Origin of the sequence: Polycladomyces abyssicola, assembly GCF_018326425.1 — a bacterium.
In the GTDB taxonomy this organism is placed as follows: Bacteria; Bacillota; Bacilli; order Thermoactinomycetales; family JIR-001; genus Polycladomyces; species Polycladomyces abyssicola.
Genome location: NZ_AP024601.1, coordinates 1,340,418 through 1,398,088, shown reverse-complemented (window position 1 = coordinate 1,398,088; position 57,671 = coordinate 1,340,418). Strand labels below are relative to the sequence as shown.

57 protein-coding genes (2 of these 57 cut by a window edge) are annotated in these 57,671 nt (G+C 51.8%); 6 read left to right on the top strand and 51 right to left on the bottom strand.

The annotated features are described in order from the left end of the window. From dxs to accB, 13 genes are all read right to left on the bottom strand, one after another. On the bottom strand, positions 1–1,769 hold the 5' portion of the coding sequence (gene dxs / locus KI215_RS06920) for a 1-deoxy-D-xylulose-5-phosphate synthase (protein ID WP_212774806.1). Its footprint begins 127 nt before the window's first position; 1,769 of the gene's 1,896 nt are visible here — the first part of the coding sequence; its start codon is at positions 1,767–1,769; its stop codon lies off the left edge, out of view. Next, complete coding sequence (locus tag KI215_RS06915; protein WP_212774805.1) at positions 1,750–2,370, bottom strand: hypothetical protein; 621 nt, start codon at positions 2,368–2,370, stop codon at positions 1,750–1,752. The genes dxs and KI215_RS06915 overlap by 20 nt, the downstream gene beginning before the upstream one ends. Positions 2,371–3,147: 777 nt before the next feature. Next, positions 3,148–4,044, bottom strand: coding sequence for a polyprenyl synthetase family protein (locus tag KI215_RS06910; protein ID WP_246512231.1), 897 nt, complete (start codon positions 4,042–4,044; stop codon positions 3,148–3,150). 1 nt (position 4,045) lies between these two features. Then, positions 4,046–4,309 carry an exodeoxyribonuclease VII small subunit gene (gene xseB / locus KI215_RS06905; RefSeq protein WP_212774804.1) on the bottom strand — a complete coding sequence of 88 codons (264 nt, stop codon included), beginning with the start codon at positions 4,307–4,309 and terminating at the stop codon, positions 4,046–4,048. Beyond that, positions 4,293–5,675: an exodeoxyribonuclease VII large subunit gene (xseA, locus tag KI215_RS06900; RefSeq protein WP_212774803.1), complete on the bottom strand. Its 1,383-nt coding sequence runs from the start codon at positions 5,673–5,675 to the stop codon at positions 4,293–4,295. Before xseA ends, xseB begins: the two co-directional genes overlap by 17 nt. A gap of 354 nt (positions 5,676–6,029) precedes the next feature. Then, positions 6,030–6,887: a bifunctional methylenetetrahydrofolate dehydrogenase/methenyltetrahydrofolate cyclohydrolase FolD gene (gene folD / locus KI215_RS06895; RefSeq protein WP_212774802.1), complete on the bottom strand. Its 858-nt coding sequence runs from the start codon at positions 6,885–6,887 to the stop codon at positions 6,030–6,032. A 562-nt stretch (positions 6,888–7,449) separates the two neighbouring features. Beyond that, positions 7,450–8,415: a tRNA (adenosine(37)-N6)-threonylcarbamoyltransferase complex transferase subunit TsaD gene (locus KI215_RS06890; protein ID WP_212774801.1), complete on the bottom strand. Its 966-nt coding sequence runs from the start codon at positions 8,413–8,415 to the stop codon at positions 7,450–7,452. Continuing rightward, positions 8,412–8,846, bottom strand: coding sequence for a transcription antitermination factor NusB (nusB, locus tag KI215_RS06885; RefSeq protein ID WP_212774800.1), 435 nt, complete (start codon positions 8,844–8,846; stop codon positions 8,412–8,414). Before nusB ends, KI215_RS06890 begins: the two co-directional genes overlap by 4 nt. Positions 8,847–8,893: 47 nt before the next feature. Then, a complete protein-coding gene (locus tag KI215_RS06880; protein WP_212774799.1) occupies positions 8,894–9,124 on the bottom strand; it encodes a DUF2273 domain-containing protein in 231 nt (76 codons plus the stop codon). A 14-nt stretch (positions 9,125–9,138) separates the two neighbouring features. Beyond that, positions 9,139–9,699: an alkaline shock response membrane anchor protein AmaP gene (gene amaP / locus KI215_RS06875; protein WP_212774798.1), complete on the bottom strand. Its 561-nt coding sequence runs from the start codon at positions 9,697–9,699 to the stop codon at positions 9,139–9,141. 43 nt (positions 9,700–9,742) lie between these two features. Next, positions 9,743–10,153, bottom strand: coding sequence for an Asp23/Gls24 family envelope stress response protein (locus KI215_RS06870; protein ID WP_212774797.1), 411 nt, complete (start codon positions 10,151–10,153; stop codon positions 9,743–9,745). Further along, the gene (gene accC, locus KI215_RS06865; protein WP_212774796.1) at positions 10,140–11,510 is read right to left on the bottom strand and encodes an acetyl-CoA carboxylase biotin carboxylase subunit; all 1,371 of its coding nucleotides are present in this window, start codon (positions 11,508–11,510) and stop codon (positions 10,140–10,142) included. Before accC ends, KI215_RS06870 begins: the two co-directional genes overlap by 14 nt. Before the next feature lie 23 nt (positions 11,511–11,533). Beyond that, positions 11,534–12,055 carry an acetyl-CoA carboxylase biotin carboxyl carrier protein gene (gene accB / locus KI215_RS06860; RefSeq protein WP_212774795.1) on the bottom strand — a complete coding sequence of 174 codons (522 nt, stop codon included), beginning with the start codon at positions 12,053–12,055 and terminating at the stop codon, positions 11,534–11,536. Between the two features lie 542 nt (positions 12,056–12,597). Here accB and KI215_RS06855 point away from each other — a divergent pair. Beyond that, positions 12,598–13,737, top strand: coding sequence for a ZIP family metal transporter (locus KI215_RS06855; RefSeq protein ID WP_212774794.1), 1,140 nt, complete (start codon positions 12,598–12,600; stop codon positions 13,735–13,737). A 106-nt stretch (positions 13,738–13,843) separates the two neighbouring features. Here KI215_RS06855 and KI215_RS06850 read toward each other — a convergent pair whose 3' ends face one another. Beyond that, on the bottom strand, positions 13,844–14,800 hold the full coding sequence (locus KI215_RS06850) for a carbon-nitrogen hydrolase family protein (RefSeq protein ID WP_212774793.1): 957 nt from the start codon (positions 14,798–14,800) through the stop codon (positions 13,844–13,846). Positions 14,801–15,134: 334 nt separating this feature from the next. Here KI215_RS06850 and KI215_RS06845 point away from each other — a divergent pair, with 334 nt between their 5' ends. Then, positions 15,135–16,049 (top strand): acyl-ACP desaturase, encoded by a 915-nt coding sequence (locus tag KI215_RS06845; RefSeq protein ID WP_212774792.1) that lies wholly within the window; start codon positions 15,135–15,137, stop codon positions 16,047–16,049. Positions 16,050–16,176: 127 nt separating this feature from the next. Here the strand turns inward: KI215_RS06845 and KI215_RS06840 are convergent, their stop codons facing one another. Beyond that, entirely contained in the window at positions 16,177–16,950 is a 774-nt protein-coding gene (locus tag KI215_RS06840; RefSeq protein ID WP_212774791.1) for a pirin family protein, read from the bottom strand. A gap of 211 nt (positions 16,951–17,161) precedes the next feature. On the opposite strand from KI215_RS06840, the gene KI215_RS06835 reads away from it, so the two are divergent. Further along, positions 17,162–17,614, top strand: coding sequence for a MarR family winged helix-turn-helix transcriptional regulator (locus KI215_RS06835; protein WP_212774790.1), 453 nt, complete (start codon positions 17,162–17,164; stop codon positions 17,612–17,614). Positions 17,615–17,725: 111 nt separating this feature from the next. Here the strand turns inward: KI215_RS06835 and KI215_RS06830 are convergent, their stop codons facing one another. The 26 genes from KI215_RS06830 to KI215_RS06705 form a co-directional block, all read right to left on the bottom strand. Beyond that, entirely contained in the window at positions 17,726–19,036 is a 1,311-nt protein-coding gene (locus KI215_RS06830) for an MFS transporter (protein ID WP_246512230.1), read from the bottom strand. A 110-nt stretch (positions 19,037–19,146) separates the two neighbouring features. Further along, entirely contained in the window at positions 19,147–19,914 is a 768-nt protein-coding gene (locus KI215_RS06825; RefSeq protein WP_212774789.1) for an HpcH/HpaI aldolase family protein, read from the bottom strand. Positions 19,915–19,934: 20 nt separating this feature from the next. Next, positions 19,935–20,921 (bottom strand): 2-hydroxyacid dehydrogenase, encoded by a 987-nt coding sequence (locus KI215_RS06820; protein ID WP_212774788.1) that lies wholly within the window; start codon positions 20,919–20,921, stop codon positions 19,935–19,937. A 351-nt stretch (positions 20,922–21,272) separates the two neighbouring features. Continuing rightward, positions 21,273–22,724: an alpha-ketoglutaric semialdehyde dehydrogenase GucD gene (gucD, locus tag KI215_RS06815; RefSeq protein ID WP_212775101.1), complete on the bottom strand. Its 1,452-nt coding sequence runs from the start codon at positions 22,722–22,724 to the stop codon at positions 21,273–21,275. Between the two features lie 76 nt (positions 22,725–22,800). Then, positions 22,801–23,976 carry a UxaA family hydrolase gene (locus KI215_RS06810; RefSeq protein WP_420830173.1) on the bottom strand — a complete coding sequence of 392 codons (1,176 nt, stop codon included), beginning with the start codon at positions 23,974–23,976 and terminating at the stop codon, positions 22,801–22,803. Beyond that, entirely contained in the window at positions 23,954–24,268 is a 315-nt protein-coding gene (locus KI215_RS06805; RefSeq protein ID WP_212774787.1) for a UxaA family hydrolase, read from the bottom strand. The genes KI215_RS06810 and KI215_RS06805 overlap by 23 nt, the downstream gene beginning before the upstream one ends. Positions 24,269–24,325: 57 nt before the next feature. Beyond that, the gene (locus KI215_RS06800) at positions 24,326–25,228 is read right to left on the bottom strand and encodes a fumarylacetoacetate hydrolase family protein (protein ID WP_212774786.1); all 903 of its coding nucleotides are present in this window, start codon (positions 25,226–25,228) and stop codon (positions 24,326–24,328) included. Positions 25,229–25,248: 20 nt separating this feature from the next. Then, on the bottom strand, positions 25,249–26,034 hold the full coding sequence (locus tag KI215_RS06795; RefSeq protein WP_212774785.1) for an IclR family transcriptional regulator: 786 nt from the start codon (positions 26,032–26,034) through the stop codon (positions 25,249–25,251). Between the two features lie 5 nt (positions 26,035–26,039). Then, positions 26,040–26,687 carry a bifunctional 4-hydroxy-2-oxoglutarate aldolase/2-dehydro-3-deoxy-phosphogluconate aldolase gene (locus KI215_RS06790; RefSeq protein ID WP_212774784.1) on the bottom strand — a complete coding sequence of 216 codons (648 nt, stop codon included), beginning with the start codon at positions 26,685–26,687 and terminating at the stop codon, positions 26,040–26,042. Between the two features lie 43 nt (positions 26,688–26,730). Continuing rightward, complete coding sequence (locus tag KI215_RS06785) at positions 26,731–27,675, bottom strand: sugar kinase (RefSeq protein WP_420830184.1); 945 nt, start codon at positions 27,673–27,675, stop codon at positions 26,731–26,733. A 2-nt stretch (positions 27,676–27,677) separates the two neighbouring features. Next, entirely contained in the window at positions 27,678–28,613 is a 936-nt protein-coding gene (locus KI215_RS06780) for a U32 family peptidase (protein ID WP_246512229.1), read from the bottom strand. 90 nt (positions 28,614–28,703) lie between these two features. After that, positions 28,704–30,902 carry a dihydroxy-acid dehydratase domain-containing protein gene (locus KI215_RS06775; protein WP_212774781.1) on the bottom strand — a complete coding sequence of 733 codons (2,199 nt, stop codon included), beginning with the start codon at positions 30,900–30,902 and terminating at the stop codon, positions 28,704–28,706. 91 nt (positions 30,903–30,993) lie between these two features. Beyond that, the gene (gene dgoD, locus KI215_RS06770; RefSeq protein ID WP_212774780.1) at positions 30,994–32,142 is read right to left on the bottom strand and encodes a galactonate dehydratase; all 1,149 of its coding nucleotides are present in this window, start codon (positions 32,140–32,142) and stop codon (positions 30,994–30,996) included. A gap of 25 nt (positions 32,143–32,167) precedes the next feature. Beyond that, positions 32,168–33,430, bottom strand: coding sequence for a nickel pincer cofactor-dependent isomerase, group 22 (locus KI215_RS06765; protein ID WP_212774779.1), 1,263 nt, complete (start codon positions 33,428–33,430; stop codon positions 32,168–32,170). Positions 33,431–33,460: 30 nt separating this feature from the next. After that, positions 33,461–34,513: a TRAP transporter substrate-binding protein gene (locus tag KI215_RS06760; RefSeq protein ID WP_212774778.1), complete on the bottom strand. Its 1,053-nt coding sequence runs from the start codon at positions 34,511–34,513 to the stop codon at positions 33,461–33,463. Between the two features lie 37 nt (positions 34,514–34,550). Continuing rightward, on the bottom strand, positions 34,551–35,615 hold the full coding sequence (locus tag KI215_RS06755; RefSeq protein WP_212774777.1) for a C-terminal binding protein: 1,065 nt from the start codon (positions 35,613–35,615) through the stop codon (positions 34,551–34,553). Positions 35,616–35,627: 12 nt separating this feature from the next. Beyond that, positions 35,628–36,911 (bottom strand): TRAP transporter large permease, encoded by a 1,284-nt coding sequence (locus tag KI215_RS06750; RefSeq protein WP_212774776.1) that lies wholly within the window; start codon positions 36,909–36,911, stop codon positions 35,628–35,630. Positions 36,912–36,933: 22 nt separating this feature from the next. Then, entirely contained in the window at positions 36,934–37,464 is a 531-nt protein-coding gene (locus tag KI215_RS06745) for a TRAP transporter small permease (protein WP_212774775.1), read from the bottom strand. 82 nt (positions 37,465–37,546) lie between these two features. Then, the gene (locus KI215_RS06740) at positions 37,547–38,497 is read right to left on the bottom strand and encodes a TRAP transporter substrate-binding protein (RefSeq protein ID WP_246512228.1); all 951 of its coding nucleotides are present in this window, start codon (positions 38,495–38,497) and stop codon (positions 37,547–37,549) included. Positions 38,498–38,831: 334 nt separating this feature from the next. After that, positions 38,832–40,136, bottom strand: a complete 1,305-nt coding sequence (locus tag KI215_RS06735) for an MFS transporter (protein WP_212774774.1) — start codon at positions 40,134–40,136, stop codon at positions 38,832–38,834. A 365-nt stretch (positions 40,137–40,501) separates the two neighbouring features. Next, positions 40,502–41,362, bottom strand: a complete 861-nt coding sequence (locus KI215_RS06730; protein WP_212774773.1) for a fumarylacetoacetate hydrolase family protein — start codon at positions 41,360–41,362, stop codon at positions 40,502–40,504. 24 nt (positions 41,363–41,386) lie between these two features. Further along, complete coding sequence (locus KI215_RS06725; protein WP_212774772.1) at positions 41,387–42,157, bottom strand: SDR family NAD(P)-dependent oxidoreductase; 771 nt, start codon at positions 42,155–42,157, stop codon at positions 41,387–41,389. 343 nt (positions 42,158–42,500) lie between these two features. Beyond that, complete coding sequence (locus tag KI215_RS06720) at positions 42,501–43,055, bottom strand: glycerol-3-phosphate responsive antiterminator (RefSeq protein WP_212774771.1); 555 nt, start codon at positions 43,053–43,055, stop codon at positions 42,501–42,503. Between the two features lie 94 nt (positions 43,056–43,149). After that, positions 43,150–44,808: a glycerol-3-phosphate dehydrogenase/oxidase gene (locus KI215_RS06715; protein ID WP_212774770.1), complete on the bottom strand. Its 1,659-nt coding sequence runs from the start codon at positions 44,806–44,808 to the stop codon at positions 43,150–43,152. 120 nt (positions 44,809–44,928) lie between these two features. Then, positions 44,929–46,422 carry a glycerol kinase GlpK gene (gene glpK, locus KI215_RS06710; RefSeq protein WP_212774769.1) on the bottom strand — a complete coding sequence of 498 codons (1,494 nt, stop codon included), beginning with the start codon at positions 46,420–46,422 and terminating at the stop codon, positions 44,929–44,931. Between the two features lie 183 nt (positions 46,423–46,605). Then, on the bottom strand, positions 46,606–47,319 hold the full coding sequence (locus KI215_RS06705; protein WP_212774768.1) for an MIP/aquaporin family protein: 714 nt from the start codon (positions 47,317–47,319) through the stop codon (positions 46,606–46,608). 387 nt (positions 47,320–47,706) lie between these two features. On the opposite strand from KI215_RS06705, the gene KI215_RS06700 reads away from it, so the two are divergent. Then, positions 47,707–48,597, top strand: coding sequence for an alpha/beta fold hydrolase (locus KI215_RS06700; protein ID WP_212774767.1), 891 nt, complete (start codon positions 47,707–47,709; stop codon positions 48,595–48,597). Positions 48,598–48,696: 99 nt separating this feature from the next. Here the strand turns inward: KI215_RS06700 and KI215_RS06695 are convergent, their stop codons facing one another. From KI215_RS06695 to KI215_RS06685, 3 genes are all read right to left on the bottom strand, one after another. Then, complete coding sequence (locus KI215_RS06695; RefSeq protein ID WP_212774766.1) at positions 48,697–49,407, bottom strand: polymer-forming cytoskeletal protein; 711 nt, start codon at positions 49,405–49,407, stop codon at positions 48,697–48,699. Then, entirely contained in the window at positions 49,408–50,043 is a 636-nt protein-coding gene (locus KI215_RS06690) for a YhbD family protein (RefSeq protein ID WP_212774765.1), read from the bottom strand. Positions 50,044–50,197: 154 nt separating this feature from the next. Continuing rightward, positions 50,198–50,554: a helix-turn-helix domain-containing protein gene (locus KI215_RS06685; RefSeq protein WP_212774764.1), complete on the bottom strand. Its 357-nt coding sequence runs from the start codon at positions 50,552–50,554 to the stop codon at positions 50,198–50,200. Between the two features lie 218 nt (positions 50,555–50,772). Between KI215_RS06685 and KI215_RS06680 the strand changes: the two genes are divergently transcribed. Continuing rightward, the gene (locus KI215_RS06680; protein WP_212774763.1) at positions 50,773–51,762 is read left to right on the top strand and encodes an asparaginase; all 990 of its coding nucleotides are present in this window, start codon (positions 50,773–50,775) and stop codon (positions 51,760–51,762) included. Between the two features lie 225 nt (positions 51,763–51,987). Next, a complete protein-coding gene (gene aspA / locus KI215_RS06675; protein ID WP_212774762.1) occupies positions 51,988–53,415 on the top strand; it encodes an aspartate ammonia-lyase in 1,428 nt (475 codons plus the stop codon). Positions 53,416–53,582: 167 nt separating this feature from the next. On the opposite strand, the gene KI215_RS06670 is transcribed toward aspA, so the two are convergent. The 7 genes in view from KI215_RS06670 to spoIIIAB are tightly spaced (at most 37 nt apart) and all read right to left on the bottom strand, a layout consistent with a single transcriptional unit that may run on beyond the window. After that, entirely contained in the window at positions 53,583–54,134 is a 552-nt protein-coding gene (locus tag KI215_RS06670) for a SpoIIIAH-like family protein (protein ID WP_212774761.1), read from the bottom strand. Positions 54,135–54,148: 14 nt separating this feature from the next. Beyond that, positions 54,149–54,769: a stage III sporulation protein AG gene (spoIIIAG, locus tag KI215_RS06665; RefSeq protein ID WP_212774760.1), complete on the bottom strand. Its 621-nt coding sequence runs from the start codon at positions 54,767–54,769 to the stop codon at positions 54,149–54,151. Positions 54,770–54,782: 13 nt separating this feature from the next. Then, a complete protein-coding gene (gene spoIIIAF / locus KI215_RS06660; RefSeq protein WP_212774759.1) occupies positions 54,783–55,433 on the bottom strand; it encodes a stage III sporulation protein AF in 651 nt (216 codons plus the stop codon). A gap of 12 nt (positions 55,434–55,445) precedes the next feature. Beyond that, on the bottom strand, positions 55,446–56,633 hold the full coding sequence (spoIIIAE, locus tag KI215_RS06655) for a stage III sporulation protein AE (RefSeq protein WP_212774758.1): 1,188 nt from the start codon (positions 56,631–56,633) through the stop codon (positions 55,446–55,448). A gap of 9 nt (positions 56,634–56,642) precedes the next feature. Beyond that, complete coding sequence (gene spoIIIAD / locus KI215_RS06650; RefSeq protein WP_212774757.1) at positions 56,643–57,032, bottom strand: stage III sporulation protein AD; 390 nt, start codon at positions 57,030–57,032, stop codon at positions 56,643–56,645. A gap of 15 nt (positions 57,033–57,047) precedes the next feature. Further along, positions 57,048–57,254, bottom strand: coding sequence for a stage III sporulation protein AC (gene spoIIIAC / locus KI215_RS06645; protein ID WP_205495199.1), 207 nt, complete (start codon positions 57,252–57,254; stop codon positions 57,048–57,050). 37 nt (positions 57,255–57,291) lie between these two features. Beyond that, positions 57,292–57,671 carry the 3' portion of a stage III sporulation protein SpoIIIAB gene (spoIIIAB, locus tag KI215_RS06640; RefSeq protein WP_212774756.1) on the bottom strand. 139 nt of this gene lie beyond the right edge of the window, so 380 of the gene's 519 nt are visible here — the last part of the coding sequence; its start codon lies off the right edge, out of view; it ends in the stop codon at positions 57,292–57,294.

Genomic DNA, 57,671 nt, shown 5'->3' with positions numbered 1-57,671 from the left:
GGAATCGCGATGTTTTTGATCACCATGCCATGAATGTTTCGATCCGCGTAAAACTCCAACACCGCACTGCCGAATCCGCCCATGCGCGCCCCTTCTTCAATTGTGATGACGGGCATCCCTGTGCGACTCAGCTCCAACAGCATCGTCTCGTCCAGCGGTTTGGCGAACCGAGCATTGATCACCTTGGCAGAGATTCCTTCCCGCTTCAACTGCTCAGCCGCTTCCTCGGCCAGCGCCACCATCGGGCCAAAGGCCAGCAGTGCCACGTCGTTCCCATCACGCACCACTTCAGACTGGCCGATCGGAATGGTGCGGAACGTCGTGTCCATCGGTACACCCATCCCGGTGCCGCGAGGGAATCGTACCGCGATCGGGCCCGCATCATACTGTACGGCTGTATACAACATGTGTTGCAGTTCATTCTCATCTTTGGGCATCATGATGACAATATTCGGTACACTGCGCATGTAAGCGATATCGTACACACCCTGATGCGTCTCACCGTCGGCACCGACCAAACCGGCACGGTCCACCGCGATTACCACGTTCAGGTTTTGACGGCACACATCGTGAATGAGTTGATCGTACCCCCGTTGCAAAAACGTGGAGTAAATGGCCAAAACGGGCTTCATTCCCTGTGTGGCCAACCCTCCCGCAAACGTGGTCGCATGTTGCTCTGCGATACCCACGTCGAAACAACGATCCGGGAACCGCTCGGCAAATGCGTCCAATTTGGAACCGGTCAGCATCGCCGGCGTAATGGCCACGATTCGCGGATCGTTTTCAGCCAATTTGACCAACGTACTGCCAAAAACTTTGGCGTAATCAGGTCCTTTGCCCGCTTTTTTCATGAACTCGCCCGATTCGATTTTGTATGCCCCTACACCGTGGTAGGCAACCGAGTTTTCTTCTGCCGGTTTGTAACCGTATCCCTTTTTGGTAATGACGTGCACCAAAACAGGGCCACTGGTTTTGGCGGCCTGCCTCAGGCATTCCATCAATTCATCCATTTTGTGGCCATCGACCGGGCCGAGATAGGTAAAGCCAAGCTTTTCAAACAATACTCCGGAGACAACCAAATATTTGATGCTGTCCTTGACGCGTTCCAGCGTCTTGGCGAACGTATCGCCGGACGGCATTTTCTCCAGCCAGTATTCCACCAGTTCCTTCGCTTTTTTGTACCCTTTATAGGTGCGCAACCGACCCAAATAATTGTGCAGTGCACCCACGTTGGGTGAGATGGACATCTCATTGTCATTGAGAACCACAATCAAATCCTTTTTCTCGTTACCGATATGGTTCATCGCTTCCAGGGCCATACCGCCGGTCAGTGCCCCGTCACCGATGACGGCGATCACCTTATGGTCTTCTCCTTTGAGATCGCGGGCTGCCGCCATCCCCATCGCCGCTGAAAGCGAGGTACTGCTGTGACCGGTTTCCCATACATCGTGTTCACTTTCGCTCATCTTCGGAAAACCGCATAATCCCTTATATTGGCGCAATGTGGGGAACAAGTCTTTCCGTCCGGTCAAAATTTTGTGCACATAAGCCTGGTGCCCCACATCCCAGATGATCTTATCTTTGGGGCTGTCGAACAAGTAATGAAGCGCCAGCGTCAGCTCGACCACACCCAGGTTGGGCGCCAAATGGCCGCCGGTCTTGGACAGGCTTTCGATTAGAAACTGACGGATCTCTTCAGCCAACTTCGGTAATTGATCCACGGGAAGCTCTTTCAGTTTTTTCGGTGAATCAATTTGATCGAGGTGCATGAATAACCCCTCGCTTTCGCTTTCTTTTCTTATTATTCTTCACATCAAACAACCGGATATGAAATCGCGTTTCCAGAAAGTAAAACAATTGCCCCACCCGGAAAATGATGTCGTTGGCATAACGGATGGAGACAGTTTTCCCCAACGCCTTGCCCCCCACTGTGAGGGCCGAGATGGTCGCCACCATCAACATTTCCACCCACCAGCGGCTTTCATCCAGATGAAAAGTGACAATGAGTCCCGTAATCACTGTAAAAGCCGCCGCACCACTCAAAATTCCGCTGATATCCCCCACCACGTCGTTACAGAAGTTGGAGAACTGATCAGCACGACGAATAATCCCAATCGCATGTCGAGCTCCTGGAACTTTTTTGGCCGCCATCGAATGGAACGGCGCTTCGCGAGCCGCCGTTGCCGCGATGCCCAGCATATCAAACACCACACCAATGGCGATGATCAAAAGTACCACCAACAGTCCGCCGCTCCAGGACACTCCCCGCAGTAACGTGTTGGACGAAGCCGAGAGTGCCATTGCCATCAATGCGCTCACCAAACTGATGGTGGCTGCCCAGCGCAAGGATTGTTTCAACACCGTTCGCATCGAGACGTTTGATTCCCTCGCTTCCCATCACAGTAAAATGCCGGCCACTTACGGGCCGGCAGATTTTCCGGCTTGACCGGTGCAGATGACATCTGCCCGGACCGCCTATGGCCGAGTTTGATCATTTTCATCAGCTAAAACAAAAAAGTGCCTAAGGAGTGGTGACTACCCGGGTAAATCCTGCGGCTTAGGTCCAGTAGGATTTCCCAAAAAGGTATCCCGGTCGTCGCCGACCAGGTGGTTTCCCTTTCAACCTTTTTCGGCGTTGTCGCCAATCGCCGGACTGGATTGCCACTTAGTCCGCACTTCAATCCCCGGGTAGCCTTGCGATCCCGCAAACAGTCTAGGAGTTTTCCTCAACAGCCCGAGCCGTCCCCCTAGCCTCTTTTGCAACGCACCTTTCAACGGCGGTGGCAAAACGCCGTATCCCCGGCACGTCACTCAAGGCAGGCTACGCTACATACAGGTGGTTGTGCCCGCATGTAGGTTCATCCCCCAAGCCGTCGCTCTTCCTTTCGGTTGAGCCACGCACTTGGGCCTCCGCGGAAGAAGGGTCAACGCCCACATGCCTTTGTGGATCGCCCTTCAACCTTAACTCCCAGCATCAACCCCCGACTGGGCGTCGAAAGCCAACACCAGGAACTTCATCGATGTGCCCTTTAGCGGATTTTTAGCCCCGCCTTCAGGGGAGGTGGGCTGACTAGAATACTGCACCACTCCTGTTTTACGGCCATTATAACATAATCCGCTGATGACCGACAATGAAGCCGCTGGCGATCAACGGTCGCGTGTCGTCAAAAAATCAGCCAATCCCAGCAGTGTATGGGTATTCAACCACGTTTCTCCCTCAATCCAGCTTTTTGCTTCCTCAATCGTTTTCCGAAGGTGTTCCTTCGAAGCGGACAAACCCAGCAAGGAAGGATACGTCGCTTTGTTTCTCGCTTCGTCGCTGCCGGTCTCTTTCCCCAATTTCTCGCGGTCACCAATGACATCCAGAATGTCGTCTTGAATCTGAAACGCCAATCCCAATCCCTCGGCAAAACGAGTCAGCTTCTCCAATTGTATTTCATTGGCTCCTGCCACCATGCCGCCCAATCGGACAGAGAACGTGATCAGGTCGCCTGTTTTGCGGCGGTGAATCGATTGGAGGGTTTCCAGAGTGACCGATTGATTCTCGTGCAGGATGTCATCCACCTGACCGCCCACCATACCTTCCGCTCCGGCACGGCGGGAAGCTTCCGCGATCAGTTTCAGAGCGGTATCACCCGGCAGTCCGATCGCCAGCGCTCCTTCCGCCATCAAACCGAAAGCTTTGGTCAGCAACGCATCTCCGGCCAAAATCGCCATCGCTTCCCCGTATACCTTGTGGTTGGTCAGCCGCCCCCGCCGATAGTCGTCATCATCCATCGCCGGAAGATCATCGTGAATCAGAGAGTACGTATGAATCATCTCCAACGCACATGCAAAAGGAAGCGCCCGCTCCGCTTCCGTTCCGAGCGATTCCGCCGTCGCCAACACCAAAACCGGCCGCAAACGCTTGCCGCCGGCCAGCAGCGAATACGCTACGGATTCTTTCAACTGCTTTGGAATATCATTCCACGATTCAACATATTGAGCCAGCCGATCGTTCACCATGCCGGCCTTTTCCTGTAAGTATTGTTCCGCGGTTTCCACCTCAGTCCATGTCCTCCTCCGTCCCGAAAGGCTTTTTCACCCAATCACCGTTTTCACGCACCAGCATTTCAACTTGTTGTTCCACTCGATCCAATGTCTTGCCGCAATGGTTGGCAAGTCGCATCCCTTCCTCAAATAGCCGGATCGCTTCTTCCAGCGGTACTTCTCCACTCTCCAGCTGTTCCACCACCGTTTCCAGCCGTTTCATCGCTTCCTCGAAAGGCAGGGATTCAACAGACTGACGCGCTTCATTCGTCTCCGCCATCAGCCGACTCCTCCTTTTTCCATACTTGGCACTGTAATCGACCGTCTGCGACGCGCACATCGAGCAAATCGCCCGGCTCCACTTGTCTCACGCTTCGGATCAGCTCCTCCCCGCGGTAACGATAAACCAGCGAATATCCGCGCCGCATTACCCGCAACGGACTGAGTGCATCCAATTGATCCACCAACCGCTCCCAATTGCCCCGGTATACGCGACAGCGTTGTTGCATGTGGGAGATGCAATTCTTTTTCCATTGTTGCAATTGGGCGCGATATTCGCGGACCCGCTCGGCCGGTCGGTGAACCCACAATCGGTATGCCTGCTGTTCCAGGTCGCGCCGTCCGTCCCGCATACGCGATGCCATCGCCCGAAGCAAGTCGTGAACCAGATCGTCCAGACGCTGTTCGTATTGGATCAGACGGGAGCCCGGTTGACGAAGACCCGACCGTTTTTTCAGCCTCTCCAATCGGTCCCTGCTGAAATGGAGCCGCCGATGCATCGCGTTCACCAGACGTTGTTGGCAGGTGGCGAGACGATCGCGCAATTCCTCCCACCGCGGAGAAACGAGTTCAGCCGCCGCAGTGGGTGTCGCTGCCCGGACATCGGCGACAAAATCTGCGATGGTCACATCGGTCTCATGCCCCACTGCGGATACGACAGGAATCCGGGAACGGAAAATGCTCCGTGCCACCACTTCTTCATTGAATGCCCACAACTCCTCCAGCGACCCGCCTCCTCGGCCAACAATGATCACGTCAACTTCTCCGCATTCATTGAAATGGTCGATGGCAGCTGCAATCTTCCGGGCCGCTACATCCCCCTGCACGGGGACGGGATGGAGCAAGATGTGAATATTGGGGGAGCGACGCCGGATCGTGGTGATGATATCCCGGATGACCGCGCCGCCTGGAGCAGTGACCACCCCCACCCGTCGCGGGTAAAAAGGAAGCGGTTTCTTGTGTGCAGGATCGAACAGGCCTTCCTGTTCCAAGCGGTCTTTCAGTTGCTGGAATGCCACGTACAGCTCGCCCACCCCGTTGGGCTGCATCTCCTGTACATACAGCTGTACTTGTCCGTCCCGTTCGTACACGGACAAATACCCGCGAACAAGTACGTCGTCCCCGTCCTTCGGCACAAAACGAAGGCGGCGGTTGTTTCCGGCAAACATAACCGCCCGGATTTTGCTGCCCTCGTCTTTCAACGTAAAATACATATGGCCCCGGTGGTGGTGATGGAAGTTGGAAATCTCGCCCCGGACCCACACTTGGGAAAGCACAGGATCTTCTTCCACGTGCATCCGCAAATATCCGACCAGATCGGACACCGAAAAAATGGGGCGCTCGTTTTCTTCCAGCAACTCCAGCATACCGCATCCCTCTTTCTTCAGACCGTGGTCTGTCCGATTCTGTTGAACTTCTCTCGTTCCTCGCTGGATTTAGGAGCAGTGTCCGGTGAAAACTGGCCAATTGCTTTCCCGGCCCGTTCCACCTGCGCCCTCGAAGCTGGTCTTCCGTACCGCCCCGGAGCGCAGGACGCGGGCAAAGTACTTCGCTTAGAGAAACTTGCCCGCGATTTTTTCCAGCGCTTTCTGTGTCATTGCTCGACAAGGCTTAGGTCTTCGCTCACATGGGAAAGCATTTGCTCCCTCACGGAATTACCAGACACTCCCTAGGCCATCGCTCTCCATATCATATCATCTGACACGATCGAGATCGTAATTTCAACTCAACAATCGTTGGGCAGATTGCACCGTGTTGACCAAGAGCATCGCGATCGTCATCGGACCTACGCCGCCCGGAACCGGGGTGATATACGAGGCGACTTCACGCACCTCATCAAAGTGGACATCTCCAACCAATTTCCCTTCCGGTGTACGGTTGATGCCCACGTCGATCACCACCGCCCCCGGTTTGACATACTCCCGCGTGACCAGTTGCGGTTTACCCACAGCGGCGATCAGGATGTCAGCCTGGCGTGCGACAGAAGGCAGATCCACCGTTTTGGAATGGCACATCGTCACCGTGGCATTTTCTCGCTGCAACAGCAATGAAACCGGTTTGCCCACAATGTTACTGCGGCCGATCACCACCGCATGCTTCCCTGCGAGCGGAATCTCGTAACGCCGCAGCAATTCCATAATCCCATGCGGCGTGCAGGGCAAAAACCCCGGCTTGCCGATGACCAAGTTACCGACACTGATCGGGTGGAATCCATCTACATCCTTTTCCGGCACAATCGCGTCGATCACTTTTTCTTCCGAAATATGCTTCGGCAACGGCAGCTGCACCAATATGCCATGAATGCGCTCATCCACGTTCAACCGTTGCACATGTTCCAACAATTCCTGCTCCGATACCGATTCCGGCAAACAGATCAGCTCGGAGTGAATGCCCACTTCTCCACAGGCCCGCACTTTGCCGCGCACATACGTTTCAGAAGCGGGATCATTCCCGACCAGAATCACGGCCAATCCGGGATGAACCCCCTGCTCTTTCATGCGGCTTACCTGTTCCTTCAACTCTTGGCGAATCGACGCCGCCACCGCTTTTCCGTCAATGAGGATCGCTGATTTTGTCAACTTTGGTGCCTCCCCTTTTTCCACGATAGCTTTTACGTTCCCCAGTGTAGCGCTTCGACCTCTTCATGTAAAGAGAATGACGAACTTTCCTCCATAGGAAAAGCGGTTATCTTTTGGTATTTATGGACATTCTCTTAAATCATCCGTCGATTTGTTCGGAAAATAAGTTTCCGCTTTTTCCTGTAATCAACCTGACATCCTATTTTTCGTCAATCAGTATTGCCATCCCTGTTGACCAAGCCCGCGAGACAAGCTCCAGCTTTTAGAATCTCACCGAGCCGGTGATAACATAATCACACACTCGTCTTAAACCATGTGACTTGCTCCACACGGCTCAAGCACCGCATTCGGAGTGGTAACCCGCAACCATCCAAGAAGGCCTTTTTTACTCGCATAGTCGTTTTAAGTGTTTTTGCACTCCACGGAATGATTGTACCAAAATTTCTATCGGACGTGCGAGAGGGCTGGAAATCCTGAGCAGAACCGATAATTCCCCTCTTCCATAACAAAAACGGACAGGCCAACACACCCGTCCGCTACATGGATCCAACCATCGACCGTGTCAACCCTTCAACACCCGAAGGCCGATTCGAGCCACTCCGTAGGCGTTATCCCCTGAATAACGCGGATCAGCAAATATCAACCGGGCTCGGACGGCAGGGTGCTCCAATCGTTTGCGCAAGCGCTCCCGAATCAGGCTGTTGGCGGCCACTCCCCCGACGATCAGCACTTTTTTCGGATAACCTTGATCAAACGCATGCTGAAGCAATTTTTCCACCGTGTTGGCCACACAGCGCAATGCGGCAAACGACAGCGCTTCCTTGGATGCGGCTCGTTTTTCCCACAACCGCAGCAAAGCTGTCTGCGGCCCGGAAAATGAACAGGTCAACCCGTCTACTGACGACGGGATGGTGACTTGTTCCCGGCCGTCATATCGCAAAGCCAATTCTTCCACATGTCGTCCCGAGGGAAACGGCAACCCCATCGCCACTCCGATCCGGTCGACCAATTGCCCGGCATGCAAATCACTGGACCCGCCAATCATCTCAATGTCGTATCCTGCTCCCCGTCGGCTGACATTCAACAGATCCGTGGTTCCGCCGGACAAATGAACCGCCAGGAAGCGATCAGCATCCCATGTTCGGTCGGCTGTTGCCTCACCGGCGGCGATGTGCCCTTCCTGGTGCGTCGTCTCGATCAACGGAACGCCCCAGGCATGGGCCAAGGATTGGGCCCAGGACGTCCCCACCTGAAAAACGGGCATATAGGAGCCTGCTTGCGGTCTGGGCGCTGTACTGACCGCGACGGCCGCCACCTTTACTTGGTCAAGTGGCAGACGAAGGAACAGCTCCGGCAAACGGCGCACGTGTTGAAACACGGCGCGGGACTGTTGAAGCCCCCGCTCGCCCTGTGGCACATCCAACCATTGCCGCTCTTCCGCCAAACGGTTTCCCTCATCATCGACGAGGCACATCGACGTGCAATAATTGCTCGTATCCACGCCCAACACCGCGCGGGACGTGCTCATTCCAGCTCCTCCTTCGTCAGGCGCTCTCGGATTTCCTCCTGTCTCTCTACGATCGCCCCCAGCACACCATTGACAAATTTCCCCGATTCTTCGGTGCTATACGCTTTGGCCAATTCAACCGCTTCGTTCAAGGTGACACCCGGCGGAATCTCTTCTTCAAACATCAACTCATACAGCGCCATCCGCAATACCGCCCGATCGACGATCGCCAACCGGTAGAGGCTCCAACCCTTTTTTAAAAAATCACCGAGAACCGCATCCAACCGGTCCATCCGAGAAAGGACGCCCCCGACCACGCGACCGAAAAATGCCCGTTCGTCTTCGGGCAAGCTCTTTTTCACCCGCTCGATCACTTTTTCGGCCGGTTCGGGATTGAGATCCAACTGATACAACGTCTGCAAAATTTTTTCACGTACCTGTCTCCTGCCCATATTCCATCCTCCAAAAAAAACCCGCGCCGTTCGCCGGCCGGGTTTGGTTATTTTCTCATCCAACGATCAGGAAACCAATCTTCCAACACCTGACGCAAGTCTTTTCGCCCATCCCATTCTCTCCCGGCAAAATAACCGATGCCCACGATCAGCATAAACACGATGGTTTTCCACAAGCCGACAATCAAATAGACGATACCCAAAAACAATCCGGCCAACGTTCCGATCAGGCGCCCGCGGTAGTGCACCCACAAAAACTCCAACCATTTCCAATCCATTATCGGTCACCGCCTTATTCGACGCGAATCCGCGTGCGATCAGGCTGAACCGTGTCGGTGACGTAGACGGAAATTTGATCGACCGTCACCCCGGCAATTTCCTCGATATGTGTTTTGACGACACGCTGGAGATCTTCGGACAATGTCTGAATCGGCGTTTCCCCGTCCACGGTCAATTTCAACCCCACGCCCACGGAGGCGTTATTGCCACTCATCCGGACACGGGCGGTCAAGTCGCGAATTCCCCGCACCCTTCTGGCAGCTTTGACAGCCAAACTCTCCAATGTGTCCAGTGAAATGCGAATATACCCGATTTCTGTCAACCGGTCCACACCGCGGTCAGCTCCGGGGCGATGAACGGTTGCCACCAGAAGTCTGAGACCGATCAGCATCAACAACAAACTAAGACTGATAGCCGTCCATTGCCGGGCCGGGTACGCATACAACGCCTCAACGAAACGGACGGTGTCGTGCTTGGAAAACCCCAAACCCGAAAAGAACCACACACCGAGAGCGGAGGCGACAGTCACAAAAAGGCTGAGAAAAAACACAAGCACACGGTCCAGTAGCTTCACGCCCCTACCCTCCTCCGGGAAACTGACAGTACCCAGTTCGTTTTTACTTCACACGCTGGGATTCGATGTCTGTTTGTTTGTCGTTGGAAAATTTGACTGCTTCCACTTTGACGACCACTTCGCTCACGCTCAAACCGGTCATGTTTTCCACTGCCGACTTAACCGCTTCCTGGACGTTCCGACCCACTTCCGGGATATGGTAGCCGAACGCAATGACGAGCGACACTTCGATTTTCGTCTCGTCACCCACTTCGACGCGGACGCCCTGACGCAAATTTTTTCGTCCCAGGAGTTGGGTCAGATCACCGACCACTCCACCGCTGAGACCCGCCACGCCTTCCACCTGTTGGGCGGCCAGACCGGAAATGATTTGGATCACTTCCGGCGCGATCTCAATTTTTCCCAACTCATTCACTTGGTAATCGACATGGTCGATCGGGTTATGATTCGTCATCTTTCGAACGCCCCTCGTTCAAATTGTTTTTTTCAAGAAACTGAATATGGAAATCTCCACTGACAAACTGTGGGTGCTGCATCAGCTTCAGATGGAACGGGATCGTCGTTTTCACCCCGTCAATCGCAAACTCCTGCAATGCCCGCCGCATGCGGTTTATCGCCTCTTCCCGGTCCTTGCCCCAGACGATCAACTTGGCGATCATGGAGTCGTAGTATGGAGGAATCCGATACCCTGTATAAGCGGCACTGTCGACGCGTACGCCCGGACCGCCCGGCGGCAAGTAAAACTGGATTTCGCCAGGAGAAGGGATGAAGTTCCGATCCGGATCTTCCGCGTTGATCCGGCATTCGATGGACCACCCGTCAAAACGGACGTCCTCCTGCTTGACGGACAGTGGTTCACCTGCCGCGATACGTATCTGTTCCTTCACCAGGTCGATCCCGGTCACCAGCTCCGTGACGGGGTGCTCCACCTGGATACGGGTGTTCATCTCCATGAAGTAGAAGTTTCCTTCTTTGTCCAGAAGGAACTCCACTGTTCCCGCTCCGGAGTAATTGACCGCCTTGGCCGCGGCCACTGCCGCCTGCCCCATACGCTCCCGCAATTCGGGGGTCAATGCCGGGGAAGGCGCTTCCTCCACCAGTTTTTGGTATCGACGCTGGATCGAACAATCCCGCTCGCCCAAGTGGATGACATTGCCATGGTTGTCCGCCAACACCTGAATCTCGATGTGGCGCGGTTCGATGAGGAATTTTTCCAGATACACACCCGGGTTGCCAAAGTTGGCTTCCGCTTCCTGCTGGGCCATGCGGATTGCCCGTTTCAATTCTTCTTCGCTGTGAACCACACGCATTCCTTTTCCGCCACCGCCAGCAGTCGCCTTGACAATGACAGGAAAGCCGATTTCCCGGGCTACGGTCACCGCTTCATCGATATCCTCGATAATCCCCTCTGTTCCCGGAACGGTCGGTACCCCGGCCTCTTTCATCGTTTCCCGTGCGGTGGTCTTGTCCCCCATTTTGGTGATGGCCGATGGATGGGGACCGATGAAAGTGATCCCGCAAGCGGCGCACAGCTCGGCAAAATCGGCGTTTTCTGCCAGGAATCCGTATCCCGGATGGATGGCGTCCGCCCCGATCAATGTTGCGGTACTCATCAGGTTTGTCATGTTGAGGTAACTGTCTCTCGACGGAGCGGGACCAATGCAATACGCCTCATCCGCCAATTTGACGTGCAGCGCATCTTTGTCCGCCTCCGAATAGACGGCCACCGTTTGAATTCCGAGTTCGCGGCATGCGCGAATCACGCGGACGGCGATTTCTGCGCGGTTCGCGATCAAGACTTTTTGAAACATGTTCTGTTTCCCCTCCCGCTGTTTCAGGTTGTCTTCACCAAAAACAGCGGTTGTCCGTATTCAACCAGCTGTCCGTTCTCTACCAATACTTTGACAATGGTGCCGCGAACCTCTGCTTCGATCTCGTTCATCAGTTTCATCGCTTCGACAATGCAGACGACCGTATTTTCTTCCACTTGGTCCCCTTCTTTGACATACGGATCCGCATCCGGAGCCGGTGCACGGTAGAACGTACCCACCATGGGCGACACGATTTTATGTAAGTTGGCATCCTCTTCTTCAACCGGCTTCTGCTCAGGCTGTGCGGGAGCAGGTTGTTCCGCCACGGGTTGCGGAGCCGGGGTCAGTGCTTGCGGAGCTGGAGACGGCGTCGACACAATCGGTTCCGGTTGCCCCGCAGCCGGTTGGTTCACCACAGTCGTTTGACCTTTCGGCCCTTTTTTGATCACCAATTTGTTTCCGTCTTTCTCAAACTCAAAGAGTTCGATGTCGGTTTCGTGAATCAGCTTGATGAGTTCGCGAAATTCATGTACACGAAATTGCATAATACTATATCCTCCCATTCAGCAAAATTCCGAAGCACATCGGACGGGACGGTTTTATCATAATGTTTTTTGCTCGGCTTGGCCAGTCCTTAACCCATTATTCGTATAACATCTCTTCTACATTTTGACCGAAAGAGGAAAAGAAAAACCCTTTTCTACCTCGAATGATACCAAAAAACAAATCGTAAGATGAAAGACAGCTTTAACCGTGACCCCTTCACAGAGAGTAGTGAACAAAGTGAGAACAGAGTAACCAGCGTACTGGTTAAGTACAAAGTGGTTGAACAACTCAGCGCCCGCCCGTGGACTTTGTCAATAGCTGCAGCGTACCGGAAACAGGTCCGCCACTCTTGCAGGTACATGCAGCGTCGCTGTCGAACTTCATCACTCGGGATGACGACACACCCCTTCGTTTGGCGGGATTCCACAAAGCGGATTCAGAATCGGCTACCATCTTGACGAAGAAAATGCCATGTTGTTTTTTGAAATATTCACATATATATCATCAATGTAGTCAACTTTGAGATAAGGAGGAAATAGAAGTGGCAGGAGCTTTGGGATGGACCATACTAGCCGCCTTGGGTTATGTAGTGGGAGGGAGCATCGTTTGGTTCAAAAAAAATTGGTCGTCTCAAGGTTTGACCATGCTGGTGGCACTCAGTACCGGCCTGCTGTTAGCTGTATCCATTGGCGGTATGCTACCACACGGTTTATCCGAAACGCCGTCACAAGCCCCCTGGCTCTTGGTCGGTATGTTGGCCGCTTTCGCCTTTCAGAGGTGGCATACGAAGCATCGCTTATCTTCCAAAAATGAAATGGAAAAACACCAAGGTGCCGTCTGGAGTGTGTTATCCGGGATGGGGATTCATGCCTATTTTGAAGGGTTTGCCATTGGTGCCGGTTTCCATGTCGATCCCCGCTTTGGAATCGCGGTGTTACTTGCACTCGTGTTGCATAAAATCCCGGAAGGAGTAGCTATTTCCACCCTGACGATGGCCGGTTTCCAGGAACGAAAAAAAGCCATGGGAGCAGCCGGGATTCTGGGGATTTGCACGGTTTTAGGTACCATAACCGCTTTATGGATAGCGGATCTTCCTTGGATGCAAGGTCAATTGGCTGGAATTGCGCTCTTATTCTCGGCCGGGATTCTGCTTTACGTAGCGGGAACAGAATTATGGCCGGTCATCAACCGGGTGGAAAATTACCAAACTGTGTTGTGTTTCTTATCCGGCATTTTACTTTATTACTTGCTTGGGTGGGGAAGCATGCTGATTGCCCCCATCCATCAACATCATGAAGTATTAGCGAACCCTGTTCACACCCATGACACCAGTCACCATCATCTGCAACCGGTTGAAATTCCGAAGGGAATGCCGGTCCCCACTGTACATCTTCTAGTTCGCAGGGATTCGGAATCCGGTTGGAACCTCCATGTACAAACGACACATTTTCGGTTTACGCCTGAACTGATCAATGGACCCAACCGGATCGGGGAAGGTCATGCGCATCTCTTTGTGGACGGCAAAAAAGTCGCTCGTATATATGGGCCGTGGTACCACTTGGATCATCTTGGACCGGGAAAGCATGAAATACGAGTAGAACTCTTTACCAATCAGCATGCCCCTTATGCCCATCACGACGAGAAAATTGAAGATACCGCCATAGTGGTTGAAAATGAATGAGTAGCAAGCGAATTCTCGGTTCTACCAGACATCTAAACCACGAATGGAGAGGAAGGCGGCAAACCATTCGTGGTTTTGTGCTGAATGAAAGGTCATCAAAATTTGATTATTTTACCCATTTCACGTTCTCTTTTTTCTCCTCATTCACAATGAGTTGCAACACATCAGGTCTTGAATAGTGACCTACCACATCAAAATCAAATTGACTGTAAGCGATACAACGCAAATCAAGATCAGCTATGAGGATATCTTCCTTCCCAAAAACAGGTCCTATTATATAGTCACCCAAAGGACCGACAATCGCACTGCCACCCGTGCACATCTCATGTGGGGAAGATGCGAGTTCGTCATAGCAGGCCAAATCAGCAGGATACATATCCTTCGTAACATACTGATTGCAGGATAAAACAAAGCATCTTCCTTCCACTGCAATATGGCGTATAGTAGATTGCCACACTTCTCGGGCATCTGCCGTAGGAGCGATATAGATTTGAACCCCTTTGGCGTACATGGCCGTTCTGACTAACGGCATGTAATTCTCCCAACAAATCAACGCCCCTATTTTGCCAAACGGCGTATCAATAACCGGTAAAGTGCTTCCATCTCCCTCCCCCCAGATGATTCGCTCTGAAGCTGTCGGTTTTAATTTTCGATGCTTCCCAAGTAATGTTCCATCCGGTCCAAAAAATAGAACCGTGCAGTATAAGGTACCGCCGCTAAACTCGTTGTCTCTTTCAATCACGCCGATAACAAGATAGACACCCGCCTTACGTGCTGCTTCTCCCAACATTTCAGTCGTTTTACTCGGGACGGGAACCGCATTTTCCCAGTAGCGAAGCCAGTCTTTTCGGCCTTCCGGAGAACGACTCCCGATTCTCGTCCCAAAAGTGAGCCCTCGTGGGTAGGCAGGAATAAAAGCTTCAGGAAATACAACAATGTTCGCTCCTTGTTCTGCCGCTTGAAGCGTTAACGAAATCGCCTTTTCCGTACTTGCTTCCCGATCCATGATGACAGAAGCGGCTTGGATGACAGCCACTCGTACAGTATGCTGTTGATTGGTCATTTTTCCTTCTCCCCTTTTTAACGATAAGTATGATTGTTATGATAAATGAAACTCCAAACAGCCACAAACACGCTCATTTGTCGCTTGAATCCTTGTATGGTTAGAGTCCTCAGTTCGTCGCCCAGGCCCAGAGTGGAGCGTCATCACCCTGCCTCGTAAAGCTGTTACCATAAAATCAACGCCTTTGATGATGCATACAGAGGAAAAGAATGGATTAACATAGAATAGTAAAGTAAGCTGCAGTGGTGGAAGATGACATACTGCTGATGAAAACCGGCAAAAGCCTGGATATCATCACAGTGAAAACAAACTTAAAGTGAGTGATGTAAAAAGTATGTTAACCCATGATTTGGATTTCCGTTTAGAACCGCGTTTGAAAGAATTGTATGAACAACATCGGGAACGAGCCAAAAAGATCGACTGGAGCTATCATGAGTTTTTGCCTTGGGATAAAGGGATCGATTTCAAACGTGTCCCATGGGATCAAAGCCAGGTTACGTTGCCTTCCGGAGTGATTACTGCGATCGAAACTGCTCTGTTGACTGAAGTCAATTTACCCTGGTTTACAACGTACCTATCGGAAACATTTAAGGGCTCTCTCTCCGTCATCACAGATTTTATTCATACATGGACATCAGAAGAGGATCAACACTCCAATTTATTGGAAACTTATCTCTTACTGACTCGCAATGTCAACCCTGATCGGTTGCACGAATTAAGAAAACAGGTAGTTGAAGGTGGATTCGAACCTGATTTCCATACACCGATCGAAGCGATGGCATATACGACTTTGCAGGAACTTGCTACAATGGTTTTTTATAATAATGTTGCAAAAATAGCAGGTGAACATGATAGAGACCTTGCTACTTTATTACGTCGCCTTGCCAAAGATGAAACACTTCATTACGCCTTTTACAGAGATGTCATTCGTACACATCTCGAACTGGAACCAAATTATTGCTACCACATTGCAAATGTCATCATCAATTTTAAAATGCCAGGTGCCGTCATGCCCGATTTTGAAAACCGGATGGGCATTATTGCAAGGGAAGCCAATTACGGTCCGCTTCAATATTTTGACCAGGTTCTCGATGTGGTCGTCGATTATTGGGGATTACGCGATTTACGTCCAATGGCACCAATGGCTGAAAAAGCCAGAATCCAAATTTTAGAATATCATGCAAAGCTGAAAAGAATCCGTGACCGTTATGGAAGGGTCAAAATGTCAAGGACCAGAGAGGACATTTGACCCTCCACACGCTGAAACACCAGCAGCACTCCCTCTAGGGGGGCTGAACAACGCCGCCTTTCATCCCATACACCGTGGGAGGAAAGGCGGTTTCATTTACTCCCGGCCCGGTTAAAGAGCACACCCATTATTTTCGATAGAGAGGGTAGTCTACTTGTGTAGGTACCTGAATGATGATCATACGTAAATCGTCATCTTGTTCTGATATCAGTTGAACGTCTGCTTGGGAGTCAGTTTCCAAAACAATAAAGTCTTTATGCCGGAACGCAGCAAACACACTTTCCTCTTTTTCATTTTCCCATACCCCATCGCCTCTAACGGCCAGCGTAGCCAAAGAATAACCAGAGGGAATCGTGTGCTTATATTCACTTCCTGGTTGTACTTGGACATCCCACATCTTGACATCCGTCGTCAAATGAATAGGTGAACCTTCCCCGATCAGGGTCTTGATTTGAAGGCCATCCTGTATCATAACGGGAAATACTTCATTTTCATATTGGTTATAGGTGGGTTTTCTTTTAATGGCTTCAGGAAGAAACGGTTCAAACCATATTTGAAAACCCTCCATATCGGGGCCGATAAATCGTTCTTCGTGATACACACCGGAACCCGTCTGCATCACTTGTGCCCCTCCGGACCCTACTATACTTTTCGTTCCCAATGAATCTCCGTGTTCCGCTGTACCCTGAATCACATAAGTGATAGTCTCAAATCCTTGATGCGGATGCGCTCCAATCATCCCTTCATTTTTGGCAAAAAACCATGACCAGTAAAATAAAGGTCCTATACGTTTCACCGCAGAATACTCATGAGGAAATCCAATCGGTTTTTGCTCGATTATTTTCCCACCATCAAATGCGCCTGTTCCTTGTTGATCTGGTGGATATACTTTGATGTTCATTGTTTGCTCCCCTTTCAAATACCTGATTAACATTTTTATATTATCGGAGAGGATTATTCTCTGCTGCTCCATGCATGGCTCCATATCACCCGATCTTAAATTAAGTATAATAGTGTTGTTTGACAAATCACGATGCATTCGTTATATTGATTTCCGACCAAATTTGATTTTCTGCAATTCAATTTGATCAAATGGAAATAAGGTGTGAAAGATGGAAGACCCCCAAATCTTAAAGTTGGATAATCAACTTTGCTTCACCATTTATGCCTGTTCCAGAGAAATCAGCCGCATATACCGCCCCCTGCTCGACAAATTGGGCATCACCTACCCCCAATATCTCACCCTTCTGGTCTTGTGGGAGCACCGTGAAATGACCGTCAAAGAACTGGGAGAACGGCTCTACTTGGATTCCGGCACATTGACTCCCATGTTGAAGCGGATGGAAGCCGCTGGTCTCATCCGACGGCAACGGTCCGCCGATGATGAACGCAAGGTGATCATTCGCCTCACCGAACGTGGAGACATGTTGAAGGAAGAAGCTTATTGCATCCCCAGAGTCCTGTTGGAACAGAGCGGGATTTCGGAAGAAGAATTCCGAGAGCTTCTGTCCCGGTTCAAATCCCTATTGCAACGAATACATCAACTAAACCATCCGGAGGAATGAGATACCGGGAGGTGTTGGGTTAAATACGCCCCCTGGTGCAAATTACAAAAGAGGCAATAACTGCTTGTTATCGCCTCTTTTATCCGATAAAATCCCCCGAACACCAAATCTTTAACGCGGTTCTTCAATCGGTTCTTTCACGATGAATCCGTAGCAGAGGGCCGCGCACCCGGCGATGATTCCACCCGAAATGAACGCAAGGGCGTAGGAACCAGTGGCATCCGCGATCATACCCGTTGCCAGAGGGGAAAACGCACCGCCGAAATAACCGCCGAAGTTCTGGATGGCACCGACAGAAGCCACCATGGAGGCGGGAGCGATATCCCCCGCCAATGCCCACGCGCTGCCGGTGATGGCGGAGATGAAGCCAAGCGCCATCGTCAAAAGGGCCACCGTAATGCCCAGGCTGTTGACAAAGGGGACAAATACGATCGATATGGCGGCCAGGATGGCACTGGTACAGATCACAGCCCGCTTCGCGGCAATGGGCGAGGCGAGCCCTTTATCCGCCATCTTTTTGGTGATATATCCGCCAGTAATATTTCCAATAATCCCGCCGATCCAGGGAATGCTCGAGTAGATCCCCATTTGTGCCAAGGTGATGTGCTGGGTTTCTTTTAGATAGAGAGGAAGAAAGGTTAAAAAGATATTCCAGGTCCAGATCGTGCAGAAAAAGCCCAGGATCATACCCCACACAGATCGATATTTAAACAAATCCCGCCACTTCACCTTGGAGTCCCGAATGTTATGCTCAGCCCCGGCACCATCGGACCGGATGTACTCCATTTCCTCTTTGGACAGTCTGCGACTTTTCTCGGGGTTGCGGTAATAAACAAGGAAGAACAGGACAAACACGATTCCAATCGCACCTGTCACGTAAAAGAGGGCACGCCAGCCATAGGCAAGCATGATCATCGTCAATAAGGGTGGAGCGAGTGCAGGCCCCCATTTGGAAGACGAATCCCAGATTCCCGTCGCCAAACCTCGTTCCTTTTTCGGAAACCAATATGAGGTTACTTTGGCAGAGGTGGGAAAACAAGGTGCCTCCCCGATGCCTAACAGAACTCGGGTCGCAATTAAGGTGGACATCTTGTTGCAGGCCCCTGTCAAAAAGGTGGCTATACTCCACCATGTCACAGCAATGGAATACACTCTTTTGGTACCGAAACGGTCAATCAACCAACCGGAAGGCAACTGCATCATGGCATAAGTCCAGGAGAAAACAGTACCCAGCAATCCAATATCGGTGTTGGTCAGGTTTAGCTCCTTCATCATTTCCGGCGCGGCGATGGCCAAGTTAGCCCGATCGAAATAGTTGATCATTCCTCCGACCAACAGCCAAAACACAACAGTCCAACGGACTTTGCCTTTCGACTCCAGGGGCAGCTGCGACCTCTTTGTTTCCATCTGTAAGTTGCTCATCCGATGGCCTCCATTAAAAAATATTTTGACAACGCTTTTATTTGTGCTTTACAGGCTAGACCTTATCCCGTATTCCCCATACTCAAACGGACCCAGGATCGAACTCAGCTCTACTCACTCTTATCTCTTAACTTTTGGATACAATCCTTCGCCCCGGCTAACAGGAATCTGATATCAAATGAAGTTGTGATGTACTGGATCCCCATTCCGGAGAATTCTCGGGCCAGCTCGATGGTGGGGGCGTGGATTCCTACCGCTTTGCCAAAGGAACGGATCTGTTCGGTCACCTGACAGATCGTATCCAGCAGCAGGGGATTGTCAAACTGACAAGGGACACCTAGGGACTGGGACAGGTCTGCCGGCCCGACAAACAGAACATCAACGGATTCCCGAGAGACTTCCAATATCTCATCCAGCCTCTCTACCGCTTCTTTCGATTCGATCTGCAGAGCGAGAAGGGTTTCTCGGTTGGCTTCTGCCGCGAAATCGGTAAAATAGCCGGCACCGAAACCGTCCGCCCGGCAGTCTCCCGCTATCCCGCGTAACCCTTGGGGATAAAAGCGAGATGCACGTATCGCTAGTTCAGCTTCCTCTCTGCTGTTTACTTGGGGAACAATCACCCCTTTCGCCCCCATGTCCAGAGCACTGCCGATCTTTGTCGCATCCAGCCCCGGCACCCGCACAACTGCGGGAACGCCGCCCGCTTTGGCGGCGAGCAGCAGGTGGTCCAATGACTCAGTCCCGATTGGGCCGTGCTCCAAATCCACGTGGATAAAATCGAAACCACTTTTCGCCAGTACTTCCATCACAGTCGGATGCGGGATCCGAAGCCAGGTCCCATACACCGTTTCCCCTGCGGCTAATCGTTCTTTTAACATGTACTAGCCCATCCTCTCCTCTAATCAGTTTCTGATGAGTAGTTGACGGATTCATTCACACAGGTCGGTAGACGCTTCCCCTCCAAACCGGCCAGCAGGTTATCCACAGCCAGCAAGGCCATGCGGTTCCGTGTCTCAATGGTTGCACTGCCCATATGGGGAGTGATGAAGACGTTGGGTAACGTCAGCAACGGATGATCGGGGGGAAGCGGTTCCGGATCCGTCACATCCAATGCCGCATAAGCGATCTGTCCATCCTTCAACGCTTGAACCAAGGAATCCGTATCGACGATCGCTCCGGGAGCCGCATTGATAAAATAGGCGGTCCGCTTCATCTTCGAGAACTGCTCAGCTCCAAACATCCCCCGCGTTTCTTTGGTCAAAGGGGTCAACACAACAACAAAATCTGATTCTTCTAATAATTTGTCCAGTTTGACGTAAGTTGCTTGAATCTTTTCTTCATCCCGGCGACGACGTCGGTTGGTATACAAGACAATCATCCCGCTGGCCTGTGCCCTTTTGGCTACCGCAGCGCCGATTTGTCCCATCCCGACAATCCCCAGCTTTTTGCCGTACAAGTCAATCCCAAAGGGTATCTCCGTATTGTTTTCCCACTTTCCGGCCCGAACTCGGTCCCACCCCTCGTGTAGCCGGCGGGCAACGGTAAGAAGGAGACCAAACGTCAAATCCGCCGTTGCCTCCACCAGCACTCCCGGTGTATACCCCACCGGGATCCCCCTGCGGGTGCACGCTTCAATGTCGATGTTGTCGTACCCAACAGCCGACTTGACGATGACGCGAAGCTTGGGAGCACACGATAAGAGTTCATCATCCACTTGGACGTCCCCTGAACAAAACAACCCTTCCGCATCAGCCAACCATTTGAGCAGAAGTTCCCGGGGAATCGGATCCGTTCGATCCCACTCCCTGACATGGCATCGTTCCTGCAGCTTGTCTGAAATGGAAGGCAACATCTTTTCGGTAACCACAACGGAAAACTTTCGCAAGTATATCCCTTCCTTCACTTCTGATGGCATTCAGCTATCGGTCATATCTCTTGCCCGGGAAATACCTGTTGCTGCTGCCATTTTCCTTCTCAAGGTCTCGCCTTGACCGAAAATCAATTTCGCCCAACCGTTGGTTTTTCTGCCGCAAATCCATATGATCCGCTCCCAGGAGACATTGAGCCATACTCTACCCAAACAGCAACAGCCCTTTCGTCATTCCCTATCATTCATGTCATTAACGACCGAATTTGGTGCCATTCTCCGCTGATAGAGGGGTGCATCGAGAAATTGTACAGCACCCCTCCGGTCAACAGCAGGAGAACAATGAACTCTGTATGAGCGAAATCCGTGTTACGCTTTTACAAACACCGTCTTGATAGCGGTGAAGAATTCAATCGCGGCCTGGCCTTGTTCGCGCGAATGGGAACTGGACTGCTTCATACCACCAAAAGGCGCCTGCAGTTCGACGCCGGCGCTTTCCGCGTTGATCCGGACAAGACCTGCTTCGATTTCATTGATGAACGACAGCATACTGCCAATATCCTTGGTGAAAATCGAAGCGCTCAGTCCGTACTGCACGTCGTTTGCCAATATCAACGCCTCTTCCAGAGTATCCACCTTGATCAACGCCAGCACCGGCCCAAAAATCTCCTCCTGCGCGATCGTCATTTTCGGTGATACGTTTTCAAACACGGTGGGTTCCACGAAAAATCCGTTTTTCAGTTCCCTTTCTTCCAGCCGACGGCCGCCGTAAAGCAGAGTTGCCCCTTCCTCAATTCCCTTCCGGATATACGAAAGAACGGTTTGCAGCTGTTTTTCGCTGGCCAGCGGCCCCATCCAAGTTTCCGGATCCATGCTATCGCCAACCTTGATTTGCTTCACTTTGGCCAGCAGATTTTCCTTAAATTGGTCATACACAGTGCTTTGGACGAACACCCGGCTGGTGGCTGTACATTTTTGACCGGTCGAACGCAGACCACCACTGATCGTTGCGTCCACCGCCAAATCCAGGTCGGCATCCTCCAGCACGATCACGGGGTTTTTGCCGCCCATTTCCAGTTGGTATTTGGCACCCCGAGCGAGTGCTCCCTGACCAATCTGTTTCCCGACCTGGTTTGATCCGGTGAAGGTGATGCCGTTGATGTCCGGGTGGTCAACGATACCCTGTCCGATGACCGATCCGCTACCTGTCACCATGTTGACGACTCCAGACGGCAAGCCCGCTTCATCCATGCACTCGACGACTTTTGCCGCGGTCACTGCCGTTTCCTGCGCCGGTTTAAATACCACCGTATTCCCGAATACCAGCGCCGGCGCCATTTTCCAAATGGGAATGGCCACCGGAAAGTTCCATGGAGTAATCACCCCGACCACACCAAGCGGCACGCGTGTGGTGAACATCAGTCCCTCACTGTCGGTGGAAGGAATCACATCGCCCACTTTGCGCATACCTTCGCCCGCATAGTAGCGAAGGATGGCGATTCCGCGGGCCGTTTCCCCTTTCGCTTCCGGAAACGTTTTACCCATTTCGCGGGTCATTGTTTCCGCGATCTCATCGATCCGTCGTTCCATCGCGTTGGCGATTTTGAACAGGTATTCACCCCTGGCGGGACCGGACAATTTCCGCCACTGCTGTTTGGCTTTTTTCGCGGCGGCTACCGCTTTGTCCAAATCTTTCTTACTGGATTTTTGCACATAACCGACAATTTCGTATTTTTTCGCCGGATTGATGCTCGGCTCCACTTCGTTGGTGGAAGCGGACACCCATTCACCGTCAATGTAGTTGAGATAGGTTTTGACCATCGTTTCCACAGACACAGAAACTGCACCTGCCTTTTCATTTTTTATGGTAATGCCAGAACGATACCGCAGCATCATTTTAAAATGTGGGACCGATTCGCCAAATTCCGAAATCATGCTGTTTCAGGATTTCTGCTTTGGTTAGCTTGCCGGAACAAACCAGCGCGATTTCGTTAAATATTCGTTGTCCGACCGATTCGATCGATTCTTTGCCGTCGATGATCGTGCCGGCATTGATGTCCATGTTGTCTTTCATTCGCTCAAACATCAGGGTGTTGGTAGCGATTTTGATCACCGGCGCGATCGGCGATCCGGTCGGCGTCCCGCGACCGCTGGTGAACAGCACCACCTGTGCCCCGCCGGCCACCATGCCGGTCAACTGTTCGATGTCATGGCCTGGCGTATCCATCCAGACGAGTCCTTTTTTTGTCGGCCGTTGCGCGTATTCCACCAATTCCTGCAACGGGCGGGTCCCTGCTTTCGCCGCCGCCCCCAGCGATTTTTCCTCCAGTGTGGTGAGGCCGCCACGAATATTACCGGGGCTCGGATTACCGGTTCGGATGTCGACACCCATTGCGATCGCCCGGTTTTCCATCGCTTGGATCACCTCATACACCCGCTTCGCGACCCGATCGTCAACTGCCCGGTTGGCCAGCAGATGTTCGGCGCCGATCAGTTCGGTGGTCTCTGCTAAAATCGCCGTTCCTCCATGGTCGACAATCATATCACTGACAACACCGACAGCCGGGTTGGCGGACAGTCCGGAACAAGCGTCTGAGCCACCACATTCAGTTCCTACGATCAGTTCGCTGAAATCGAACGGCTCGCGGGACAGAGCCGATGCATCCTGCACCATTTGGGCGGCGATTCGGGCTGCCTGCGCGATTGCGCCAAGCGTCCCCCCATGATCCTGGATTGATACCACTTCTACCGGTTTTCCGCTCTTTGCAATTTCACCGGCGACACTTCTGGCTTGATGGGTTTCACAACCCAGCCCCATCACGACGACACCATACACGTTGGGATTTGTGCCCATCCCTACATAGGTACGAAATGTTTGTTCATAATCGACGCCCACCTGTGCACATCCATGCTGATGAATAAACGACACGGTACCGTGGACCAGCTCCGTCACCTGTTTGGCTGCCTGCGTCGCGCAGGTGATGGTGGGCAGAATCAGAACATGGTTACGGACGCCCACCCGGCCGTCCGGCCGTCTGTAACCCCAGAATTCAGGATTGTTTTGCGTACTCAACCTTATCACCCCTTCCCCGCTTCCCTTCCACATTATGGACATGAACGTGTTCTCCAACGTCGATGTCACGGGACGCTACACCGATCACCTCGCCATATTTCAGCACATCCTGCCCTTGTTTGATCGGGACAACTGCAAATTTGTGGCCAAAATCGATATTGTCTTGCAATTGAACCACAAACGTCTGATCCTGACACATGACCTTCACGGTAGTCCCCGCAGGAATTTCCGACAGCGCAACAGCAACCGAATCCTCCGGTTTCATCATCACCGTCTGATAGCCCGTTTCCATTTTGGACCTCCTTCTTGACCAGATCGAACGTTGCTCACCGGACGCTCACCCTGAGAATCACGAAACCTTTTGTGCCGTTGGAATCTGCGCCTTGACGGGATTGGTCAACGTGCCGATGCCGGGAATTTCAATTTCGATCCGATCGCCATCTAACAAGGTAAATTCATTGGGTGGGACGATGCAGGTTCCGGTCAAAAGTACCGTTCCGTCAAAAATCTGATTGTCCCGGATCAGGAAAGACACCAACTCATCAAATTTCCGCTTCAACTGGCCGGTCGTCGCCGATCCCTCGAACACTTTCTGTCCACCGCGGTAAATGCGGCAAATAATCTCGAACTGATACGGATTTTCCACCGTTTCCGCCAGACGGATCGCCGGTCCGATCGAGCAGGAATGTTTCCAAATTTTAGCCTGCGGCAAATACAGGGGGTTCTCCCCTTCGATGTCGCGCGAACTCATGTCGTTTCCCACCGTGTAACCGAGGATTCGGCCGGTTTGGTCAATCACCAAGCCCAATTCCGGCTCCGGAATCTGCCAGTTGGAATCACTGCGCAAAAAAACCGGCTGATTGGGACCCACTGTTCGAGCTGCGGTAGATTTGAAGAATATTTCCGGCCTTTCCGCTACATACACCTTGTCATAGAAAGTAATCTCATCCGTCTTGACACCGCTTGATTCATAGTTTCGGGCATCCCGGCTGCGTTCGTAGGTGACACCGCACGCCCACACTTCAGGTGCCTCGATCGGCACCAGTAAGTCCAGTTCCTGATACGATTTCTCTAGTGGTTGGGATGAAGCCATCTCATTTTGCACCAGCGCCAGCGGCACCGCCCCTTGACGGTCCGCCGTCCGTACCAGGTCCAGAAAATCGGTATACGGCAACGGATAAACTTGCTGATCTTCGGTCACAGCGGCAAGCGCGGGAATGTTTTGTTTATTAAAAAAACGGATGATGCGCATCGCAATAGCCTCCAGCCATTTTATATTGTCAAACCGAGTTTTTGTTGATGAATACCATATCCCAATTGTTGGGACACTTCATCTGCTGTCTGTTTTAACAGGACAATCATATTTTCCAACGTTTCTTCCTGAATCCCCGCAATCGGAGAAGACATGCTTATGGCAGCCACCACCTGGCCAAGGTGATCGCGAACCGGCACGGCCACACACTGTACACCCGGCTCGTTTTCCTGATTGTCGATCGCAAATCCCAACTTTCGTACTTTTTCCAGTTCCTTCAGAAAATCCTGCTCATTGGTGATGGTATTGGAAGTATGCGGCACATAATCATATCCATCTAGAATTTTCTGTATCACCTCCTGACTCTGAAACGCCACCAGCACTTTTCCGACGGCGCTGGAATGAATCGGCACCCGCCTGCCGATCCGCGAGTACATGACAATCCCGGAGGTACCCTCCACTTTATCGATATACACGCCTTCTTTTCCGTCAAGGATGACCAAGTGTACAGTCAACCCGGTTTTATGCGACAAATCAATCAGATGCCGCTTGGCGATCGTACGGATATCCAGCGAATTCAGCACAAAATTGCCCCGTTCTACCAGTTTGAGACCCAGCTTGTATTTGCCGTTTTCCGGATTCTGCTCGATGTAACCATGCGCCTTCAGCGTTTTTAGCAGCGAGTGGACCGTGCTTTTGTGCAGTCCCATGCGGTCGCTGATGTCGGTAATTTTCAGTTCGGTATTGTGTTCATCAAACAAATCGAGAATCCGGAGGGCACGGTCAACAGCTTGAATGATTGGCAACCCTCTCACCCCCTGGCCTGCTGCACAGCAGTTACGTATCGCCTTGCAATGGCCGTGATTGTTGAAAAGTCGCCCGCTTCGATTACCTTGCGATCCAATAGATTTCCGCCGATCCCGACAGCAGCAGCGCCCGCCTTAATGAAGGAGGTCAGGTTATCGAGGTGAATCCCGCCCGTCGGAATCACTGGAATGTGCGGAAACGGCGCTTTTATCTCCTTCATATATTGGGCTCCCATAACCGATGCGGGGAATAGTTTCACCAGGTCTGCCCCCCACTCCACCGCAGTAATCATTTCAGTCGGGGTCAGCACACCCGGCACTGCAATTTTTCCGTAGCGGAGAGCCGTTTGGATCACATCCCGGTGGAGACTGGGGCTTAGCAGAAATTCCGCGCCGCTGTCAATGGCAAGCCGCGCTGATTCGGCGTCCAGTACCGTCCCCGCGCCGACAATCGCATGATCTTTGAACTTTTCAGCCAGTTTGCGGATGACAGTAAATGCACCCGGGCTGTCCACCGTCACTTCCAGCGCAGTGATGCCGCCAGCCACCAGACTTTCCGCCACCTTTTCAACAGAAGCCTCCGGCAACCGCCGGATTACTGCAATGACACCACTTTCCGTCAATTTTTGTATCAGAAACATTTTTTGAATCACGGGAAGGCTCACCTCTCCAAAGAAACTGACTGCGGGAGTAATGCTAGCGTGTCACTTGATTTCCCGACTTCTGCGGTTCGATCTGCGACCAGAAAGGAAGACCTTCCACATCGCCGGCCACCGTCAGTGCATAGGCACCGGTACGGTTGCCCAAACGGACCGCTTCCCGATACGTCCACCCGCGAAGCAGTCCGGACAGAAATCCGGCGGCAAATGCATCTCCCGCGCCGATCGGATCGACAATCTGTTTGACTGGGAATCCCTCCACATACTCCGACTGTTCCGGGGTGGCAAAATAAGCACCCCGCTCGCCAAGCTTCACCACAACCACACGGGCACCGTTTGCCAGCAAGCATGCGGCGATTTTTTCCGGTGTCTGCTCACCCGTCAATATTTCGCCTTCTTCAAACCCCGGCATGACAATGTCACAGCGGCTCGCCACATCTATCAGCACTCGCCGGGCTTCTTCTTTCGACCACAACTTCAACCGGATATTCGGGTCAAACACCACCGTCAGCCCGTTTCGCCTTGCCAACTCGATCGCCCGGTCAACGGTGGCTTCACAGCTTGCGCTTAAAGCGGGCGTAATCCCGGTAATATACAAAAATTGAGCCTGCGTGATATACGACTCATCCAGATCTTCAGGCGTCATGCAACTGGCCGCGGAACCTTTCCGATAATAGTAAATCCTCGGTTCCTGCCCCAGCTGCCGTTCTTTGAAAAACACCGCCGTTGGATGCAAATCGTCAAATATCACACGAGACGTGTCGACGCCTTCCCCACGAATGAAATTGCGCACATACAACCCAAACTCATCATTGCCCAACCGGCTGATCCAGCCAACTTGATGGCCCAGCCGGGCGAGGCCGATCGCCATGTTCGACTCGGCGCCGCCAATCGTCTTTTCGAATTGGCCGGCATACCGGAGCGGTCCAACCGAAGTAGGCACCAACAGCACCATCGTTTCCCCGAGCGTCACAACGTCCAACTTCATTTTGCTTCCACGGGGACCGCCAATCCCGCCGCTCCCCTTGCCGACGTTTTCAAATGCGGCGCATAACGTTTGATCATGTCAAGACCGATACGCGCCCGCCGTACCCGCTCCCGGCTTAATGCGATCGAGGTCGCTTCCAAATGGGTTCCCGAAGGATAGAGGTTGGGCGCATTGCGCAAGCCGAACTTGATGTAAACGGGAGCTGCCACCCGGATGATTTCGGGAATCTCATAGTGGCGGATAAAGCCACCCACATCATCGGGAACCTCAACATAAATGTCGATCGGAATGTCAACCGCCTGCCGAATTGCCGCCAGGCGGGCTAGGGTAAGATCGGTCGGCACATTGTAGGTACCGGCGCCGATTTGTTCCATCAGGCGGATCGAGACCGGATTCGAATGGGCCATTTGCACCGATACTTTGACCAACAGATCGTTGGGTAACTCTCTCATTTTATTCAATTCATTAACTAACCATAAAAGCCCTTCATCCGCTACCAAAATGCTGCGTATGCCCATGCTGCAAGCCCGTTTGATATCTTCGATCGAATAGGCCAGCTGATCCATTCCTTGGACGCGCAGCCCGGCAATTTTGCCGGCGCTCGCCCACGACATCGAAGTGATGTCCCAAGTTCCCCGTGGACCCACAAACAAGCTGATTTCCAATTGTTCGTGGCGACCGATTTCCGCCATCTGCCGCAATTCCTCGTCTGTCAGCAACATGATGCCACTACCTTGTGAAATCCGGTGAATCGTCACATCGTAGTCCTTGCAGGCCTGGATGACCGCTTCCAGCGAAGCTGGCCCTTCAACGCTGGGAATTTCCACCCGGTACTGGGCACCGTCCGGAAACGTCTTGCCGGATGTGGGCAAGTCATGGCAATCTCCCTCGGGAAAGCCAAGTTTGCGAAACGTTTCTCTCGTTTGGTTCAAAACTTGATGCTCCTTTCCATTCAACAAAAACGGTGGTAACCGCCAGCCGTGCATCTTTTACACTTCAGACACTGGGCGATTCTGTTCACATTACTGTGTCACTCGGTTGTTTTTGGGCAAAATGATGTCCGTTTGATAATCCAGTTCAGCCTCTTCTGCCACTGCCAGCGGAACCACCCCGTGCGCCGCGTCAGTATGGGCATACAACCGGTTGCCTGCCGCCACCAGGCGTTGCCGCTGGCGGATACGGGCAAGCCGCTGATCGGCCAGTTCCTGTCGGGAAGCGCGTACGGAGTCGAATTCAAACCGCAGGTCCCCTCTTTGGAATGCGACTTCATCCAGGAACTGAATCTGCCGCCCCCGTAAGTCTAGATACAAAAGGTCACCCGTTTTCAGGTACAGGATACCACCGCCTTGCAGCGCTTCCGGCGTCATGTGGCCGATCGCCGCACCATACGTCACACCAGAATAGCGGCCGTCGCTGATGACTGTCACCAACCGTTTCAGCTTCCGGTTGGCATTGATATGCTGCATCGGGGTAAACATTTCCGGCATACCGAATGCGATCGGTCCCTGTCCGGATATCACAACCGCGACTTTCAGCACATTGTTTTCCACCAACCGATCAAACAGGCTGTCATAGTCCAGACCCTCCCACTCATCATAACGGTCCGGCGCATTATGTCTCAGCACCGCCAGCAAACTCTGATGGTTGAAGCAGCGTTCCCGCTTCAATTTTTCCAGCAAACCGAGGTCCAGCAGCCTACGGTTGGCATCATCCTCGTTTTCGTAGTAGAGAACGAAGGCAACCTTCTTGTCAAACTCGTCCAGCTGGGAAGTCGGCATGCCGCTGATTTTGACCACCGCACTTTCAAAAAAGTTGCCTGTGAGCACATCCACCCCACTGAAAGGACGCCGGGGCGTAGACAAGATGATCGGATTGTCAGCATGTTTCGCGGACAGACGCTCTTGGTTCGCCAGTCGTTCCCGCCATGTGGTGCCGGTAACAGTCGGGGCATCCAGATCCATCGGCACCCCGTTTTCCAAAAGTTCATGGAACAATGTTTCCATGCCGCGAATCTTTCCGTTGCAGCACTGCATGGCCAACACGAAAATGTCGCGTCCTTCCGTCAGGCTGTAATCGAACAGATCCGGCACCGGGTGCTCGTGGTGAATTCGGTTGATGTCCCACAAACTGAACTTGTAGCCACCATACAGCATCGCAGCCACCATATGCATCATCAGGTTCGTCGATCCGCCAGAAGCGCTGTGGATGCGAATCGCGTTCCGGATGTTGGCGGCCATGATGTTCGACACCCCAAACATCGGGTCGTTGATCATCGTCGCCAAACTGTCGAGCGCTTGGTTTACCGCTTCTTGGCTTGGAGGTTCCGTCAACAGTTCCAGCGCCGGATGTACAAGGCCGAAGCCCGCCACCAGATGGCGTGAACTGTTTCCCGTGCCGTTAAACGCGCAAACGCCGCCTTTGCCGTCGCAAGTCGCCACCGCCAACCGCTTTTCATAATCCTTGTGCTCCGCTTTCGTAATGATCCCGCGTTCTCTCGCCCTTTCGAGCACTCCTTGGAAAGCGGTGTTCGACGAACACTGCAAAATATATGACATTGTATCCCGCAAATCGTAAGCGATATCGGTTGCCCCCTGATCTTCCGCCCGCTTTGCCACTTCTTCCAGCTCCTCATACAGGTCAGGCGGAATCGTCTCACCTTTCAGTACGTGTGCCGGCGCGAACGTGGCAAAGAATGGGGCTTCCCCCCGCAGCCGGCGGATCCGATCCACATGCGCCAACGCGCTGACCACACCGAGGGGCTGCTTGTCGCATCCCTGAATCACAAATGCGCCGTGATAGCTGTGGGCTTCGATTTGATTGACCACCATTTGCGCCACGGCGTTGCGGCTTTGCAGGGAGTAGCTCATTCCTTGGTTGCTTTGCGCTGTTCCATCACACATGACGGGAGTGGAAAAATAAAATGGTACCCCGCCGTTCTGCCAGATGCGCACCGCCGCCCGGGCCGATGTTTGAAAATCCATGATATGGGCTGGATGATCCGCGGAGCCGCCGATTATAGCAATTCGCGGTGCATTGCTTTCGAGGCGGTCATAGATCGATTCCAGTGTCCAGTCAGGCGCCGGTCCATCATACGTCGGCCCGAGAATCTGCTTGGCTCGATCCAGTAATCCCGCTACGCAAATCGGTTCATTGGCTTTTCCCTGCACATTGTCCCGGTAAGGATTCACCGGGTTATCGATTGTCGGATACTGAACGGACATTCGTCTCCCTCCGTACAACCCAGCTGCTTAGCGGGTTGATCTTCCTGTCCCCAATCCCCACGAAGCTTCACGTCACTTTGAAAGGGAAGTGTTACCATTCCGCAACTGTTCCGTCCTCGTTCCTCCAAACCGGATTCTTCCAGTTGTGGCCTTGTTCTGCCGCTTCCCTGACCCGCTCCTCATTGATGTCGATACCAAGGCCCGGTCCCTGCGGAATCTCCACAAAACCATCCACGTATTGAAATACCGTCGGGTCCACGAGGTAATCCAGCAAGTCACTGCCCTGGTTGTAATGGATGCCAAGACTTTGTTCTTGGATGATCACATTCGGCGTGCAAGCATCCACTTGCAACGAAGCAGCCAGCGCGATCGATCCCAGTGGACAGTGCGGGGCCACCGCCACATCGAGCGTTTCGGCCATCGCCGCAATTTTCTTCACTTCGAGAATCCCGCCGGCATGCGACAGATCCGGCTGGATGATATCCACATACCCTTCCAGCAAAATCTGCTTAAACCCCCAGCGAGTATATTGCCGTTCTCCGGTTGCAATGGGAGTGGTGGTGTGACGGGCAATTTCCCGGAGCGCCTCGTTGTTTTCCGGGAGAACCGGCTCTTCCAAAAACATCGGACGATAAGGCTCCAGCTCTTTTGCCAAGATTTTTGCCATCGCCTTGTGCACCCGGCCGTGAAAATCGATGCCGATGCCAATGTCCTTGCCAACCGCTTCCCGGATGGCCGCAATCCGACTGACCACCGCTTCCACCTTGGAAATAGAATCGATATAATTCATCTCCTCTGTCGCATTCATCTTGACAGCGGTAAATCCCGCCTCCACTTTTTCTTTCGCAGCCGCTCCCACGTCCTGCGGCCGATCGCCGCCGATCCAAGAGTAGACACGGATTTTGTCGCGAGCAGCACCGCCCAGCATTTGGTAGACCGGAAGGTGGTAATATTTGCCCTTGATATCCCACAACGCCTGCTCAATACCGGACAAAGCGCTGGTCAGGATCGGACCACCCCGATAAAATCCTCCACGATACAACACCTGCCAGTGATCTTCAATCCGAAGCGGATCCTTTCCTATTAAATAATCACTCAATTCCTTGACACAGGCGGCCACTGTGTCGGCCCGCCCTTCCACGATCGGTTCCCCCCAGCCCGCAATGCCGGCGTCCGTTTCCACCTTCAGAAACAACCAGCGGGGAGGAACTTTATAGAGTCTGAAGCCGGTGATTTTCATATCATCCAATCTCCTCTGGCAAAAGTCATTCCGGCCAAACGGAGAAATCGACAGATGCCGGTTCCGTCAAAATCTCGACATCCTTCCGTTGCCGTGCTTCCTCCAGCAGGCTTTCCGAGATCCAGATTTCCTTCAATTCCAGCGTGTTGCGGATCCAGACCAAGCGCACCTTTGTCAGATCAAACGCATTACACGTTTTAACCGCCGCTTTCACCGCCAGTTCCTCCGTTTCCAAAAACATCGGCAGTTTTACGGTATTAACCACTGTGCTCGTCAATGCGTTGGCATACCCCTTTTCCCATTGGATCGCTTCAAACGCTTTGCGGGTTGTGATATCGGCCAAACCGATCCCGTTGGCGTTGCCGTGCGTTTTAACTGTCAATCCGATCACAACGATCCGGGTGACATCGGGTCCGCCGCTGGCATATGGGGTCGCATAGCGACCGGTGATATTGGGATCCATCCCGTCGCCGGAAATGTCCTTTCCAATTTCATTCACCACCAAGACGTCAATCGGATCAAACAAGATACGGGGCATCAGCGCCTTTGCTTCGATCAGTAGCTGCGGTTCCACCTCTTCAATCTTTTCCGCTGGAACTGCCACGATTTTTGCCGGTCGGTCATAGGCGTTTTCAATCGTGCCCAACCCAAAGATAATCGGCACTTTGCTCATGGTGATTTTCGCCATGGCCAGCACGTGTTCCGCCATGTATTTGAAGCTGTAGGCATGGGCAGCTTCTGCCCCTTTTTGCTTGCCGAGCCCGATCGTGATCATTTTCATCAATCCGCTTTCCACCGGCCCTCTGAAAGCAGTGTGCGGTTTAATGCGGTTGATGACGATCACCTTATCTGCCCCGTACGCATGCTTGTCGATGTAGACGGGAAGGCCATTGGCCAGCCTTCCCACCTCCACCACTTCCATACTTGAGAGGATCGGAGCCCCAACCGTCGCTTCGGTGACCCCCAATTGCTTCAAAACATCGATTTGTCCTTCAGCGGTTGCGCCGCCATGGCTTCCCATCGCTGGCACAATAAACGGTTGTCCGCCGGCTGATTTGACCGCATTCACCACTTCCCTCGTCAAAATCGGGATATCCGCCACCCCGCGGCTTCCCACCGCGATGGCGACCCGGTCGCCATGGGAAATCCGGGACAGGACGCCCGCCTCACGGATGGTTTCATGGACGGCAGCCGCCACGTCGGGCACTTCCGGTGCATCAAACTTCTGACGGACTTTCACCAGTCGGGGGAGAGAAACATCTTGGAGTAATTCCTCAATGATTTTCATCGTCATCTCCTCCTCATCAGGCGATGAGGATTACTTTTGACCGCGCACTTTGTTCACTTCGTCATACATTTGCTTGACCAGATCCTCACCAAACTCCTTCGAATACTTGTCGATAACCGGCTTGATGATCTCCTGTGCTTTTTTCTTTTCTTCCGGACTGAACTCGTTCACCTGCATCCCTTTTCGCTTCAGGTTTTCAAGCGATTTCTTGTTTTGTTGGCGGTTCAGCTCACGTTCGTACTTGCCCGCTTCGATGGCCGCATCCGTCAGAATTTTCTTTTCTTCATCCGACAGTTGATCCCAGAATTTTTTGCTGACCAAGAACACGAACGGTGTATACACATGGTTGGTCAGGCTCAGATATTTTTGGACTTCGTTAAATTTGTTTGATTCGATTGTCGCCAGCGGATTTTCTTGTCCATCGACCGTTTTGCTCTCAAGCGCGCTGAACACTTCGGAAAACGCCATCGGTGTCGGGTTTACACCCAGCGCCTTAAACGCGTTGATATGAACCTCATTTTGCATCGTCCGGATTTTCAATCCTCTGAAATCCGCCACGGTTGCAACCGGATGCTTGCTGTTGGTCAGATTGCGGAACCCGTTCTCCCAGTAGGCGAGACCGATCAGACCGTGCTGCGGAAGCTTTTGCAATAGTTTTTGCCCAAGCGGACCGTCCAGCACCGCGTCTGCTTCCTTCGGATCATTGAACACAAACGGGAAGTCGAAAATCCCGAATTCCTTGACGGTGCCAACCAGCGGCGAGGTGGAAGGAATGGTGATTTCCTGCAGACCCCCTTTCAGCGCTTCCGTCATTTTCAGGTCATCCCCCAACTGCGCGCTGAAATAGGTTTGCACTTTCCATTTGCCACCGGTTTTCCGCTCGACGATTTCCTTGAATTTTTTGAGCCCTTGCCCTTGCGGGTGATCCTCGTTCAATCCGATCCCAGCCTTGATCATGCGCACCTGGATCCCTTTGGCGGGTGACGCCGGTTGCGCGGTTCCTATCAGGCCGCAGCCTGCTACCATGAACAGAAGGCCGGGGATGAGTAGACTTACCGCCAGATTTTTGACCCATTTTTTCATGATGAAACTCCTTTCCATATGATCACTTATCGCCGGTTCACACCGGTTTGATCGCTTTTTCACCGGCTAACAGAAGAAATTGCTCAGGCGTATATCTCTTACTACCCGAGTTCTCTTGCAGGTTCACCTTTTCTTTCACCTGCCAATTGACCAAGTACTTCGGGTATTCCCCATGCAACAGCACATCAACCACACCAAGAGCGGCTTTCGTCCGCATTTCGGCCGCCGCCTCTTCCGAATACCATGCGACATGCGGCGTCAGCACCACATTTTCCATCTGAAGCAGCGGATGATCGGGGCAAATGGGCTCCATCTCCACCACATCGAGACCCGCGCCGGCGATTTTGCCTTCCCGCAATGCTTCCACAAGAGCCTCCTCATCGATCACCGGTCCGCGGGATGCGTTGATTACAAACGCACCCTTTTTCATCAGCGCAAACTGCTTTTTACCAAGCATCCCTCTGGTCAACTGTGTCAATGGAGCATGCACCGAGATGATGTCCGCCTGCCGACACAAATCATCCAGCGCAACCAGCGACACACCTTTTTCCTTTGCAACCGTTTCCGGAACATATGGATCGTATGCGATCACTCGAAGCCCCAACGGTTTTACTTTTTCCGCCAGTACCTGCGGGATTTTTCCGAACCCGACCATCCCGAGCGTCCGTCCACGCAAGCGGTAAATCGGCTGTGTCACTTTGAAATCCCATTTTCCGTTTTTTACATAATGGTTGGCCAGGCTCACCTTCCGTGTCACATCAAGCAGCAACGCCAAGGCATGGTCGGCTACCTCGTCCATGCAGTAATCCGGCACGTTGGCAACGCAAATTCCCTTTTCGGTTGCAGCGTTCAGATCAATGGTGTCGACACCGACTCCATACCGGGTAATCACCTTGCACTTTTCAAGCGACTCGACCACCTTGCGGCTGATCGGCGCATACTGGTTGATGATTGCATCAGCGTCCCGGCAAGCGTCGATTACCTCTGCTTCCGTCCGACACTGGGAAGGCACCAGCTCGATATCCTCATGCCGAAAAACGCGCTCTTCATACCGAAGATCCGTATACTCCCAGTCAGTCACAACCACCTTCCATTTATGCAACGTTCACTCCCCCTATTTGTCATAGAACCAATGCAACGGAACCAATGTGAGATCCGGGAAAAGAGTGAGTATCAACAGAACAAGACATTCCACCAACAAAAACGGCCAGACTCCTTTCATGATGTCGTCCATCGCGATTCGCGCTATGCCGCAAGCGACATTCAGTACCGTGCCGACGGGTGGCGTCAGCAATCCGATACAGTTGTTCAGGATAAAAATCACGCCAAAATAGATCGGATCGATTCCTGCTTTCTGGATGATCGGCATGAGCACCGGGGTCAGGATCAGGACAGTTGGCGTCAGGTCGACGGCGGTACCGACAATCAAAACGATGATGTTAATCGCAATCATCAGCAGGATCGGATGGTCGATCAACGGCCCCAATAAGGTCGTGACTTCATTCGGAATATTCGCTACAGTGGTCAACCAAGCGGACACCATCGCTGCGGCTGCCAGAAACATGACGACACTGGTGGTTTTTCCGGCCTGCAATAACACCCGGTACAAATCCTTGATTTTCAATTCGCGATAAATCAGTATCCCGACAAAAAACGCATAGAAAGCGGCGACAACGGCTGCTTCTGTCGGGGTGAACACGCCCCCGCGCAAACCGGCGATAATCAAGATCGGTAAAATCAATGCCCAAAACGCTTTACGTGTGGCAATCCATATCTCTTTCACCGATTTGCGTGGTTGCACCTGAAGGTCATCTTTTCTCACGACCCACCACCAAGTAGTAACCAACGCCAGGCCGATCAACAGCCCGGGTACAATTCCAGCCATAAACAACTTGGTAATGGAGACGTTAGCCGCCACCCCGAACAAAATCATCGGAATGCTTGGCGGAATAATCGGAGCAATAATTCCTCCTGCAGCAAGTAAACCTGCAGATCTGTTCGTGGCATAACCCGCATCTCTCATCATCGGAATCAAGAGTGCGCCCAGCGCAGCGGTATCGGCAACAGCAGAACCGGAAAGACCGGCAAAAATCACACTGCCAATAATGGCCACATATCCAAGTCCACCCTTGATATGGCCGACCAGTGCCATAGCGAAATTAACGATCCGTTTCGAAATTCCCCCTGCATTCATGAATTCCCCGGCAAGAATGAAAAACGGAATAGCCATCAGCGGAAAGTTGTCCGCTCCGTTTATCAGGTTTTGCGCAATGATTTGACTGTCGAAGTTTCCCATCACAATCATGAGACAGACGCCACAAAATAAAAGCGCGATTGCAATGGGTACCCCAAGCGCCATGGCCCCCAGCAGCGACAATACAAAAGTTGTCAATACCATGCTCTTCCCCCCAATGTGTCCGCTACCGGCCCGTTGATTCCAGCAATTCGTCTTCCGACTCGCGTGTCATAATCAAATCTGCATCTGTCGTTTTATTGAATATCACACGATACAAATTGATGAGGATGATGACACCCATACAAACGCCTACAACGACCCCGATTCCATAAATAAACGCGAGGGGCAATCCAGTAGCCGGGGCCTTGCTGTCGATATTCAATTCAGTCATTTTCAAGCTACCATCGAGCACGAGGTACATGACCCACAACATAATCAAATTACTGAGGATATACGCCAGCTTTTTCAGACTTCGCGGCAGTCTTTTGATCAGTGTGTCGACTCCCAAATGCTCGTTATCTTTCAAAGCAGCGATACCGCCCAAAAATGTCAACCAGATAAACAGGAAGCGCGCCATCTCTTCTGACCAGGTAATGCCGGAGTTGAAACCGTAGCGCAACACAACGTTTGTGAAAACCAGAATCGACATTGTCCCCAGACAAAAGACAATCACGAAATTTAAAAATTTTGTTATTAATTTGGAAATTGCTCGCATCAAATGTTCCTCCTGTTACTTTGCTCCGGACTTGATCTTCTCGACTAGTTCTTTCAAAGAGGGATTTCTCTTGTAAAACTCCTCATAAATCGGTTGCGCTGCATGAGACATCTGTTTCTTGAATTGATCGTCCGGACTGGTAAACTGTAATCCTTTGTCTTGTAGCCATTTCTTGTTGGCCGCTTCCGCTCTGCTCAAGCAGTTCCCACTCATAGTCGGCTGCTGCTTTTGCCGCTTCTTCCACCGCTTTTTGCTGCTCGCGCGTCAGTTTATTCCAAAAATTACTGTTGATGATATACACATTCGGGCTGAACATGTGACGGGATTCGAGGACGTACTTTTGCACTTCATACCATCCCGAGGCGCGCAGGGTTGCAATCGGATTTTCCTGTCCCTCCACCACTTTTTGTTCCAGAGCGGTGAAGACTTCCGAGATCGGCAGCGGCGTTATATTCGCTCCCCACGATTTGCCGAGGGCGATATAGTTGGGAATGTTCGGCATCCGAAGACGGAATCCATGAAAATCCTCCATTTTGACAATTGGCCTGTTACTGGACACCATCCGGAACCCATTGGCGCTCCAAGCCAGAACCTTTACGCCGTGTTTCGCTTCTACGTCTGCCGCAATTTCTTTACCCAAAGGACCGGTCAACACGCTCTTGGCATGTTTCCAGTCTTTAAACAGAAAGGGGAGTTCCGGAATGGCCATCTTCGGAATGTCAGCCTGCATGATCATGCCGGGAATTCCCATTTCGATCATGCCGTTTCGCACGCCGTCGTAGAATTCCTTTTCAGCTCCCAGCTTGCTGTTTTCATAGATCTCGACCTTTAGAGTGCCGTTCGAGTTTTTCTCGACCATCGGCTTAAACTTTTCCCGGAGAGCGATGTTTTGCGGATGGTTTTCGGCAAAATAGTTGGCCACCTTGATCGTGTACGCTTTGGCTTCCGAAGAGGATATTTTGCTGCCGCATCCTGCAGCAAAAACGGATGTTGCCAATACAAGGCTAGAAAGTATGGCAATCCCCTTTTTCATCATTGTAACCCCCATTGACAGATTGCCGAGTTTGCTATTTTTTTGAAAACGGATTCATTCGGAATTGGAATCCCCTTCTTTCGTCACCTCCATCTCCGCGAAGATGAACCCAGATTGAGTTTTATATTGTAAAACCCAGTTTTCATTTGGGCCATTCAAAAAAACCGGAAATAACCGGCGGTTTGATAATGTAAAATTCAATTTTATCTTTATAGTATATCTTTTTTCAAAAATTCATATTACAAAACCGCGTTCATATTGTCAACAAAAGTTCACAATATCTAGAGGGGATTCAATACGCCGTTAACCTCGGTTCGAAATCCTGCGAGCGATTTTATGCTTTCGCAGTGGAAGACAAACGGTTTACATGCGGACCGGTGGGATTGATCGGCTCTATCTTGCCCAGCCAGAATGCATACGTCAAAGCTCCGATTAGTGTGGCTGCGCCTGATACCAACAGTGCTGGAATAAACGAATGAGTGGTGGAAATGAGGAATCCTGTGACGATCGGACCAAGAATGCCCCCCATATTGGAGACGCAGTTTTGTATCCCCCCCACCACTGATGTCATGTTGCGCGGTGCCACATCCCCTGGCAGCGACCAGATCGCGCACGCCGCAAAAGTCAGACCCGCATAGGAAACCGACAGTAAAACGACCGACCAGACAGCGGAATCCACCAAACCCGCAAACGCAATCGAGGTTGCCAGTAGCATACCACCGACCAGGTTGATCTTCCGGGCCAGTGTCAACGAAAGTCCTTTCATATACAAATAGTCTGAGAACCAACCGGCAAACAATTCCGCCACCAAGCCTGCCAAGGGGGGAATCATCGAGACATAGCCCATTTTCATCAGCTGCATGCCGCGCTCTTCCACCAGATAAGTGGGGAACCAAGTTATGAAAAAGTAGATGGCGTAATTCAGCATGAAAAATCCGACGCACATGGCTTGGATGTTGCGGTATTTCAGCAGCTCGTACCACTTCATGGGCTGTACATTGTCAATGCCTTCTTTTTTCGTCTGTCCTTCACGAATGTAATTCAATTCTTCCTGATTGACGTATTTGTGTTTCTCAGGATCGCGGTAATATGCCCACCATATAACCACCCAAACCAAACCGATTAATCCGGCAACGATAAACGGCGTCTCCCAGCCAAAAGCGGTTAGCATCCACACCACCAGCGGCATCGCCAGTGCCGTCCCCACTTTGGAACCGCTGTCAAAAATAGCGGAAACCCGAGCCCGTTCCTTGTCGGGAAACCATTTGGCCGTAACCCCAGCATTGCTCGGATAAGCTCCCGATTCTCCAATCCCCAATAAAACACGGACGAAAACAAGCGATGTAACGCCCCGGCACACTACCGTCAAAGCAGTGGCGATCGACCACCAGGTAACTGCCAGTCCAAGTGAAAGTCGTTGCCCCACCCGATCTGCAAACCAACCGGCCGGTATCTGAAAAAGCATATACGTCCAGAAAAAGGCGGACATCACGACACCCATCTCTATAGGGGAAATGTGAAATTCCTTCATCAGAGTTGGCGCCGCAGCAGAGAGGATGGTCCGGTCCAAGTAGTTGATTGCAATGGCAGCCCACATTAACAGCGCTATGATCCATCTGACTCTTGTTCTTTGGTTCATCGTATCATTTCCCTTCCAAACGCATGAGTTAGATTTTGAGTTGTTATCGTTTCAGCTAGATGCGAATATTTGAAACCGGATTCATTTGAATCTGGATGTCCCACTCTCTCGTCACTTCTACCTTCCGCGAAGATCAACTCCTATCGAGTTTTACACTGTAAAACCCAGTTTTCATTTGGCGCTTTCAAAAAAACCGGGAATCACCGGTGGTTTGATAATGTAAAATTCAATTTTATCTTTATAGTTTATCTCTTTTCAAAATTCATATTACTAAACCGTGTTCATGTTGTCAATAAAAGTTCACAATCTCTCGAGGAGGATCAATCCGCCGGTAGCCGACCGATTTCATCCCGGCTTACATCCTTTTATACCTCTTGTTTCATCCTGTTCGTAAGACGTCCCAATTGATCGATTTCAACTGTTAACTCATCCCCGTCTTTCAGCCAGACCTGTCGTTCTTTTGGATAGCCGAAAATTACGCCTTCCGGCGTACCCGTCAGAATGATATCACCTGGTTGGAGCGTCATGTATTGGGAAATATAGCTGACCAATTCATCGCAATGGAATATCATATCGGCCGTATTGGAATCTTGCCGGATTTCCCCGTTCACGTAGGTGCGAATTCCCAAAGCGTTAGGATTCTCGACTTCATCGGCTGTCACCAGATAAGGTCCGACCGGACAAAATCCGTCACAGCATTTCCCCAATAACCATTGGTTTGTACGGAACTGTAAATCGCGAGCTGACAAATCGTTTGCGGCACAGTATCCAAACACATACGTAAGCGCCTCTTCCTTTGTTACCCGTTTTGCTGTTTTGCCGATGACGATGCCCAATTCTGCCTCATAGTCCACCTGTTGTGCATGAAACGGTAACAGGATGACATCCTGGTGGGCGGCAATCGTATTATGAAACTTGTTAAACAAGATGGGGTATTCAGGGATCGGCATATTCGACTCTTCCGCATGTTTGCGGTAGTTGAGACCGACACAGATGATTTTTCCCAGATTCGGTAGACAAGGCCCGAATTGCAATTCTTCTTCTTTCAGAAACTGGTGATCGCTTTCTTTTTCCAGCGCCTGCTTGACATAGGTTGCGAGATCAACTAACGCTTCCGAACCGCCATTCAGCACCTGTTCGATCGTGACAGGGATCTGTAAAACCCCTTTTTCTGTGAGAACTCCTGATTGCAAACCGTCTTCTGTCCGAAATGTCAACAGTTTCAATGGAAAAACCTCCCCTGAATTGGTTTACGCCATTTTTCCAAACGTGACGCCGCCGTCGACATAAAGCGGTGAGCCCATCATAAACTTCGATTCATCGGATGCGAGGAACAAAGCTGCTTTCGCAGCATCTTCAGGTCGTCCCAAGTCTCCGCTTAACTGTCTTTGGCGAATGGTATGTAACGCTTCTTCCGGATTGTCGTATGACGTACGCAGGTAATTTTCCACAAACGGAGTTAGAATCGTACCCGGAAGTAACGCGTTTACCCGGATATTGTACGGGGCATAGTCAACCTGCATCGACTTGGTCAGCGCCAGCACCGCTCCTTTCGTGGCGGAATAGACTGCCCTACGCATCAGTCCGATTTCCGCGATGCAGGAAGACATGTTGATGATCGCGCCTTGCTTGCGTTCCATCATATGAGGAATCACATACTTACTTGGCAAAAATACGCCTTTGATGTTGACGTTCACGACCCGATCCCACTGTTCTTCGCTCGTCTCATGCAGTGCCCCGACCCCGGAAATCCCCGCATTGTTAAACAGGACATCAATCTGCCCATATTGAGCCAGCACCTGTTGCACCATGTCTTCCACTTCAGACGCCCGCGTCACATCTGCCCGGACAAAAATCGCCTCTCCACCCTGCCGGCGAATTGCTGCCACTGTCTCAGCGCCATGCTCAGCAACATCATTGACAATCACCTTGGCGCCTTCCCGTGTAAACAACAACGCCGTGCTTTTCCCAATTCCGGAGCCCGCCCCGGTAATCAGAGCCACTTTGTTTTGCAGTCTCAAATCAGTTCACCTCTTCTATGACTTGACTCAGACAAATCTCACATCACGTCCTTAAATGAGACAGAAATCGCTATTTACCCACTGGATCCGGACACATCCTGTTGATTTGCCACCTGGCACACATGAGACAATCCCTTGCCTCAATCGTATGCCCATTGAACTCAGGAAAGTCGCATTGTCAGATCTGCTGTTATATTCTGATGCAATCCACCGCTCCTGTTGGTCGATTCCGCTTTTTTCCTTTGATGGTATCTTTTTATTTCGACATAAAAAGACTGCTGCCCTGCTACCTGGTCAGCAGTCTCACACCCCCGTTTTGACGGGACGCTTTTCGTTTTCGATTTTATGAGCGCAGTTTCCAGAGAGAACGATTGGAGGTAGTCACAGCGACGGCACCCGCGTAGAGGGCTTGTTCTACTTCTTCGGGTGTACGGATCAAACCACCCGCCAACACCGGAATCCCGGTTCGTTCATGAACTTCCCGGATCATGTGTGGGATAATTCCGGGTAGCACTTCGATATAATCCGGACGAGACGTCTCCAACAGACGGTAACTGGTTTCCAACGCATGGGTATCCAGCAGGAAAATCCGCTGGATGCCGATCAGTTTCTTTTTCTTCGCCACGTGCACTACCTGAGTTCGGGTCGAAATCAACCCTGCGGGCTTAATTTGCTGACACAGAAATTCAGCGGCATGTTCATCGTTTCTGAGTCCTTGGATCAGATCGACATGGAGCAATACTTTTTTGCTGTGGCGGTTGGCCAATTGGATCAACGCTTTCAATTGTGCAACATGACAGTCCAGCAGGATGATGTATTGATACGTACTGTCCATTAGTGCTTCAAAATCCTTGATGCTTTTGGCAGCAGGCAGGATTTTCTGTTGATGAAAATGCATGGTCCTCCTCCCATCGCTTCCAAATGGGGCAGGTGTGTTTACAAATAGTCGCATTCGCTCGTTTTGATAAATGGCCAATATTCCTGCGAAGCATTCACACCACTTCCGTCGCCTCGGTCAATCGTTGCTCCAGATCTCGACGATGTTGTTCTGTTGTTTCTTCATCCCATCCCAACAGATGTGCCATCGCCGTCGTCACCGGTTCTTTCCACCTGCGAACCCAGTCGATATCGAAGAACATCGCACTGGTGCGACGGATGAAGAAATCACTCGGGGTAGCGGTCATTTCATGTTCCACACCGTATACCAGGGCAGCGAACACCTCCGGCGGGAGTCCGAATGAAGCAGCTTCCTCGCTTCGATGTTCCACAATATTATACACCAGACCCACATTGGAACCGTATCGGCGAACCAATTTCTCCGCCTCTTCCCTGGCAAGCCCCAACTTCATGCCCACACGCGTTTGTTCCTTTAGAAATACGGGATAATGGGCAGACCCTCCGAATTTGCCACCGGACAAGGGGAGATCAGCCGTCCGGCACGGACCGAAATCCCGTTTGGTTTCCGCAGCCAGTTCAGAAGCGACAAGGTCAACCACTTTTTGCGCCATTTTCCGATATCCCGTCAGCTTCCCGCCAGCGATGGTGATGAGCCCGGAATCCGAACGGAACAACTCATCCTTGCGAGAAATCTCCGACGGCGCCTTTCCTTCCTCGTGGATCAACGGTCGGATCCCCGCCCAGCCGGACTCGATATCGTTGGGAGTCAACCCTAGACTGGGGAACATCCTATTGACCGCCCGCAACAGATAATCCCGATCCTCCACTGTAATGCGCGGATGCTTCAGATCCTCATGATAGTCAGTATCCGTCGTACCGATGTACGTTTTCCCGTCCCGGGGGATGGCAAATACCATCCGTCCGTCCGACGTATCGAAGTAGACGGCATGGCGTAACGGAAAACGAGACTGATCCACCACGATGTGTACGCCTTTAGTCCAGTGCAGCGTTTTCCCCTGTTTGGAACCGTCCTTTTCACGCAAAAAATCTACCCAGGGACCTGCCGCATTGACGATTTTTTTGGCGGTGATCTCTACCTCGCGGCGATGGAGCAGATCCATCGCTTTGACACCGACCAACTTTCCGTCCCGATACAGGAAATCGGTCGCCTTGACATAGTTGACCGCCAAAGCCCCCTGCGCCACTGCTTCCTTCAACACCTCCAGCGTCAAACGAGCATCGTCGGTGCGGTATTCGACATAAATACAGGATCCTTTCAATCCCGCCTTGCGCAGAAGGGGTTCCTTGGCCAACGTCTCCTCTGCGTTCAACATTTTTCGTCGCTCACTTTTTTTCACGCCGGCCAGCCAGTCGTAGAGGTAGACACCGAAGGAAGCGGCCCATTTGCCGTAAGTACCTCCCCGGACGATCGGGAGCAACATCCACTCCGGCGTGGTCACATGCGGGGCGTTTTCGTAAACAATGGTACGTTCCCGTCCCACTTCGGCAACCAATCCGAATTCCAATTGTTTGAGATAGCGCAAACCACCATGTACCAATTTGGTGGACCGACTGGACGTACCAGCGGCAAAATCCTGCATCTCGATCAGCGCTGTTTTGATGCCGCGGGTTTGCGCATCCAACGCAATTCCCGCTCCGGTAATGCCTCCGCCGATCACCAACAAGTCCCATTCCTGCTCCGATAACGTCTGTACATCACGGGAACGTTCCCGTGCAGAAAACGATTGACCCATACCAACCCCACCTTTTTTCTATTGTATGACAAAAAAAGCCACAATCCCTTATGCCCTCACATAAGGTCTTGTGGCTGTCTCCCGTCTCCACCGTGTATTAACTTGTCACAAGCGGCGGGTTTACTTAAACGCTCTCGCTGCTTCCACCGCCTTCAACCATTCATTATACAACATTTCCCGCGTGTTGTGATCCATTTCAGGCTCAAAATTGCGGTCAACCTGCCAGTTCTTTGCGATCTCTTCTTTGTCCGACCAGAAACCGACGGCCAATCCTGCCAAGTAGGCGGCACCGAGCGCGGTGGTTTCCAGCACCACCGGACGTTCGACCGAAACCCCGAGGATGTCGCTTTGAAATTGCATCAGGAAATTGTTAGCAGTGGCACCGCCGTCGACGCGCAACTTTTTCAGACGAATGCCCGCATCGGCCTCCATCGCCCCCAACACGTCCCGTGTCTGATAAGCGAGGGATTCCAACGTGGCCCTCACGAGGTGTTCCTTATTCGTTCCGCGCGTCAAGCCAAACACCGCTCCACGGACATTGCTGTCCCAGTAGGGTGTACCCAATCCCACAAATGCCGGCACGACGTAAACCCCGTCGGTGGAACTCACTTTTTGCGCCAACTCTTCACTTTCCGCCGCCGTTTTGATGAGACGCAGCCCGTCCCGTAACCATTGGATGGCCGAACCGGCGACAAAAATGCTGCCTTCCAGTGCATACTCCACCTTGCCGTCCAGTCCCCAAGCCAGTGTGGTCAGAAGTCCGTGTCCCGAACGGACCGCTTTTTCCCCCGTGTTCATCAACATAAAGCAACCGGTGCCATATGTGTTTTTGGCCATGCCCGGTTCAAAACAAGCCTGACCGAACAACGCTGCCTGTTGGTCGCCCGCGATTCCGGAAATGGGTACTTCTTCCCCGAAAAAGAGCGTGGGATCAGTAGTGGTGTACACCTCGGACGATGAGCGCACTTCCGGCAACATGGAGCGGGGAACGGTCAACATCTTCAGCAGTTCATCGTCCCAACGCAAATCGAAAATGTTGTACATCAGCGTCCGGGACGCATTGGAATAGTCAGTGACATGGGCCCGGCCGCCGGAGAGCTTCCACACCAGCCAGGTATCGATGGTGCCGAACAACAGATCTCCTCGTTCCGCTTTTTCCCGCGCCCCCTCAACATGATCCAGAATCCATTTCACCTTGGTACCGGAAAAATAAGCGTCGATCAGCAAACCGGTTTTGTCACGAACCGTTTCTTCGTAACCATCGGCTTTCAACCGTTCACATATATCGGCCGTCTGCCGGGATTGCCACACGATCGCATGATACACTGGTTCACCCGTATGTCTGTCCCAGACCACGGTGGTCTCTCGCTGGTTGGTAATCCCGATCGCCGCAATTTCTTGGGCCGCTACCGGATAACGGGCCAACACCTCATGGATGACGCTTAGCACGGAGCCCCAAATTTCCAATGCATCGTGTTCGACCCAACCTTGTTGAGGGAAAATCTGGGTAAACTCCTTTTGCGCCACGCCCACCACTTTTCCCTCGCGATCAAAGATGATCGCCCGAGAACTGGTGGTTCCCTGGTCAATGGCCAACACGTATTTCTTTTCCATCCTCTAACCCCTCCCGGTTTACTCCTTCAATCGAGGCGGCTGACAATGTCCTGACAAGATCGTATGTCTCCCGCCTCCGCACTGTGTTCATCTTTATCCGAGTGTACTGTTTTCTCTCTTGGGACAACATTGTCCCCATAATGAATCATCGGATACTTATGCATTCAAACGCTTTCAAAAGAATCAATGAAATAACTGCAAATAAACCCATGATGCCAGTACCCCACCTACAAGCGGACCGACTACGGGAATCCAGGCATACCCCCAGTCGGAGCTTCCTTTCCCGGGTATGGGCAACAGCGCATGGGCGATGCGCGGTCCCAGATCCCGTGCAGGATTGATGGCATAACCTGTGGTGCCGCCGAGCGACATCCCGATCGAAACGATCAACAAGGCCACCACCAGTGTCTGCAAACCGTCGGCGAAGACCACTCCTTTGGCACCAAATGCCAGCAAAGCCAATACCAACACGAACGTGCCGATCATCTCACTCAACAAGTTGGACCACGTATGGCGAATGGCCGGGATCGTGGAGAACACACCCAATTTCGCTTCAGGATCGTCCGTTTCCTTCCAATGGGGCAGGTAATGCAACCAAACCACGACGGCTCCCAAAAACGCCCCGATCATCTGTGCCGAGATCATGCTTGGAACCTCGGCCCACGGCAGTTTCCCCGCCATCGCGAAACCGACAGTCACTGCCGGGTTAAGATAGGCACCACTGTAATGGCCGACGCAATAGGCAGCCACCATCACAGCCAAGCCCCATCCGAAGGTGATCACCACCCAGCCTGCATTTTGCGCTTTGGACTTGTTCAATACGACACCGGCAACTACGCCATCTCCCAAAATAATCAGAATCATTGTGCCGATCAACTCGGCGAGAAAATGAGACAAAGTTCTCCCTCCCACTTTGGATATCTTGTTATTCTAAACATACGGAATTATTGAAAGTGCATTGCATGAAAAAAACCACAATGTCCCCTTCAACCCCATTGAAAGGAAATTGTGGTTCTCCATCTCTCATCCACGATTAACTTGTGAGGGAAAATTGAAAACGGTTGCAACCTTGTGTGTCCGATTTTACAACATCCGCCCCCTTTTTGCAAGCGTTTTCTGTGTGCTTCTGTAGCATATGGTTTTGGCAGGTTGATTTTGGATTAAATCTTCATTATAATGAAAAATCAAATAATTAAAAACCCTTTAGCGTGATCGAAGATCATGGAGAATGGCCTGATCCGTATTTCTCCAATATAAATTTTGATCGGAAAAGGGGATGTGACGATGCGTCAAATCGGCGTTGCGGTTTTCTCTTTTCTGGTGGCATTGACTCTGACCATACCAGGTATCGGTCAAGCCACCTCCGGCAAAGAAAGCAAAGAAACTGCCGCCCAGACACTCGCCACCAAAAAATACGACTTGGTTTTGTTGCACGGCCTTCGAAACGCTCATCGATGGAGCGATCATTTTTTAACCACAGTAGCAAATGTTTGGGGTTCCGGCAATGTGTACGTGATTTATGCCAATGATTCGAATGAGGTGCAAACCCGGGTATTGAACGGCAAAACCGTCACCTTTATCGGCAGAAATGACAATACGGCCGGGTCGGAGTATATCTCGGACTGGGTGAATCAGGTTCATGAAAAAGTGCAAATCCTTCAAAAGAAATACGGACTCAGCAAGCAATTTGATATCATTGCCCACAGTCAAGGCGGACTGGTCGCCCGGCGTTACATCTACGACTACCCCGGCACTGTTGCGGGACTGGTCACCCTGGGTACTCCGCATCATGGATCTCCGCTGGCAAATGATTACGAATTTGCCGCGAAATATATCTACGGCGGCGAAAAAGCACAATCCAACTTGGATCCTGCCTGGGTCGAAAAGTTTAACCAACAGTATCCGGTGAAAGGTGCTCCCCTTTTTAACGGTGGAAAAATCTATACGGTTCAGGGAGATGCTGATGGTTATGATACTTGGGGTGTGAATGGAGAGAATTTTGTAGGATGGATGACCCTGTTCACCAAATACCAAACTGACAGTGACGGATTGGTGCCGACGAGCAGCGCCTATATCGAAGGAGCCATTCATCTCGCCACCTATGATTCCTACGATCACCTGGAACTGGTGCAAAAGCCCGATGTCGCAGAGAAAGCGGCAACGGTTCTCCCTTGAACGGTGCAGTTCTTATGCTATGTAGTTCGGAGAACAGCGATGACGAAAGAGTCCCTCACACGGATGCGCGTCAGCATCTGGGTGGGGACTCATTTACACTCACAGCTTTTTTGATTCCTTTACTTTTGCGCTGTGATCCCGGTGGAAATGATCGTGATACTCCACCAATCCGATTTCGCAACCCGGTCCGATGATGACACGATTGCCCCGTACCACGTTTGCCCGGGTGTTTTCCAAGTGGACCTCATCCCCCTCGATCATATCAACCTCCAGATGATGTGAGAACGGCTTGAACCAAAATGAGAAACCCTTTTTCCGCACCTCGATCTTTTCGCCACCGATTTCCTTCGCCCGGCAGTCCCCGTACAGCTGCACCACGATTTGTCCTGCATTCAACAGCCCGTCGATTGTGAAAACACCCTTGGCCGAGAAAGATTCCGCTTCCACATCTTCTTTCACATTGAGCTGTCCTTCTAATGTTACTTCTTCTGCCGTCACTGGACCGCCTACATGGAGCATCCCTTCCGCTTCCATCTGCCGGCAGGACAAGTGTCCGCCAATCTCCGCATGACCGCGGACCCGAAGCTCCTCCGATTCCACACGGCCGTCAATCCGGGTGGAGCCGTATACCTTTACATCGCTTGCTTTCACGTTACCCGTGATGTGCGACTTCCCGTGACATTTCAACTCCGTACATGTCAAATCTCCGTCCACGTGCCCGTCGCCTTGGATGGACACGCGGTCAAATTCGCCACCCGCAGTGCTGGCCCGTCCGGCCACGACAAAATCCCGGTGCTCCTTGCGATCCATTCACATCCCTCCGTCCATCATGCTGATTTTCAGCTCTTCAGCACATTGTGCCAAAGAAAGCCGTACCACTACCTTGGCATCCGCTTCGATATGCAGCTCCTGAACGGAATCGGTCAACAAACTGATCGCGATCCCCATTTTGCGGATGATCCACAACTCTCCCTTTTGTTCCCGAATATGGGAGGCATGCGCTTCCAGCATGGACCAGACGCGACGTGCCTCTTCCAAGCTGACATTGCCCGTTTTCAGTGTACGGGCTACGACGTACAAGCGGAGGATTTCCTCAAAGTGGAGTGTCTTTGCCTCGGTCCACTCATCAGCAAACAAATTCCATACTCCTTTTGAAACAATGTTACGTTTGATAATCTCTTCAACAGGCAGCATCACCTTTGTAAGATTGGGGGACAATCGCTCCGCGATTTCATCCAATGACAAATCATCTTTCATCCGTTTGATCTTGTCGATTCGGTCCAATATCTTCTGTTTTGGAAAAAAGGTTTCCTGACCCGTGTAGGTTGACTTGCGAATGAACCATTCTTCCGGAATCAGGTTCTTCCGCTTCCATCTGTACAGTTGACCGTATGAAATGCCGGTAAGCCGCAACAGCTCCTTTTTGGAGATCAGCTTTTCGTCCATGGACGGCCACCTCCTCTCTCGATTCCCAATATAACATAACAATGTTACGTTGTAAATGTGTATCAACATAAAAAAAGAAGCTCCATATCGGAGCAGAAGGTTCAAAAAGCGGGTCAAGGAGCAACCGGCGTTGTTCTTCAAGTACTTTCAAGTATCAGCCTGCATTTTCATTTCCGGTGATCTCACGTTTGGCTCGGATGAAGGCAATCAGCTGATGGATCTCTTCTTCCGAAAGAGGTTGTCCGTCCACAGTCAATTTCTGTCGGGATAATTGCGTCAATTCGATTTCCTTTCCTTCGGGATGAAAGGTGGGATCATCGACACGACCGATCAGATAATCCACTGAGGTTTCAAACAGATCCGCGATGCTCTTGATCGCTTCCAGCGAGGGGCGACGATATCCCGATTCATACCCTGCATATGTGCTTTTGGCTATCCCCAGTTGATCTGCGGTATATTGTATGGACCACTTTTTTTGTTTTCGCAAACCGATGATTCTGTCCAGGAGCATCGCCTCTCCTCCTTTCCCACCCATCTTGACGATACCATGGTACGCGAAACGAATACAATTTTCTTGATTTACGACCATATCCACCCTATAATTACTCTTGGACGTTCGCAATAAGCGTACACCCTACGTTAATATACAATGATTCATTTGATTCTTGCAACCACCATCCGGAATCGTCTGAACACGCGGAAAGCCCGAGAGCGGAAGAGGTGAAGGGTATGAAGAAATTGCTGCTGTTGGCCACCGGGGGAACGATCGCATCCGTTCCGAGCGCGGAAGGACTTGCTCCAGGGATGAGCGCAGAAGAGCTTGCGAGGTACCTACCGAAGGATACATCGGATTATCAGTTGGAAAGCAAAATGCTGATGAATATCGACAGTACCAACATGCAACCGGAATTCTGGGTCGAGATCGCGAAAGCCATCTATCGGCATTATGATCGGTACGATGGATTTATCATTACGCATGGGACGGACACGATGGCCTACACCTCTGCGGCCTTGTCCTATATGCTGCAAAACGTCACCAAACCGATCGTCCTGACCGGTTCTCAAGTTCCCATCAGTTTCAAACGAACCGATGCCAAGAAAAACATTGCGGATGCCGTTCGATTTGCATGCGAGGAGATCGGCGGCGTTTTTATCGTGTTTGACGGCAAGGTGATTCAGGGCACAAGGGCAGTCAAGATGCGAACCAAAAGCTACGATGCGTTTGAAAGTATCAATCATCCGTATGTCGCATATATCAACGGTCCGAATGTGACGTACTACAAATCCGTCCACGCCAAAAAACAGGGCGAATTGATACTGGATACTTCTCTGTGCCCCGATGTGTTTGTGATGAAATTGCATCCCGGAGCCAAACCGGAGCTGTTTGACTGCATTCGCCATCTATATAAAGGTGTGATCATCGAGAGTTTCGGAAGCGGTGGTATCCCGTTCCAAGGCCGAAATCTGCTGCCCAAACTGAGAGAGCTGACCAATGCGGGCGTTGCGGTGGTGATCACCACACAATGTCTGGAAGAAGGTGAAGACATCCTGCTGTATGAAGTGGGACGAAAAGCCGCTCAAAACCAGATCATTCTATCGAGGGACATGAACACGGAAGCGATCGTCCCCAAGTTGATGTGGGCTTTGGGCAAGACCAACGATCTTCAGGAAGTCAAACGATTCATGGAAACACCCATCGCTGACGATATATCCGTCTAAAGCCTGTCGGTAAAATGCTCAGGCACAACGGATTCCCAGACGAGAATGCGCAGGATGTATTGCGGGCAACTTCTGCTATACGCAGCGTACTTTGCCCTTATCCTGCGCTTTCGGTTTTAGGGGCTTGAATCCGTTCTTTGCAGGGCACAGGTAGAGCGAGTCGGGAAAGCAATGCGGACCTCATCACCAGACATTCTTCAAATACGTAGTAAGGGAGTGAACCCGATGATCCAAGCATCTGCATATCGCAAGGAGAAAGATTTTCTCGGGGAAAAAGAAATTCCCGCTGACGCATATTACGGTATCCAAACACTGCGTGCAAAAGAAAACTTCCCGATTACAGGTTACCGTCTACATGAATCGCTCATTCGAGCAGTGGCGATGGTTAAAAAGGCGGCCGCCCTCGCCAACATGGAAACCGGTCGCCTGAATCCCCGCTTGGGGAACGCGATCGTCACAGCCGCACAGGAAATCATCGACGGCAAATGGCATGACCAATTTATCGTGGATCCAATCCAGGGCGGGGCAGGGACATCCATCAACATGAACGCCAATGAAGTGATCGCCAACCGTGCACTTGAACTGTTGGGTGAAGAAAAAGGAAATTATTTTGCTCTCAGTCCCAATACCCATGTCAACATGTCCCAATCGACCAATGACGTATTTCCAACCGCGATCCACATCGCCACGTTGACGCTTTTGGATCAACTGTTGGAAACCATGAAACGCATGCATCAAGTGTTTGAGAAGAAAGCGGAGGAGTTCGACCCCATCATCAAAATGGGACGGACTCATCTGCAGGATGCCGTTCCCATTCGTCTCGGCCAGGAGTTTGAGGCGTACAGCCGGGTGTTGGCACGCGACATCAAACGAATTGAGCAATCGCGCCAGCATCTGTATGAAGTGAACATGGGTGCCACAGCCGTCGGCACAGGATTGAACGCAGATCCGCGCTATATCGAAAGTGTGGTCAAACATCTGGCCGAGATCAGCGGTTATCCGTTGGTGCGTGCGGATCATCTCGTAGATGCCACACAGAACACGGATGCCTATACGGAAGTTTCCGCGGCACTGAAAGTGTGCATGATGAACATGTCCAAGATCGCCAACGACTTGCGTCTGATGGCATCCGGCCCCCGTGCGGGACTCGGGGAGATCACCCTGCCGGCCCGTCAGCCCGGTTCCTCTATCATGCCTGGGAAAGTAAACCCCGTCATGGCGGAAGTTATCAACCAGGTCGCCTTTCAGGTGATCGGCAACGATCATACCATCTGTCTGGCATCCGAAGCGGGACAGCTTGAATTGAACGTGATGGAGCCCGTCTTGGTCTTTAACCTGCTGCAATCGATCAGCATCATGAACAATGCATTTCGCGTGTTTACTGATTATTGTCTGTCCGGTATCCAGGCAAACAAAGAACGGTTAAAAGAGTATGTGGAAAAGAGCGTGGGCGTCATCACCGCGGTGAACCCACACATCGGATATGAAACAGCCGCCCGCATCGCACGTGAGGCTGTTTTGACGGGGCAATCGGTGCGTGAATTGTGCCTGAAGTACGATGTCCTGACCGAAGAAGAACTGGATCTCATACTGGACCCTTACGAAATGACGCATCCTGGTATCGCCGGTGCATCTCTGTTGGACAAGCAGTGATATAGGTGTCACCACTGCCATCAGCGCAAAACAAAAACCGTTTCCTCCCCTTGGAAACGGCTCAGTTTCCGCTCCGTAGCGCTACAGCTGAAGTCGCTCTACGGGAAATTCGGTCCCGCTTTCCCAAGATAAAGTGGCCGTTTTCCCACGAGCGACTTTTTCTTCCTTCAAGGCCGATAAGCCACCGACACCTGCGTCGCCGGGATATTCAGCCTTTCTTTCACCAGGCTGATCAGTTTTACCACTTGACGATTGGCCAAATTGTCCGCCTGTACAATTACATCCACATGATGATCGTTCGTAATCACGACAGCATCGTGAAATCCCTCGCTCCGAATCAGCTCTTCCAGAACGGACTCCGTTTTGTCTACCTTCATCAACTGATTGATTTTCGCTTCTGCTTCCTTCAGTTGCTGTTGGCTTGATTCGGGATCGGTCAAGATTTTCATGTACTCTTCCGTCATTTTGGATCTGAGCGTACTGCGCTGCAACTGGTATCCGACAAAGTAATCGCCGGCATTTTCCTCCGACAGCTCTTTTCCTGCATCGGATGACGATTTGGTCGTTTTGACGCTCACATCCGCCGGTGCGGGGCCTTTCTCCTTCTGAACCGACTGATTCGCAGGCTCCACCGGACCGGTCACGATGTAGTAAGCGGATAACACCACCATCAAGGTGAGCATCGTCACCAACCACATGGTTTGCTTGTTCATGGTCATGGAATACCCCTCCTTCATCCTTTTGGCAATACTGATATCCTGTGGATCGGGACGTCCAGCACCCGTTGAACAGCTTCGATGATAGCAGCTTTCACCTGCAGATTTTCCGCCCCTTTGGCCACGATCAACACTCCCGTTACGACCGGTTTCAACCGTTTGACAACGATGGGTTGCTCCCCGTCATTCCCACGGTACAGCACCACTTTTTCATCTTCACTCTGTTCCTCGATCTTGCGCGTCCCCCCTCTACGGTCGTTTTCACTTGTTGTCTGCTCCTGCGTTCGTGCATCCTTGGCCAGCACCTCTTCCTCCGAAGATGCCATGTTGATCATCACGGTAACATCTTCCACTCCGACGATTTTGCTGAGTGTTTCCGATAGTTGGGATTCGTACTCGGCTTCGTATTCATGGATCGTCATTTTATCAGAAGACTTTCTTGCGGCGGTATCCACAGCGGGGTGCAGTTGGCGGGCGGAATCCGGCGGAACCACTTCGTTCTGGACGGAGAAAAACGAAGAGAGAATCATCAACCCGGCCCCTAAACACCCTAGCAGTATCAACCAACGAAATGGTTGGATGTGTGATTTCCCTTGCCCACCTCTTCCTTCCAACTGTTCCAACAGCCGTCTGAACACCGGATTCCCCTCCCTAACCTGCTTGTTCCACCGACACGTGGATCTGGCCGGGGCGCAAATGCCACGTCTCCTGCAAGAAGGTGCGGATACGGCGGGACAGCTCATCGTCCCCCGCCCTCTTCTGCTCCGCCGGTTCCTGTTTCATCGTATCGATCTCGACCGGTCCCACCTCCTTGACCGGTGCCACCGCCGTCTGTCCCTCCTGTGATCCAAGAGCTTCCGGCGTGACGACGAGCGAAACGAGCGAGACATCGGGCGGCCGATTGTCTGCAGGTGTAGCGGCTTTGACTTGCACGGAGGAAACGGTGACGCGGAAACGATCCTCGATCTCATGCCTGATCGATTGGGCCATTTGGTCCTCTGCCTGCTCCTTGATCAACTGGTCCTGTGTCCGGCCTAACGTTTCCCCTCGTTGCCGGATTGATTCCAATGATGTCATGTCCTGCACATCGGTACCGCCGTTCCGAAATGCCAGGGCGGAGACGTCCCAGTCTTTTCGGATCAGAGAGAAGACAGGGGACAAAATGGCCAGGATGATCAAAAGACCCATGACGAGCTTCACATACCGGTCCATCGAATGATTGGGCAACAGGAGATCGATGAATGTGGCGATGAGAACAAGCAGCACGATCTGCCGCAGCCAATCGCTGATCATTTCCATCATGATCCCCATCACCTACCGCATCATGACTGAAATATTTCCTGCCGCGACAATAATCGTGACGGCCAGGAAAAACATCAACCCCACGGTGGCGAGTGAAGCAAACACGTAGATGAGCGTTTTGCCGATGATGTTGAGACATTGGATGATTGGGCTGTTTCCCAAGGGTTGCATCACCGCTGCCGAAAAGTTGTAGATGAAAGCGAGCGACAAAATTTTGACCGCAGGAAACGCGCTGATCAGGAGGAGTATCAATACTCCCGCCATACCGATGGCATTTTTGACCAAGAGAGACGCCCCGATCACTGTATCTGCCGCGTCGGAAAACATGCGCCCCACCACGGGAACGAAGTTGCCCGCCACATATTTGGCCGTTCGAATCGTCACACCGTCCGCCACTGCCGCTGTGGCCCCCTGTACCGAGATCACGGCGAGAAAGATCGTGAGCAGTGACCCTAGCAAACCCACACTGATTCTGCGCAATAAATTGGCCAACTGGTTCACCTTGTACTTTTCGGACAAACAGCTGACAATGCTCAATACCGCCGAGAAGAACAAGAGCGGAAACACAACGGTATAGATCAGCGTACCGATTGCGTGAATCATGAACACGATCAGTGGGTGGAACATCGCGACCGAGCCGATATTGCCCATTGAAGCCAAAAGAGTCAACACGAGCGGCACCAGTGCGAGCATGAACTGGATCATGGTATGGATTGCCGATTTGGCGGAATCGACGGCGGTGGAAAAGCTGTCGACGGCCAGAATGATGATGACCATGAACGCCACCGCATACGCGACTTTACTTACCTGATTCTGCTCAAACGCTGTTTGCAGTGTCTGGAGCAACATACTGAACACCGTCAGGATGATGATCGTGCCCAGCAATTTTCCGTTGTACAGCACCTCGTGAAAAAAGTAGCGCAACATGCTCTGGAATATGTCGTTCAGCTGAAATCCGTCCCGCGATTTGGACAAGATCATATCAAACAGACTGGGGGGTTGCTGACCGGGAAAAAACTTGCCGTATTCTTGTTGCAATTGTCTCCAATAGGATTCCAGTTCCTGTGTCTGCAATTGATCCAACTGCGTCTTCACTACGCGATCCTGCAAGGACGCTTCCGAGGCTGCCTGTACGATCGACGGCGCCAAGATCCAGAAAAGAGACATGAACACCAGTAAGGACCATCGTCTGCGCATCATCCATCATCCTTATGAGGGCAAAATTTGCATCACGGTTTCGATGATCAGCGTGATAATTGGAATCGCCATCACCATGATGAGGATTTTGCCCGCCAGTTCAATCTTGGACGCGATCGCATTTTGACCGGCGTCCCGCGTCACTTGCGCACCGAATTCGGCGATGTAGGCAATGCCGATAATCTTGAGGATTGTACCCAGGAAAAGCGTGTTGACCTTCGCCTGTTCCGCCAAGGATTCAATCACCCGGATCACATCGGCGATTTTGTCTGCCAACGCGATAAAGATGATAACCCCGACAAATGTGGCCAACAGGAAGGCGAACATCGGTTTCTGCTCTTTGATGATCAGGATCAAAAACGTGGCGATCAAACCGAGGCCGACCACCTGAATGATTTCCACCGGGATCGCCTCCCGTCACGGTCGGAACAAAAAGACGTTTTTAATCGTTTGGAACAGATCCTGTATCAGCATGGCGACCATGAACAGCACCACGACAAACCCGATCAGCGTCACCCAATGTGCCCAATCTTCTTTTCCCATCTGTTTGAGGATCGTGTGAATCATCGCCACGATAATCCCGATCCCCGCGATCTGAAAGACGGCGTCAACGTCGAATGGCATCGCTTACGTCCCTCCACCTCCGAGCGGGTTGTGTTCCTCAGTACATCAGGATGACCAGCAAGGCTCCTCCCAGAATGCCTAAGCTTTTGCACATTTTCTCATATCGGGCCTGATCATCCCGGGCGTGCTGTTCCTCCGCCTTCAGATGAGCCATGGCCATCCGAATGTGTTGCAATTGGTCCTGACGGTCGGAGACCCCCAACGTCTGACCGAAATGGAGCAGAATCTCCCACTCCGGTTGACGCATGGCCGTTTGCTCCCAAATCGCCTCGATCGCCCTTCTCCAGCATTCATAGGCAGATGCACCGTCCAAGGCGCGCAAACGGGTTCCGCATTCCCGAAACAGCTTTCCCACAGGGAACGGTTCGCGATCGGCGATATGAATCATCACTTCCGCCAGCGGGCGTGAGCCATACA

Excerpts from the sequence above, each read along its gene's own strand:
- KI215_RS06915 (WP_212774805.1), bottom strand. The coding sequence starts at position 2,370 with ATGCGAACGGTGTTGAAACAATCCTTGCGCTGGGCAGCCACCATCAGT.
- xseB (WP_212774804.1), bottom strand. The coding sequence starts at position 4,309 with ATGGCGGAGACGAATGAAGCGCGTCAGTCTGTTGAATCCCTGCCTTTC.
- xseA (WP_212774803.1), bottom strand. The coding sequence starts at position 5,675 with ATGCTGGAGTTGCTGGAAGAAAACGAGCGCCCCATTTTTTCGGTGTCC.
- KI215_RS06890 (WP_212774801.1), bottom strand. The coding sequence starts at position 8,415 with ATGAGCACGTCCCGCGCGGTGTTGGGCGTGGATACGAGCAATTATTGC.
- nusB (WP_212774800.1), bottom strand. The coding sequence starts at position 8,846 with ATGGGCAGGAGACAGGTACGTGAAAAAATTTTGCAGACGTTGTATCAG.
- KI215_RS06880 (WP_212774799.1), bottom strand. The coding sequence starts at position 9,124 with ATGGATTGGAAATGGTTGGAGTTTTTGTGGGTGCACTACCGCGGGCGC.
- KI215_RS06870 (WP_212774797.1), bottom strand. The coding sequence starts at position 10,153 with ATGACGAATCATAACCCGATCGACCATGTCGATTACCAAGTGAATGAG.
- accC (WP_212774796.1), bottom strand. The coding sequence starts at position 11,510 with ATGTTTCAAAAAGTCTTGATCGCGAACCGCGCAGAAATCGCCGTCCGC.
- accB (WP_212774795.1), bottom strand. The coding sequence starts at position 12,055 with ATGCAATTTCGTGTACATGAATTTCGCGAACTCATCAAGCTGATTCAC.
- KI215_RS06850 (WP_212774793.1), bottom strand. The coding sequence starts at position 14,800 with ATGACCAATCAACAGCATACTGTACGAGTGGCTGTCATCCAAGCCGCT.
- KI215_RS06845 (WP_212774792.1), top strand. The coding sequence starts at position 15,135 with ATGTTAACCCATGATTTGGATTTCCGTTTAGAACCGCGTTTGAAAGAA.
- KI215_RS06840 (WP_212774791.1), bottom strand. The coding sequence starts at position 16,950 with ATGAACATCAAAGTATATCCACCAGATCAACAAGGAACAGGCGCATTT.
- KI215_RS06835 (WP_212774790.1), top strand. The coding sequence starts at position 17,162 with ATGGAAGACCCCCAAATCTTAAAGTTGGATAATCAACTTTGCTTCACC.
- KI215_RS06830 (WP_246512230.1), bottom strand. The coding sequence starts at position 19,036 with ATGAGCAACTTACAGATGGAAACAAAGAGGTCGCAGCTGCCCCTGGAG.
- KI215_RS06825 (WP_212774789.1), bottom strand. The coding sequence starts at position 19,914 with ATGTTAAAAGAACGATTAGCCGCAGGGGAAACGGTGTATGGGACCTGG.
- gucD (WP_212775101.1), bottom strand. The coding sequence starts at position 22,724 with ATGGTCAAAACCTATCTCAACTACATTGACGGTGAATGGGTGTCCGCT.
- KI215_RS06805 (WP_212774787.1), bottom strand. The coding sequence starts at position 24,268 with ATGGAAACGGGCTATCAGACGGTGATGATGAAACCGGAGGATTCGGTT.
- KI215_RS06800 (WP_212774786.1), bottom strand. The coding sequence starts at position 25,228 with ATGCGCATCATCCGTTTTTTTAATAAACAAAACATTCCCGCGCTTGCC.
- KI215_RS06775 (WP_212774781.1), bottom strand. The coding sequence starts at position 30,902 with ATGTCCGTTCAGTATCCGACAATCGATAACCCGGTGAATCCTTACCGG.
- dgoD (WP_212774780.1), bottom strand. The coding sequence starts at position 32,142 with ATGAAAATCACCGGCTTCAGACTCTATAAAGTTCCTCCCCGCTGGTTG.
- KI215_RS06765 (WP_212774779.1), bottom strand. The coding sequence starts at position 33,430 with ATGAAAATCATTGAGGAATTACTCCAAGATGTTTCTCTCCCCCGACTG.
- KI215_RS06760 (WP_212774778.1), bottom strand. The coding sequence starts at position 34,513 with ATGAAAAAATGGGTCAAAAATCTGGCGGTAAGTCTACTCATCCCCGGC.
- KI215_RS06750 (WP_212774776.1), bottom strand. The coding sequence starts at position 36,911 with ATGGTATTGACAACTTTTGTATTGTCGCTGCTGGGGGCCATGGCGCTT.
- KI215_RS06745 (WP_212774775.1), bottom strand. The coding sequence starts at position 37,464 with ATGCGAGCAATTTCCAAATTAATAACAAAATTTTTAAATTTCGTGATT.
- KI215_RS06740 (WP_246512228.1), bottom strand. The coding sequence starts at position 38,497 with ATGAAAAAGGGGATTGCCATACTTTCTAGCCTTGTATTGGCAACATCC.
- KI215_RS06735 (WP_212774774.1), bottom strand. The coding sequence starts at position 40,136 with ATGAACCAAAGAACAAGAGTCAGATGGATCATAGCGCTGTTAATGTGG.
- KI215_RS06720 (WP_212774771.1), bottom strand. The coding sequence starts at position 43,055 with ATGCATTTTCATCAACAGAAAATCCTGCCTGCTGCCAAAAGCATCAAG.
- KI215_RS06715 (WP_212774770.1), bottom strand. The coding sequence starts at position 44,808 with ATGGGTCAATCGTTTTCTGCACGGGAACGTTCCCGTGATGTACAGACG.
- glpK (WP_212774769.1), bottom strand. The coding sequence starts at position 46,422 with ATGGAAAAGAAATACGTGTTGGCCATTGACCAGGGAACCACCAGTTCT.
- KI215_RS06700 (WP_212774767.1), top strand. The coding sequence starts at position 47,707 with ATGCGTCAAATCGGCGTTGCGGTTTTCTCTTTTCTGGTGGCATTGACT.
- KI215_RS06695 (WP_212774766.1), bottom strand. The coding sequence starts at position 49,407 with ATGGATCGCAAGGAGCACCGGGATTTTGTCGTGGCCGGACGGGCCAGC.
- KI215_RS06690 (WP_212774765.1), bottom strand. The coding sequence starts at position 50,043 with ATGGACGAAAAGCTGATCTCCAAAAAGGAGCTGTTGCGGCTTACCGGC.
- KI215_RS06685 (WP_212774764.1), bottom strand. The coding sequence starts at position 50,554 with ATGCTCCTGGACAGAATCATCGGTTTGCGAAAACAAAAAAAGTGGTCC.
- KI215_RS06680 (WP_212774763.1), top strand. The coding sequence starts at position 50,773 with ATGAAGAAATTGCTGCTGTTGGCCACCGGGGGAACGATCGCATCCGTT.
- aspA (WP_212774762.1), top strand. The coding sequence starts at position 51,988 with ATGATCCAAGCATCTGCATATCGCAAGGAGAAAGATTTTCTCGGGGAA.
- KI215_RS06670 (WP_212774761.1), bottom strand. The coding sequence starts at position 54,134 with ATGACCATGAACAAGCAAACCATGTGGTTGGTGACGATGCTCACCTTG.
- spoIIIAF (WP_212774759.1), bottom strand. The coding sequence starts at position 55,433 with ATGATGGAAATGATCAGCGATTGGCTGCGGCAGATCGTGCTGCTTGTT.
- spoIIIAE (WP_212774758.1), bottom strand. The coding sequence starts at position 56,633 with ATGATGCGCAGACGATGGTCCTTACTGGTGTTCATGTCTCTTTTCTGG.
- spoIIIAC (WP_205495199.1), bottom strand. The coding sequence starts at position 57,254 with ATGCCATTCGACGTTGACGCCGTCTTTCAGATCGCGGGGATCGGGATT.